The organism is Vibrio albus (assembly GCF_003144035.1).
In the GTDB taxonomy this organism is placed as follows: domain Bacteria; phylum Pseudomonadota; class Gammaproteobacteria; order Enterobacterales; family Vibrionaceae; genus Vibrio; species Vibrio albus.
On the sequence record NZ_QFWT01000014.1, the window covers coordinates 1 to 57671 of the forward strand.

56 protein-coding genes, 1 rRNA gene and 1 riboswitch (1 of these 58 running past the window's edge) are annotated in these 57671 nt (G+C 45.4%); of the genes, 18 read left to right on the forward strand and 39 right to left on the reverse strand.

Features of this window, described 5'->3' with window-relative positions; translation table 11 throughout:
• Positions 1-118, reverse strand: a 16S ribosomal RNA gene (locus tag DI392_RS18305); the annotation flags it as partial.
• A 582-nt stretch (positions 119-700) separates the two neighbouring features.
• Between DI392_RS18305 and DI392_RS18315 the strand changes: the two genes are divergently transcribed.
• Positions 701-1150 carry an RNA recognition motif domain-containing protein gene (locus tag DI392_RS18315; RefSeq protein ID WP_109321141.1) on the forward strand — a complete coding sequence of 150 codons (450 nt, stop codon included), beginning with the start codon at positions 701-703 and terminating at the stop codon, positions 1148-1150.
• Here the strand turns inward: DI392_RS18315 and murI are convergent.
• A complete protein-coding gene (gene murI / locus DI392_RS18320) occupies positions 1119-1919 on the reverse strand; it encodes a glutamate racemase (RefSeq protein WP_109321142.1) in 801 nt (266 codons plus the stop codon). The genes DI392_RS18315 and murI overlap by 32 nt on opposite strands.
• A 144-nt stretch (positions 1920-2063) precedes the next feature.
• Positions 2064-4013, reverse strand: a complete 1950-nt coding sequence (locus tag DI392_RS18325; RefSeq protein WP_109321143.1) for a TonB-dependent receptor family protein — start codon at positions 4011-4013, stop codon at positions 2064-2066.
• Positions 4014-4033: 20 nt separating this feature from the next.
• Positions 4034-4247: riboswitch (cobalamin riboswitch) on the reverse strand.
• 129 nt (positions 4248-4376) lie between these two features.
• Between DI392_RS18325 and trmA the strand changes: the two genes are divergently transcribed.
• Entirely contained in the window at positions 4377-5486 is a 1110-nt protein-coding gene (gene trmA, locus DI392_RS18330) for a tRNA (uridine(54)-C5)-methyltransferase TrmA (protein WP_109321144.1), read from the forward strand.
• 533 nt (positions 5487-6019) lie between these two features.
• Here trmA and DI392_RS18335 read toward each other — a convergent pair.
• Both DI392_RS18335 and DI392_RS18340 read right to left on the reverse strand, forming a co-directional pair.
• Positions 6020-7975, reverse strand: a complete 1956-nt coding sequence (locus DI392_RS18335) for an ATP-binding protein (RefSeq protein WP_109321145.1) — start codon at positions 7973-7975, stop codon at positions 6020-6022.
• 388 nt (positions 7976-8363) lie between these two features.
• A complete protein-coding gene (locus DI392_RS18340; RefSeq protein WP_109321146.1) occupies positions 8364-8567 on the reverse strand; it encodes a helix-turn-helix transcriptional regulator in 204 nt (67 codons plus the stop codon).
• Positions 8568-8805: 238 nt separating this feature from the next.
• Between DI392_RS18340 and DI392_RS18345 the strand changes: the two genes are divergently transcribed.
• Complete coding sequence (locus DI392_RS18345) at positions 8806-9621, forward strand: ion transporter (protein WP_245884149.1); 816 nt, start codon at positions 8806-8808, stop codon at positions 9619-9621.
• Between the two features lie 52 nt (positions 9622-9673).
• On the opposite strand, the gene DI392_RS18350 is transcribed toward DI392_RS18345, so the two are convergent.
• Both DI392_RS18350 and DI392_RS18355 read right to left on the reverse strand, forming a co-directional pair.
• A complete protein-coding gene (locus tag DI392_RS18350; RefSeq protein ID WP_109321148.1) occupies positions 9674-11251 on the reverse strand; it encodes a hypothetical protein in 1578 nt (525 codons plus the stop codon).
• Between the two features lie 8 nt (positions 11252-11259).
• Positions 11260-11877 (reverse strand): tellurite resistance TerB family protein, encoded by a 618-nt coding sequence (locus tag DI392_RS18355; protein ID WP_109321149.1) that lies wholly within the window; start codon positions 11875-11877, stop codon positions 11260-11262.
• Between the two features lie 293 nt (positions 11878-12170).
• On the opposite strand from DI392_RS18355, the gene DI392_RS18360 reads away from it, so the two are divergent.
• The gene (locus tag DI392_RS18360) at positions 12171-13037 is read left to right on the forward strand and encodes a helix-turn-helix transcriptional regulator (protein ID WP_109321150.1); all 867 of its coding nucleotides are present in this window, start codon (positions 12171-12173) and stop codon (positions 13035-13037) included.
• A 110-nt stretch (positions 13038-13147) separates the two neighbouring features.
• Here the strand turns inward: DI392_RS18360 and DI392_RS18365 are convergent, their stop codons facing one another.
• The 6 genes from DI392_RS18365 to DI392_RS18385 all read right to left on the reverse strand — a co-directional run bounded on the left by DI392_RS18365 (position 13148) and on the right by DI392_RS18385 (position 15379).
• Complete coding sequence (locus DI392_RS18365) at positions 13148-13387, reverse strand: hypothetical protein (protein WP_031846916.1); 240 nt, start codon at positions 13385-13387, stop codon at positions 13148-13150.
• 237 nt (positions 13388-13624) lie between these two features.
• Positions 13625-13828 (reverse strand): AlpA family transcriptional regulator, encoded by a 204-nt coding sequence (locus tag DI392_RS18370; protein WP_109321151.1) that lies wholly within the window; start codon positions 13826-13828, stop codon positions 13625-13627.
• Between the two features lie 214 nt (positions 13829-14042).
• A complete protein-coding gene (locus DI392_RS19655) occupies positions 14043-14198 on the reverse strand; it encodes a hypothetical protein (RefSeq protein WP_181388464.1) in 156 nt (51 codons plus the stop codon).
• Between the two features lie 6 nt (positions 14199-14204).
• Positions 14205-14501, reverse strand: a complete 297-nt coding sequence (locus DI392_RS18375; protein ID WP_109321152.1) for an RNase H family protein — start codon at positions 14499-14501, stop codon at positions 14205-14207.
• Positions 14502-14522: 21 nt separating this feature from the next.
• Positions 14523-15179: a hypothetical protein gene (locus DI392_RS18380; RefSeq protein WP_109321153.1), complete on the reverse strand. Its 657-nt coding sequence runs from the start codon at positions 15177-15179 to the stop codon at positions 14523-14525.
• On the reverse strand, positions 15176-15379 hold the full coding sequence (locus tag DI392_RS18385; protein ID WP_031846912.1) for a helix-turn-helix transcriptional regulator: 204 nt from the start codon (positions 15377-15379) through the stop codon (positions 15176-15178). Before DI392_RS18385 ends, DI392_RS18380 begins: the two co-directional genes overlap by 4 nt.
• Positions 15380-15552: 173 nt before the next feature.
• Between DI392_RS18385 and radC the strand changes: the two genes are divergently transcribed.
• The 4 genes from radC (at position 15553) to DI392_RS18405 (ending at position 18823) form a co-directional block, all read left to right on the forward strand.
• Positions 15553-16029 (forward strand): RadC family protein, encoded by a 477-nt coding sequence (gene radC / locus DI392_RS18390; RefSeq protein ID WP_109321154.1) that lies wholly within the window; start codon positions 15553-15555, stop codon positions 16027-16029.
• Complete coding sequence (locus DI392_RS18395; protein ID WP_109321155.1) at positions 16026-16466, forward strand: DUF2787 family protein; 441 nt, start codon at positions 16026-16028, stop codon at positions 16464-16466. Before radC ends, DI392_RS18395 begins: the two co-directional genes overlap by 4 nt.
• Before the next feature lie 72 nt (positions 16467-16538).
• On the forward strand, positions 16539-16979 hold the full coding sequence (locus DI392_RS18400) for a DUF2787 domain-containing protein (protein ID WP_109321156.1): 441 nt from the start codon (positions 16539-16541) through the stop codon (positions 16977-16979).
• Between the two features lie 401 nt (positions 16980-17380).
• Positions 17381-18823 carry a hypothetical protein gene (locus DI392_RS18405; RefSeq protein ID WP_109321157.1) on the forward strand — a complete coding sequence of 481 codons (1443 nt, stop codon included), beginning with the start codon at positions 17381-17383 and terminating at the stop codon, positions 18821-18823.
• Between the two features lie 166 nt (positions 18824-18989).
• Here DI392_RS18405 and DI392_RS18410 read toward each other — a convergent pair whose 3' ends face one another.
• Positions 18990-19661 carry an inovirus Gp2 family protein gene (locus DI392_RS18410; protein WP_109321158.1) on the reverse strand — a complete coding sequence of 224 codons (672 nt, stop codon included), beginning with the start codon at positions 19659-19661 and terminating at the stop codon, positions 18990-18992.
• Between the two features lie 198 nt (positions 19662-19859).
• Positions 19860-21110 (reverse strand): hypothetical protein, encoded by a 1251-nt coding sequence (locus DI392_RS18415; RefSeq protein WP_146194549.1) that lies wholly within the window; start codon positions 21108-21110, stop codon positions 19860-19862.
• Between the two features lie 156 nt (positions 21111-21266).
• On the opposite strand from DI392_RS18415, the gene DI392_RS18420 reads away from it, so the two are divergent.
• Positions 21267-22226, forward strand: a complete 960-nt coding sequence (locus DI392_RS18420) for a 26S proteasome regulatory subunit family protein (RefSeq protein ID WP_109321160.1) — start codon at positions 21267-21269, stop codon at positions 22224-22226.
• Positions 22227-22612: 386 nt separating this feature from the next.
• Here the strand turns inward: DI392_RS18420 and DI392_RS18425 are convergent, their stop codons facing one another.
• The 6 genes from DI392_RS18425 to lexA form a co-directional block, all read right to left on the reverse strand.
• Positions 22613-24064 (reverse strand): diguanylate cyclase, encoded by a 1452-nt coding sequence (locus tag DI392_RS18425; protein WP_109321161.1) that lies wholly within the window; start codon positions 24062-24064, stop codon positions 22613-22615.
• A 39-nt stretch (positions 24065-24103) separates the two neighbouring features.
• Positions 24104-26047 (reverse strand): methyl-accepting chemotaxis protein, encoded by a 1944-nt coding sequence (locus tag DI392_RS18430; RefSeq protein WP_181388465.1) that lies wholly within the window; start codon positions 26045-26047, stop codon positions 24104-24106.
• Between the two features lie 393 nt (positions 26048-26440).
• On the reverse strand, positions 26441-27700 hold the full coding sequence (locus DI392_RS18435; protein WP_109321163.1) for a tyrosine-type recombinase/integrase: 1260 nt from the start codon (positions 27698-27700) through the stop codon (positions 26441-26443).
• Between the two features lie 281 nt (positions 27701-27981).
• The gene (locus DI392_RS18440) at positions 27982-28383 is read right to left on the reverse strand and encodes a YijD family membrane protein (RefSeq protein WP_109321164.1); all 402 of its coding nucleotides are present in this window, start codon (positions 28381-28383) and stop codon (positions 27982-27984) included.
• 5 nt (positions 28384-28388) lie between these two features.
• Positions 28389-29012 carry an HTH-type transcriptional repressor FabR gene (fabR, locus tag DI392_RS18445; protein ID WP_109321165.1) on the reverse strand — a complete coding sequence of 208 codons (624 nt, stop codon included), beginning with the start codon at positions 29010-29012 and terminating at the stop codon, positions 28389-28391.
• A gap of 144 nt (positions 29013-29156) precedes the next feature.
• Positions 29157-29780, reverse strand: a complete 624-nt coding sequence (gene lexA / locus DI392_RS18450) for a transcriptional repressor LexA (RefSeq protein WP_109321166.1) — start codon at positions 29778-29780, stop codon at positions 29157-29159.
• 245 nt (positions 29781-30025) lie between these two features.
• On the opposite strand from lexA, the gene plsB reads away from it, so the two are divergent.
• The gene (gene plsB / locus DI392_RS18455) at positions 30026-32449 is read left to right on the forward strand and encodes a glycerol-3-phosphate 1-O-acyltransferase PlsB (RefSeq protein ID WP_109321167.1); all 2424 of its coding nucleotides are present in this window, start codon (positions 30026-30028) and stop codon (positions 32447-32449) included.
• A gap of 104 nt (positions 32450-32553) precedes the next feature.
• On the opposite strand, the gene ubiA is transcribed toward plsB, so the two are convergent.
• Both ubiA and DI392_RS18465 read right to left on the reverse strand, forming a co-directional pair.
• Positions 32554-33408 (reverse strand): 4-hydroxybenzoate octaprenyltransferase, encoded by an 855-nt coding sequence (ubiA, locus tag DI392_RS18460; RefSeq protein WP_109321168.1) that lies wholly within the window; start codon positions 33406-33408, stop codon positions 32554-32556.
• Entirely contained in the window at positions 33405-33962 is a 558-nt protein-coding gene (locus tag DI392_RS18465) for a chorismate lyase (protein WP_109321169.1), read from the reverse strand. The genes ubiA and DI392_RS18465 overlap by 4 nt, the downstream gene beginning before the upstream one ends.
• Before the next feature lie 127 nt (positions 33963-34089).
• Between DI392_RS18465 and DI392_RS18470 the strand changes: the two genes are divergently transcribed.
• On the forward strand, positions 34090-34509 hold the full coding sequence (locus DI392_RS18470) for a flagellar basal body-associated protein FliL (RefSeq protein WP_109321205.1): 420 nt from the start codon (positions 34090-34092) through the stop codon (positions 34507-34509).
• A gap of 34 nt (positions 34510-34543) precedes the next feature.
• Here DI392_RS18470 and glpG read toward each other — a convergent pair whose 3' ends face one another.
• The 5 genes from glpG to ftsY form a co-directional block, all read right to left on the reverse strand.
• Positions 34544-35377 (reverse strand): rhomboid family intramembrane serine protease GlpG, encoded by an 834-nt coding sequence (glpG, locus tag DI392_RS18475; protein ID WP_109321170.1) that lies wholly within the window; start codon positions 35375-35377, stop codon positions 34544-34546.
• Positions 35378-35965: 588 nt separating this feature from the next.
• Positions 35966-36823 carry an RNA polymerase sigma factor RpoH gene (gene rpoH / locus DI392_RS18485; protein ID WP_109321172.1) on the reverse strand — a complete coding sequence of 286 codons (858 nt, stop codon included), beginning with the start codon at positions 36821-36823 and terminating at the stop codon, positions 35966-35968.
• A gap of 210 nt (positions 36824-37033) precedes the next feature.
• Positions 37034-37981 (reverse strand): permease-like cell division protein FtsX, encoded by a 948-nt coding sequence (ftsX, locus tag DI392_RS18490; RefSeq protein ID WP_109321173.1) that lies wholly within the window; start codon positions 37979-37981, stop codon positions 37034-37036.
• Entirely contained in the window at positions 37968-38645 is a 678-nt protein-coding gene (gene ftsE, locus DI392_RS18495; RefSeq protein WP_109321174.1) for a cell division ATP-binding protein FtsE, read from the reverse strand. Before ftsE ends, ftsX begins: the two co-directional genes overlap by 14 nt.
• A gap of 45 nt (positions 38646-38690) precedes the next feature.
• The gene (gene ftsY, locus DI392_RS18500) at positions 38691-39932 is read right to left on the reverse strand and encodes a signal recognition particle-docking protein FtsY (protein WP_109321175.1); all 1242 of its coding nucleotides are present in this window, start codon (positions 39930-39932) and stop codon (positions 38691-38693) included.
• A gap of 235 nt (positions 39933-40167) precedes the next feature.
• On the opposite strand from ftsY, the gene rsmD reads away from it, so the two are divergent.
• The gene (gene rsmD / locus DI392_RS18505; protein ID WP_109321176.1) at positions 40168-40794 is read left to right on the forward strand and encodes a 16S rRNA (guanine(966)-N(2))-methyltransferase RsmD; all 627 of its coding nucleotides are present in this window, start codon (positions 40168-40170) and stop codon (positions 40792-40794) included.
• A 13-nt stretch (positions 40795-40807) separates the two neighbouring features.
• Here the strand turns inward: rsmD and DI392_RS18510 are convergent, their stop codons facing one another.
• The 6 genes from DI392_RS18510 to DI392_RS18535 form a co-directional block, all read right to left on the reverse strand.
• Complete coding sequence (locus tag DI392_RS18510) at positions 40808-41437, reverse strand: lysoplasmalogenase family protein (RefSeq protein WP_109321177.1); 630 nt, start codon at positions 41435-41437, stop codon at positions 40808-40810.
• 406 nt (positions 41438-41843) lie between these two features.
• Complete coding sequence (locus DI392_RS18515; RefSeq protein ID WP_109321178.1) at positions 41844-42212, reverse strand: DUF4145 domain-containing protein; 369 nt, start codon at positions 42210-42212, stop codon at positions 41844-41846.
• A gap of 121 nt (positions 42213-42333) precedes the next feature.
• Positions 42334-43557, reverse strand: coding sequence for an organoarsenical effux MFS transporter ArsJ (arsJ, locus tag DI392_RS18520; RefSeq protein WP_109321179.1), 1224 nt, complete (start codon positions 43555-43557; stop codon positions 42334-42336).
• A 148-nt stretch (positions 43558-43705) separates the two neighbouring features.
• Positions 43706-44212 (reverse strand): cyclin-dependent kinase inhibitor 3 family protein, encoded by a 507-nt coding sequence (locus DI392_RS18525; protein ID WP_109321180.1) that lies wholly within the window; start codon positions 44210-44212, stop codon positions 43706-43708.
• Between the two features lie 54 nt (positions 44213-44266).
• The gene (locus DI392_RS18530; protein WP_109321181.1) at positions 44267-45268 is read right to left on the reverse strand and encodes an ArsJ-associated glyceraldehyde-3-phosphate dehydrogenase; all 1002 of its coding nucleotides are present in this window, start codon (positions 45266-45268) and stop codon (positions 44267-44269) included.
• Between the two features lie 46 nt (positions 45269-45314).
• Positions 45315-45638: a metalloregulator ArsR/SmtB family transcription factor gene (locus tag DI392_RS18535; protein WP_109321182.1), complete on the reverse strand. Its 324-nt coding sequence runs from the start codon at positions 45636-45638 to the stop codon at positions 45315-45317.
• Between the two features lie 209 nt (positions 45639-45847).
• Between DI392_RS18535 and DI392_RS18540 the strand changes: the two genes are divergently transcribed.
• The 3 genes from DI392_RS18540 to DI392_RS18550 all read left to right on the forward strand — a co-directional run bounded on the left by DI392_RS18540 (position 45848) and on the right by DI392_RS18550 (position 49485).
• Positions 45848-46834 carry an alpha/beta fold hydrolase gene (locus DI392_RS18540; RefSeq protein WP_425445703.1) on the forward strand — a complete coding sequence of 329 codons (987 nt, stop codon included), beginning with the start codon at positions 45848-45850 and terminating at the stop codon, positions 46832-46834.
• 129 nt (positions 46835-46963) lie between these two features.
• Positions 46964-47782 carry a Cof-type HAD-IIB family hydrolase gene (locus DI392_RS18545; protein ID WP_109321184.1) on the forward strand — a complete coding sequence of 273 codons (819 nt, stop codon included), beginning with the start codon at positions 46964-46966 and terminating at the stop codon, positions 47780-47782.
• A gap of 152 nt (positions 47783-47934) precedes the next feature.
• Positions 47935-49485, forward strand: a complete 1551-nt coding sequence (locus tag DI392_RS18550; RefSeq protein ID WP_109321185.1) for a hypothetical protein — start codon at positions 47935-47937, stop codon at positions 49483-49485.
• A gap of 70 nt (positions 49486-49555) precedes the next feature.
• On the opposite strand, the gene DI392_RS18555 is transcribed toward DI392_RS18550, so the two are convergent.
• From DI392_RS18555 to hemC, 4 genes are read right to left on the reverse strand one after another with little or no spacing between them, the layout of a single operon-like run.
• Positions 49556-50740 carry a heme biosynthesis protein HemY gene (locus DI392_RS18555; RefSeq protein ID WP_109321186.1) on the reverse strand — a complete coding sequence of 395 codons (1185 nt, stop codon included), beginning with the start codon at positions 50738-50740 and terminating at the stop codon, positions 49556-49558.
• Entirely contained in the window at positions 50737-51927 is a 1191-nt protein-coding gene (locus DI392_RS18560; RefSeq protein WP_109321187.1) for a uroporphyrinogen-III C-methyltransferase, read from the reverse strand. Before DI392_RS18560 ends, DI392_RS18555 begins: the two co-directional genes overlap by 4 nt.
• On the reverse strand, positions 51911-52675 hold the full coding sequence (locus DI392_RS18565; RefSeq protein WP_109321188.1) for a uroporphyrinogen-III synthase: 765 nt from the start codon (positions 52673-52675) through the stop codon (positions 51911-51913). Before DI392_RS18565 ends, DI392_RS18560 begins: the two co-directional genes overlap by 17 nt.
• Before the next feature lie 20 nt (positions 52676-52695).
• The gene (gene hemC, locus DI392_RS18570) at positions 52696-53661 is read right to left on the reverse strand and encodes a hydroxymethylbilane synthase (protein WP_109321206.1); all 966 of its coding nucleotides are present in this window, start codon (positions 53659-53661) and stop codon (positions 52696-52698) included.
• Positions 53662-54011: 350 nt separating this feature from the next.
• Between hemC and DI392_RS18575 the strand changes: the two genes are divergently transcribed.
• Positions 54012-56549 (forward strand): class I adenylate cyclase, encoded by a 2538-nt coding sequence (locus tag DI392_RS18575; RefSeq protein WP_109321189.1) that lies wholly within the window; start codon positions 54012-54014, stop codon positions 56547-56549.
• A gap of 17 nt (positions 56550-56566) precedes the next feature.
• Here the strand turns inward: DI392_RS18575 and cyaY are convergent, their stop codons facing one another.
• Entirely contained in the window at positions 56567-56881 is a 315-nt protein-coding gene (gene cyaY, locus DI392_RS18580; protein ID WP_109321190.1) for an iron donor protein CyaY, read from the reverse strand.
• An 84-nt stretch (positions 56882-56965) separates the two neighbouring features.
• On the opposite strand from cyaY, the gene lptM reads away from it, so the two are divergent.
• Together lptM and lysA are read left to right on the forward strand one after the other, a co-directional pair.
• Entirely contained in the window at positions 56966-57088 is a 123-nt protein-coding gene (lptM, locus tag DI392_RS20065; RefSeq protein WP_425445704.1) for an LPS translocon maturation chaperone LptM, read from the forward strand.
• Positions 57089-57124: 36 nt separating this feature from the next.
• Positions 57125-57671, forward strand: partial view of a diaminopimelate decarboxylase gene (lysA, locus tag DI392_RS18590; protein ID WP_109321191.1) — the start only. 707 nt of this gene lie beyond the right edge of the window; the window shows 547 of its 1254 coding nt (coding positions 1-547); its start codon is at positions 57125-57127; its stop codon lies beyond the right edge, outside the window.

Below are 57671 nucleotides of genomic sequence, written 5' to 3' on the forward strand. Positions count from 1 at the left end.
CCGCCGCTCGACGCCCATAAACGCACCCGAAGGATTGTTGATGTCGTTTCCGCCCGACTTGCATGTGTTAGGCCTGCCGCCAGCGTTCAATCTGAGCCATGATCAAACTCTTCAATTTAAGATTTTGGTCGGCTCAACGAATACTGACTTCAAAACTACAAAAGTAATTTTAAAGCTATTATCGTTCCAACAGAACGATAATGAATTGACTGTGCCAAGTCCGAAGACTTGATTGGTCACTCAGTTCATTGAAACCTAATTTGAAACCGAAGTTTCTAATTTGATTATCATCAACGAGTGCCCACACAGATTGATAGGTTTAAATTGTTAAAGAGCTTCCTAGCTTTCTGCTTTTCGCATCGGCTAGGGGTGCGTATAATACGCTTTGTTTTTTGCGAGTCAAGAAGTTTTTTTAACTTTCTTTTCCGCTTCCCTTTACGTTGTGTGACCAAGGCCTCACTCTGTGTCGGTGATGCGGCATTATAGGGAGGATCTTTTAGATCGCAAGATCTTTTTTAATTTATTTTTTTGTTTGCTGAAAAAAGCAACAACAGGCTGTTTTTTGAATAAAATTTCAACATTTGAGCGCCGTCACACCTATCTGTTGGAAATCCGCCACGCTTATACGTACTATTCGTAAAGCTGTTAAATTTAATAGCGTTTATTCTAATTTCACTTATTGCAGACGTTGTATTCTGATATGGACTCTAAAAACTCTTATATTATTTTAGTTATTCTTGCTGTGCTTGGTGTTGTTGCTATCTACCAACTACCAGATTTTAACCCAGCCTTTGCCTATGCTCTCGGCATTGCTGTTGCAGCTTTTGTTCTTAAACCCTCTAAAGTATCTTCTGACAAGGAAACGGACGCCCGCCCTGCTACAACAACCTTATATGTTGGCAACCTCCCGTATAAAGCAAACGAAAACAATGTTCGCCAGCTTTTCTCTGAACAAGGTGAAGTGTTTGCCGTTCGCCTTATGAAAGACAAAAGAACGGGGAAACGCCGTGGTTTTGGATTTGTAGTAATGGCAAGTAGTGATGTGGATACTGCAATCGCTGCTCTGAACGAGCACGATTACATGCAGCGGACTTTAAAAGTCCGGATTGCAAATGATCCTAAGCATCCAGAAATGGAAGAGGCTCGATAGGACTAAACCCCAATTTATCAATATAGTAATTGAGTGCAGCTTTATCTCCTAAAGCTGCACTACAATAAATATCGTATTGTTCCCTGCCTACACTGCTTTTCTCACTCACATCTGCCAATAGCGATTTCACTCTTCTTGCGATGGCCTCTCCAGAGTCTACCAGCATCACTTTATTATCAAACGCCTCTGCTATTTCTTTCTTAAGTAGTGGGAAGTGTGTACAGCCTAATACCGCCACATCAACTTTATCGATTAGTGGCGACAATATCTGTTTAAGCTCATTAATATCGACAGGGTTTCCACATAACTTATCTTCAGCCATATTCACCAGCCGGGTTGAACCTAACAGCTCTACAGGTTTATCCGGGGAAAAATTATGAATCAAGTGGTGGGTATACTCTCTTTTTATCGTCGCTGGCGTAGCAATCAAACCCACAGCTTTATGAGACAGATTCGATGCTGGCTTAATAGCGGGTACAACACCAACAACAGGAACCGTTAATATCTGCCGCAGTCGCGGAAGAACGATAGTACTGGCAGTATTACAGGCAATGACCACCAAATCGATACTCTGGAGCTGTACCATTCGTTGGATAAGGTTCTCCACACGGCTTATCAGAATAGACTGAGGGAGCTCCCCATAAGGATAGGCTTTATTGTCAAACAGGTAGGTATAGTCAAGATGTGGTAGTAACGCTTTTATCTCTTTAAATACAGAAAGGCCGCCGACACCAGAATCGAAGATAAGAATTTTTGGAATGTTAGGCATTTCTGGTGTCACTGTTGGTTGAGTTTAGATTAGTGGCAGTAATCATACTCCGAGGGGGGGAGTTGGCAAGGGGAATAAAGGGGGGAAGGGGGGAAGGATAGAGGATGAAAGTGTTAGCTTCATCCTCTTCGTGGGTATAGATAATTAGAATTGGTAAGTGGCGGTGAGTTTAAACTCGCGCCCATTGCCTGGGTAGTAACTGGATCCCCATGCTGAATACGTTACATTTTGTGCATATTTTTCATCAAACATATTATCTACGCGCAATGTTGCTAAAAACTCTTGTTGGCTATAGCTGATAGCTAAATTACCTAGCCAATAAGCTTCTAATTTATCATTTACATTTGCGCTATCACTATTCTCATACCGCTCACCAACGTATACAGCCTCTGCAAAGACTTCCCAGCTATTCATAAACTGATAGGTCGTAAAACCACGCCCTGAATGCTTAGCTACCCATGGAAGCTCTTTGTCTTTATTGCTACCTTTCGTATATTCTGCATCAATATAGCTATATTCAGTACCAACCAATAGATCACTAGTTAAGTATTTATCTACATAGACACTTAGGCCATATCTTTCTGACTCATCAGCATTAACATTTGCGCCATTAAACAGGCCACCGACAGGCTTTTCTGCCGTTGAATCAAATACAATTTCATCTTTGAGTTTCAAGTTGTAGGCATCCAGTCTTACAGAGTAATCATTACCAATATGATCAAGACCAGTTTCAATAGAAGTCCCCCGTTGTGGCTTCAGACCTACAACATCAGGGGAGGTATATGCTTGCTCATCTACTTTAGCAAAACGAAAATTGGTTTCACCACGAAGATATAGTCGTGTATTAGTGCTTAACTTGTAATTCGCCCCTAATTCCACGGCTGTTGCATCTTCACTTAATGATGCCCCAGTCGAATAAGTACTAGCATCTTTTATTTCATCCTCAGCTTTACTATATCGACCACCAGTTATCATCGTTATGGTATTTGATAGTGGGTAATTCACTTGAGTATAAAGGCTAGATACTTGTTGAATATTCTCTCTGTTATATGAACTAGATAAGTAGTCAAAGTCACTTCTATTATAATCTACGCCAAATAACACATTGCCTTTACCTACCGGAGTGGACAATTCTCTCTCTAAATTCAGTAAAACTTCGACCTCATTATTGTCTTTCGTAAAGGAGCCCCATTTATACCCCCTAGACGATGTATCGGCCAAACTAATATCACCTTTCGCCAACCAATCAGGGGATAGATTTTGTTTATATCCAAAACGTAGAGCCGAGGTAATTTCATGAGTATAATCTGTTGTGCTAGTGGATTGCTTAGGATCCGCCTCATACTGAGTTTTAGTTAAGCTACTTGGGTATTGAAGGTCGTTATCGTAGTAACTAGCTTCTGTATAAAACTCTTTGTCGTCTTGCACAAAATCAACACGGCCGAGCAGACTGCCAGTTTCACGATCATTATGATCACGATAGTTACCACTGTTATTCTGACTAGCAGTCAGTGAAAAACTCCAGTTATCGATGATACGGTTAGACACATTGACGCTACCTGCGTATGAATCATAGCTACCAACAGACGCTGTCACTTCACCATGAGGTTTTGTCGATCTTTTGGTGATAATATTGATAACACCGCCTACAGCCTGATCACCGTAAAGCACGCCAGCACTACCCGACAGAATTTCAACCGTTTCAATCTGACTGATCAAAATAGAGGATAGCTGAGGCGCAGAAAGATCGGGCTTATTCAGTTTACGTCCATCAACCAATATCAAAGTATTATGTGCTGCTTGCTCACCGGTAAAACCTCTTAGAGAAAAAACCGGGCCGCTATTTGTGTCTGAAACCTGAATCCCGGCACGGCTTCTTAACAGAGAAGAAAGCGATGTTGCGCCACTGGCTTTAATCTCATCCTGATCGATCACCACGATATTTGCCGGAATATCAGAAATTGAATTTACGTTTTCACTTTTTCCCAGCACCACGACGGTGTCCATATCATCGGACGACACACTTTGAGCTTGTGAAAAAGAGGTATAAGAAAGGAGCGATGCCACTGCTATCGCTAGATATGATTTGTTCATTTTATAGTCCTAAATCGCGTAGTTTCCTTCGTTCACTGGCAGGTATTCGGACTTAAGAGCTCGATAAATTGCTTTACCATCTTACATCTCACTTCCCACTTAAAAGTAGTGTGTAGGTTTCCCCGCAGATGCTCGTTCTCTTTTACCGCTGCGCGTCAGTTCCGGATTTTCACCAGATTCCCTTTAACAGCCCTTCTTTTCGAAAAAACTGTGACCAGCGTCGCGTGGATAGTAGATGGCTAGCCATCCAATGTCTAGTTCTATTATTGACACAAAGGTAAGAAATCCAGACAGGACTGGACAAGCGTTATGAATTGACTAAAATCTGCGCTCCCTGTTTGAACATAAGCAAAAGGCATATTCATGGCGAATCCAGATATCATCACCTCTCAGTATCAGCAGCAGTTGGAAGAAAAAAAACAGCGGCTGACCGGGATGTTCTCACCCTATGGTGTACCAGAGCTGGAAGTGTTTGAATCACCAGAGCAACATTATCGTATGCGGGCCGAATTCCGGATATGGCATGAAGGTGAAGACCTTTACTACATCATGTTCAATCAGGAGACCCGCAAGAAGTATCGTGTTGATCAATTCCCGGCAGCCAGCAAACTGATTAACGACCTGATGCCTGTTCTGATGGAAAAGATGAAACATAATGACGTACTGCGTCGTAAGCTGTTTCAGGTAGATTTCCTTTCCACTCTAAGTGGCGAAATACTGGTATCTCTGCTGTATCACCGTCAGTTAGATGATGCCTGGACCGAAGAAGCCAAGAGCCTGAAAGCGGAGTTAATCCAGCAAGGCTTTAACCTGAATATTATCGGCCGAGCACGTAAGATGAAGATTGTGCTGGATCGGGAATATGTGGTGGAAAAACTGAAGGTCAATGGTGACACCTATATCTACCAGCAGGTAGAAAACAGTTTCACTCAACCAAATGGTATTGTTGCCCAAAAAATGCTGGAATGGGCAATTGACTGCACCAAAGACAGTTCCGGTGATCTGCTGGAATTATATTGTGGTAACGGCAACTTCTCTCTGGCTCTGGCACAGAACTTTGAGCGTGTACTGGCGACCGAACTGGCGAAACCCTCAGTAGAATCGGCACAATACAATATTGCTGCCAATAACATTGATAATGTCCAGATCATTCGTATGTCTGCGGAAGAGTTTACTGAAGCGATGGAAGGAAAAAGAGAATTCCGCCGCCTGAAGCAGCAGAATGTGGATCTGAAAACGTATAACTGCAACACCATCTTTGTTGATCCACCGAGAGCCGGTATGGATGAAGGCACCTGCCGTATGGTTCAGGGCTACGAGCGCATTATGTATATCTCCTGTAATCCGGAAACGCTGCAACAAAACCTGGAAATTCTGAGCGAAACACACAAAGTCACCCGCTTCGCTCTGTTTGATCAATTCCCGTATACCCACCATATGGAAGCTGGCGTGCTGTTAGAGCGCATTAAATAAGGCATTAAACAAACTTGGAAGTCATGGAATATCACTCCGGGTACGGCGTGGGGTACGGGAACACCTAAAACCAACCTCACGCTCTGGGGACAAGTTCTTTTTCACCCAGTATAAACTCAGCGGCATATTGACTCGTTATCAGATGTTCGTTTGACCGTGTTGGCTTCAGCGAACTACTTATTGTCGCATTGAATGAAATCACCAATCATTAAAACCCTAAGGTTCACCGACAGGTTTTAGCTTAATTTACAGCAAAAAACTGTCACGTCACTTATTACCAGAGAAGAAATACAGCTATTACTAAAACAAAATTGGCTCTGTTCAACTTTGGCCAGATTGTATAACACCTTGACTCAAAGAAACCAAAGGGCACAATGATATCGTCCGCACTTCTCTGGACAGAATGAGATACTCCATAGCTATCTCAATTGTTGTCAATCGAAACTGTTTTCAATTAGCGGCATCTGGAAACCCGTGTTTTAAGGTAATAAAAAAGACCGGATAAACCGAACTCTTGTCTACTCAGAAATTTGTTAACTCATTGGCAAGCCAAGCTTGTCGAAGAATGCCTTATTACGCTCTTTTGCCATGTTAACTAGGCGATCAAATGAAATGACCTCGATGTAAGATTTAAAGCCTTTGTTGTAGCCAAAGTAACCCAAATGATCATGAGTAACCTGCAAATCAAGTATCTTACACCGCTGAATCAGACTCGGAGTCAGGTCTGCAACTATATAGCAGTAACCCGGAATATCATTCGCATTTGGAATAGGGCGTCCTTGTGGAGTTTTCGTCTTACCCTCCCTAACTCGCTCTAAGTAACCGAGAGCTTGCTCAATTGGGTCCTTGTCTTCACCAGCTTTTGCATCGTTACGCATAGGGCGCTTAATTTCTACCACAGTAATTGAAGCAAGTGGCATCGATTTCTTATCTGATACTAGCATTGGATTATCGTAGATGTTCATTGCCAGTAAATCAGGTTCTTTGCCACTATCAGTATCAACAATCGGCATAGTAGAGAGCGGTTTATCTGATGCTAGATAGTTGTGAAATGCTAAACGCTCATCAACTAGCCACAGGTTACAAGAATCTAAGAAGACTTCGCTCGAGTCTTTTCTCATCGGCATGATTAACTCATGGATGATTTCTTCTTTGGCGTACTTACCATCAGAAGTGCGCTCGATTGACTTCTCTAGCAAGTCGATAATCACCTTGCGGTGAGATACGTAATTAGCTAGGTCAGACTTTTTCAAGTCTTCTACTTTTTGTAAATAGCTCTGAATACGTTCTTCATACTCTTCAGCTTGCTCATTTCGCTTCGGAGTCATGATTTGCTGGCCTTCGCATAGTAACTGACGCTCTACTGTATACCACTGCTCATGAAGGTGTAACTCAACATCTTTGTCAGACTTATCTGGATCAATAATCAGGTCTTTGTCTTCTATGTAGCTGGTAATTGGGCGGTAGCGAGGCGCTTGAGTAACAATGTACTCATCAACCCTACGTTTACCCGCTGAGATGTTCTTTTCTAGGACATCTTTGAGGTATACCTGCGCTCTCTTAAGAACATCCTCACGAATGACCTTTAGTGAAAGCTCTTGGTCAGCAAAGAGACCATCAAAGCTTTCCGCTATTTCAAACGAAGTTCGTTCTGCACGAACGTTATCATCCAAGAATTTAGACGATACGTAACACGTGTAAACAAATTCGCCTGAGTCATCTGAAATCTTCTGATAAAGACCGGGAAGTTTGCCTTGAATTCCTTCTTCTTTTACCAAGCGGTTAGCAGCACATAAAGACAGTTGGTGCTTCTTGTTAACCGAAGCCCTGAACTTGATGTGTGTAAGCTCAAACATCTCACCAAGAATTTCAATCTGTTCATGCGCTGCTTGTGAGTGCATGTGAGCATCAAACAACTGATAGAGACTGACGGTTTCTGAACCATCTTCAACAAAGATTTGAGGCACACCACCTTCACGTACAAAGTACCACAGACAGTGTTCTAGCAAGGCATTGGCAATTGTTTCAATACCTGATGGGACTGCTTTTCTATACGCCTTATCAAAATCATTAAGTGTTATTACAGAGCCAGTTTGATTCCGCTCTGATGATGTAACCCTATCGCCATGTACACCGTTGCTACTGTTAAAAGCGAACTCACGGTGGCTAAAATTTTCTTGATCAGAAAAGACGCTTGATACACTTACTTGGTCAAATGCCTTAAGCCATAATAAGCGGCCAACACCACGACACCCTTTATCTATCTTGTGGTCAGAGTCTAAGGTCTGGAAGGAGTTAAAGTTTACATTGTTGAAGCCACAGCCATTGTCTGCAACCTTGAATCCAAGAATAGGCGCACAAGACGCACCACCAATATCCATCTCCCCTTGTGGCTCTCGGATAATGGTTAGAGTGATTTTGCCTTGGTCTGTGTTGCCTTTTTCTTCAATAGAGTGAATAGAGTTAACAACCGCCTCAAACACTGGCATCAAGCCGTGATTCCTTGGCAAAGAGGTATTTCTAAGTCGACCTCTAAGGTTCGTGTGCAAGCTCATCGCCAACCCCTTGAATTCAATATAGTGATTTTAATTTTAGATTAGAAAAGCATGTTATTGCATAACTGGTTATATATTAAGTGAAATTCTCAAATTTGCCGGATTTCATTTTCATTTTGACAGCTTGGTTCTCAATACTGAACTTTATCTACCAACCTCTGTTTAGCAAAAAGGTATGTGGCGAAAATTATCTTTCATACCATTATGCCTTAACCGTGTAATCCTTCATCACTGGCGCTAAGGTGCATTAGTCAAAGGCGAGCAGAGCAAAATTCGTAATTCAATGGTTGTAACTCGGTATAGATCCTAAAGAATTTTGAGATCATCCAAAGAATTCCTTCGCGGCTCTATCACGCACCTGCACTCGCCACTCCAACCACTCGTTGAGATCGCTTTCAAGCCAAGCTACCGTCCTTGAACCAATGGGAACACTAGCCGGAAATTCCCCTTCCTTAATCTTGTTATAGATTGCAGACCGACTTAAACCAGTTTTTTCCATCACATCTTTTAGACGTGAAAATTTCATCGTTTTTTCCTCATTTGAAATTCTCATATAACGCTATAGACCCGTCTAGGGGTTTGAAGACGTCCCAGAGCGTCCAGTTACTTGGATCCAGAGCATCTGCTTACACTGGACAGAACATAGCTTAACCGGAAAATGTTTACTTGGTATTCGTTTGCTGTAAGTAATTATTGTCTACTAGACTAGTCAAGTTTATAGTTATGCCACTAATTGAACCAATCTGATAGATTAGCTTTACCAGATGACAAACAAATACAGTGCGACGGTAAAAATGGAAGTATCAGCTGATAACACTTCAAGCTTTGAAAGAGTAGACAAATTATCTGCTTATGTAGTTATAGCATCACTAGCTATTTATTTTACACAGCACTTATATCCACAACATGCACCTAAATATATAGATTCATTTTTGTTTTTATATTTCTCAATGGAGTTCATTTATAAGGTACATTTGCTGTCATGGAAAAGATATATCAATAATAACTCTCACAAATTTGATTTTTTACTACTAATTATTAGTGCCTCACTAATACCATTCTCTGACTTAGATAGCGTAATATATCTTAGAGTATTCAGGCTAATTTCAATCGTAAGAATATTCAGGATAATTCCAAATGGCTCTCAAGTCCTTCAAGGACTCACTAGAGCAATAAGAAGCTCCAAGGCCATACTGATATTATTATTTTCTTTGCTTTCATTTTTTTCTTTAATTGGTTTTAGTCTGTTTTCTAATACTGTGCCTGAATACTTTGGCACACCACTAACTTCGCTAAACACCGTTTTTGAAATATTTACTATAGAAAACTGGGGGGAACTACCTAATTCTATAGATAAAGAAGCACAACCGTATCTACACGCAGCACTAAATTCATTTACTATTATTGTATTAGTTATTGGTGGGTTTATTGCCGTCTCTCTTGCTAACGCAGTGTTTGTTGATGAATTAGTCAGTGACAATAATGAAGAATTAAAAGAAGAAATTATAAAATTGAAAAATCAAAATAGTGAGCTAAAAGAAATAATAATTGACATACAAAAAGAGATAAAAAACAGATAATACATACTCATTCATAGCCCACCATATGGTGGGCTATGAATAATAAAAACAACTATACTAAAAGGTACTCATCCATTTTTACTGATATTTCTTCTGAACGCTCTAGACTTTCAGAGATGTCATTATCTAAATGTTTGATTATGTAGTTGTGCTGCTCAATCTCTATAACTCGCAATAAATCCAGTCGATCAATAATGTAAGCAGACATAGCCATAGCTATACCTGTAATAGAACCAACAGTAATAGCTGTGACGGTAGTTGAAATCGGAGCTAAAAGAGGAATGGTTGAAACTATATTATCAACAGCCTCTTCCAGTAAAACACCTCCCGCAACGATAACACCGGACATAATAAGCTTGCTCGCTTCATGTGATGCTTCTCTGAAAGAAGTCCCTTCTGGTCTAAATAGAACTGTTTTAGCAGCTTTAAAGAGAGAGAAGACCCCTTCTCTAATCAACCGGATCATTCTAGTACAAGTAGTAACAAACCTGTTGACCATAACAGTGATAAAATTGGATATAAATCCAGACAGTCCACCAGAAACAAATCCATCCAGTGCATCTTTCCATTTATCAGCTACCTTGCTTCCAATTCTTTGTAACCTCACTTTTATCTCTTGTATCCAAGACTCTAACTCCCTTCCGTTCTTAAATATATCCTTGATTTCTTCCATTGTTTGAGTAAGAAGCTCAACTAGAAGTATACCAAACCCTTGCTGAGCTCCCATTTTAGCGCCCTCGCTCATCCCTGTTTTAGCAGTATTCTTAGCAAAATATCCTACCTCTTGAGCTGTTGTAGGCTTGTGCTCTTCTGCTGTCTTCTGCCCTCGTTCATACGCTTCTTTTAATTTCTCATTGTCGATATTAAAAGCTTCTTCGTTGGTCTCTTTCCTACCAGACTGCTTCCAGTCTTTCCACTCCATCTTGTCATGATCTTTAAGCGACTGATTTATATTTCTCTGAGTTGACGCTAAATTTCTTTCATCTGTACCAAAGTCAGCTTTGGCTTCACTAGACAACATAAAGCCACCATTCTTATGAAACTCACTGTTGGAGACTATATGATCTGGACTAGTCTGATCTGCTCTTACTTTCTCACCAGTATATGCATCAGTAACATTTCCGTTATTATCCATTTGACGCTTGGTAAACTGAGAGCCTACAGATTGCTTCCCACCTCTTTCGAAACTTTCACCTTGACTATTTTTTGCCACGGTATAATCACTTCTGTTGTACTCATCACTCTCTTTGGCATAAATACCTTGCTGGGCGTTATGAACTGTTGTGACATTCCCACCAACTTTGTCATACGCCGACACAACTTTACCCAATCCAAAAGGGACGGCAATAGATTGAGTAATATCGTTTTTTACCGTAGAAAGAAGAGCTTCCAATCTGGCTGAATTGAACTGATTTTTGAGATCGACCAGTAGTTGTTTTGCTTCTTCCTCATCTATATCAATTGAGTAGATTAGATCGCTTGAATAGTCCAGCGAGCTCAGCCTTTTCTCATCTATTTCTGAGTTAAGCATACTTTCAATAAGCCTAGGTTCAGAAGCCTTCCTAACAGCTGCCTTCCCTACTTGTGCTCTATTTTTTTGTAACTTACGAAACTCATCTAATCTACTCATAACTTCTCCTAGGCTACTTTCGCTGCATTCCAAGCATCTAAAAATGCTCTTTCGTTTTTGTGCTCGACACCATCAGCACTCATCACTACTTCAATAATTTCATTAAAGATAGAAGCATCCACGCCCGACTTATTTGCTAACTCAAAAGCTTCGGCAGGAGTAGGTGGGTTTCTATAAATATCTTCAATCTTAGCTTGTATATCTTTAGGGAGTTCCATACCTGATACTCCCTTAATAAACAGCTCAATTTGTGCACGTTCGGAATCGTCAATCTCACCATCACAGTTTGCACAGGCCATTGCAACGGACTCCATTGCAATTAACGCGTTAAAATAATTAGCATTTCCCTCTAATTTATCGAACGCTTTCGCCAGTTTATCTTCCAACTCTCTAGTACGCTGCTCATACTTAGCCTTAGCCGATTGCTCACCGCGACGCTCACCTCTTGCCTCTGCTTCTGACTCAGAATCATCTAAGTATTCAGCCACACCACCAGCAGTAGCACCAACACCAGCAGCTACCGCAGCTCCTACTGCTGTTACTGCACCAACGGGGCCAGCAACAGGCAAAGCTACCACTGCTGCTACACCTGCACACGCACCACCTAAAACCTTCCAAAAGCTCATTATTAATTTACCTCTTACGTATCAGAAACTTAACACCAAACAAATGCCACTAATGGCGTATAGTAGTATGAGATTATGTTTCAAAATGTTACTACCATCAAGCATTTACATATCGTTGTATTTTTGGGAGGGTCACTCCTCGCTAAAATTGTTTCGACACCATTTCTAAACGCGTTAAATTTTTTACAAATCTAAGTATCACTTAACACTAACCATCTGTTATAAATATACACAACCAATTAGTAATGTATATTCTGTATACATTAACATGTACTATAATCAGGCATTAAGTAATGAAAAATGAGTTAAGCTGGGATACACAACTACGGTTCAAACTGATTGAAGTTGTCGCATTATGGGAGGGAAGACTAACAACAAATCACCTATGTAATTCTTTCAATATCAAAAGACAACAAGCTTCAAGGGATATCAATCATTACCAATCGCTCTTCGAAGAACCTCCTTTAATTCATGATAGAAGTATTAAAGGTTATCGACCAACAGCTGCGTTCAAACCCACTTACACCAAAGGAACTCCCGACGAGTACTTATCTCTGCTGCATCGATATAGTGATAATGATCTTGATGGATTGAATATAAATTCTCTCGGTAACGCGGAATCTTTTGTTGTATCGGTTCCTGAAAGAAAAGTTGATCCCATTATAATCCAACGTCTTCTGCAAGCTGCTCGAGAGCAGCGGCGCGTTGATGTAGATTATGTCTCTCTATCTCAACCAGTAATAAGAGGGAGAAACATAATCCCACACACTATTGTTTTTGATGGATTTCGATGGCATGTCCGTGCCTACTGCGAGGAAAGAAATGCATTCAGAGACTTTGTCCTAAGCCGTTTCCGTAACGAGCCTGAACTTCTCGATAAATCTGACATCTCTAAGCATTTGGATCATGATTGGATGGATGAAGTCACTTTCGAAGTCATAGCTAATCCATACTTAAGCTCAGAGCAACAGCAAATCGTTCAAGATGACTACGGCATGCGTAGCAATCCATTTATAGTGACTTGTCGAAAAGCACTCGCTAAATACTTTGTAAAGAGGTTAGATATTTGCGTAGATAACCGTAAACTACAAAAGTCACCTAAACGATACCAGCTCACAGTGACAGACCCCAAAAATATTCGACCTTTAATGATCGATTAGCCTGATAAGGTATATCGTATTCTGGCTAATAAATAAAAAGGCCGATAATCAGTAAACTTGCCAATTATCGGTCTTGTATACATATTTTACTCGGTTCTTACGACTACAAATTACATTTCTTTAATTTGCTCTGGTGAAAAGCCTCGAGATTTTAATTCTTGGAACGCTGCAGAAGCTTTTAATGGTGAAGAGCTTCTTTCTCTTTTAACTATCCTTGCCAGTTCTGAATCTGACTTGCTCGGCATCTCGGCCTTATACTGCTGACTTCTATCATTGGCAGCTTTCGCCTCGTTAACGGCAGCGCTACCCGCTTTTAATGCTAGATCTCCAGCCTTTTTCCAAAAGCTCATTTAGTTTCCTCTACTATACTGACGATGTCATAAATGCGGAATTACCCCACAGAAGTGGAACAACGATATCAGAGAACAGGATATACAATGCGTTAAATATCTCACAGATTCATACATGAGGTACAATGAATTAATGAGCCCTATGACCAAATTTTAATCCATGGCAGCTCTCGAAAACACGATCCCTCAGCATGGTTCACTAAATAGCCTGTATAATGAGTCATCTTCCGGCGAATGCTAGTTGAAATAGCCTTTCGCAGCCCTATCCCTAACCTGAACTCTCCATTCCAACCACTGCTCTACATCCGCCTCTAGCCAAGCGACAGTCCTTGAGCCGATGGGCACGCTAGCAGGAAACTCCCTCTCCTTAATCTTGCTGTAGATAGCAGACCGACTTAAACCAGTTTTTTCCATCACATCTTTTAGGCGTAAAAATTTCATCGTGTTTTCCTTATTTCAAAATCCAATAGAGCACTAAAGACCCGCCTAGGGGTTTGTAGACGTCCCAGAACGTCCAGATACAACGACACAAAGCCCCATGAGTTTCTAGTCCATGCGCTCAACCATCAACTATCTGGACGTGGCGTGTAAGTTTGTCTGGCTTTCATATCACCACCAGCCTTTGGGTTTCTGGAGCACTCACTTCCTTCTTAAGTTAGTGGAACGTTTCCTCGTCATCGAAACAGGACTTGGCGAGAGCATTCGCCTTTTGCATTTTGTGTCCCATATCCCAAAGCTTCTCCAGATGCACTTCCACATACTTTTCTGACCGCAGGCTATCTACCTGTTGCCATAGTTGCCGGTAGACCACTGGTTTTCAGCCAGCCTTACGCCACCCTTTGGCTTTCCACCTGTCTAACCACTCGTTATAGCCACGTTCACAAAACGCACTGCTGATAAAGACTTCATCGCCGTCCTGTGCGTAGCTCAAAGCCTCTACCAATGCAGAAAGCTCAAGTTCAGTGTTACTTTCCACCTCTAACACTCTGATACGACTCTCATCGACTAAAACACCTCTGGCGTTGTACACGGACAATCCGATGCTGCCTTGAGCATCGCCGTTGCGGTTTGGATTCATGGCAATGCTGACGTAGATTGATTGTGATTCGTTCATGGGAAGTATTCCTTTTTGGTTTTAATTTGGGTAGCCAGAGCTAGGACAGCCATCCGCTCCAACATTGAATAGGTTTTGTGTAAATGAAGAAGAGTGCGGATACTCAGATATTGCGGTGTACTTCTTACTGGGGAAAAAGCCTTGTAGGTGATGGAAGCGGTGTGAGGCAGGGTGCGAGATACCCGAGCTAATACCAGCAAACGTTCTCTCTAAGGCTTCGATGGCATCGCGGTATTGTGGACTACCGGGCCTTAAGCAAAGATAGGGCTGACCCGGAGAAAACTGCACTAGATGCGTCACCATGTGGCTACCAGTCATTAAGGCACTCGCCCAAGACATACTGACCCAACGTTTAACTTGCTTCTTAATATCGTCTGGCAACTTTCGGCCAAATGCCTTCAAATTGAATGTCACGGCAACCAGAAACTGTGTCGAACTGTCTTCAACCATCAGTTTCTTAAAGCTCACTAAGATTGGGCAAGCAAAGCCGCCATGACCTTGCTTTTTCAACTGGTGCGCCTGCTTTTGTAATCGGTAGAGAAAGTCGTGCATTAGGCGGTCACCTTCTCTTTGCTTCTGTACCGACGCTCTGAGTTTCAGTTTGACCACCAGCGCTTCAGGGTAACGGTTCAGGAATGCAGATAACGCGGATTTAGGAAGATTGCCTCCACTTCTCATGCCGCTTCCCCATCTATCCCTTCATCACGCTCCCGTAATCGTTCCAGTATCCAGTCTTCGACCTGACTCTCTTCCCATGCGACCGCCCTGCCACCTAGCGGAACGCTTTTTGGAAAGGTGCCTTCATCCATGTACTTGTAGATAGTGGCGCGCGCCAGTCCGGTTACGTGCATGACTTCTTTCAAACGGATTAATCGAATATTCATTGTGATGTCCCTCATCTATATCGTTCAAAGATGAAGGGCAGTCAGTAAAAAAGTCCGAGAAGATATCAGTGAGTCCACGCTCCGCATCACCTCAGTTAAAAGTCGATTCAAAGAAATTTCAGGTACATATCATCGAAGTGCGTATACCCACTAACAGGAGTTTCTATATGCACGATTTAAGTAAACGACACTATTCATTTCGGGGACCTGTCTCTGCCCACCAAGTATTGGAGAAAGCCGCTGAAATCATCGCGGAGAAATATTTGAGAGGGGATGCCTTCTGCAATCCCACAGCGACTAAGGATTACGTCAAGTACCGACTGGGAAGCTATGAACGGGAGGTGTTCGCTCTCATGCTTCTCGATAATCAGCACCGCCTGATTGAGTTCACAGAGCTCTTCTACGGCACGATAGACAGCGCCAGTATTTACCCAAGGGAAGTGGTTAAAGTCTGTCTAGAGAAGAATGCGGCCGCTATCATACTGGCTCACAACCACCCTTCCGGAGACCCTACACCATCGCAGTCCGATAGGCGCATCACGCAAAGACTCAAGGACGCATTGGCGCTGATAGATGTTCGCGTACTGGACCATATCGTTGTAGGCGAAGACTGCTACTCGATGGCGGAAGGAGGCATGCTATGAGCAATACTTTAAAAGAGATGGCGTCAGCCTTTCAGCTTGCAAGTCTCCACCAGCTCACTGAGCTCATCCTGAGCTGTTACCAGATTCCAGAAGACAGCAAACGCGTGGTCCTTAACTTTAAGGTCTCGAGCTTCTATACCGAACGCTGCGGCATCCAGCCAGTAGAGATACAGCTTGAACGAGCCACACCAGATTCACCGTGGGAGCTTCGCTTCATTGCTACCTTTGATTACCCAGATGAGAAAGCAGAAAGCGTAGATGTCGCGCTGTACTTCAACTTTAAGTACCGCTGGTTCTACCAACCGGATATCGAGCGATGTGAGTTATTCCGTCCGGAAGTCATTGCACTGTTCATCGCTTGGCTTAAGGCCTTTATCGGTCACCTACAAGACAACCAGTTCGACACGCAGACTGTGAAGGTCGTCAGTCGCTTCTGAGTAACCCGAATCAAACGATTTTCATACCTACATTATCAACCTGACTAAACACCTATTAACAAGGAGACGGTTATGTCTACCGCTACACACGCGAAAGCGTTATTCAACAAATGCCCTTTGTCTATCTCACCTCGACTACAAACCGTATTGATAGACCACATCAACACCAAGGCTAACGACTCCGTCACAGCAATCACGTTGAACTTTCGTGATACCAGTTACAGTGCAGAGGCTGGTGGCTTTCATCCGGTCGAAATTGCCATGCAGAAAGACAGCGAACAGCGTTGGTCGATTCTCTACATCACTGACTTCGCCTATATGGGTAGCTATTACCCAGAACTTGAACGTAATGTCGATTTCGACATCGGTAACAACATGGCCTTTTTCAATGGCGTAGGCTGGCAAGCTATCGATGCCTATGGAGTGAATGATTTCTATCAGATATGGGAAAGTAACTTTCTGTCTTATCTAGAGATGGATGCATTTGATGAGATAAAGCTATCCAGTCATTGAATAGGTCTATTGAGTAGTAGCAGGTGTGATAAGGCATCTGTTACTCATCTCTGTGAGTTGGGATTAGAGAGAATCACTCTCTCACTCTGAGTAGAGTTAACACAGTCCTACTAATGGGTTCTAAACAAAAAGAAGAACCAAGAAAAAAGGATGTCGCACTCCGTGCTCCACTGCTTTATAGAGGCCCCAGCGTTTTGATTCCCCACCTGACCCCAGTAAACGTCTGTCTACTAGGGCCAAGAGCGATGAATACTCATTGCTCTCATAGATATAGGTAAGTTTGAGTAAAAAAAACTAATAAAAGACCCATTGCTCAACAAAGCTCACAGTGTGTAGAGGGGTATGTTAATTATCATCCCTCGCTATTTGGCTAAGTGAATAATTAAAAAGGAAATATCAGAATGATTAATATGAATAAACTACTGATCACAACATCTATCTCGATCGCACTCACTGCATGTGGCGGAGGCGGCTCATCTGACAGCTCTCCTGCCTCGGCAACCCTCAAAGGTACGGCTATTGACGGCTATCTAACTGGAGCCACCGTTTTTCTGGATGTCAATTTCAACGGCAAACTAAATAATGGTGAGCCAAGTGTCATCACTGGTGAAGATGGCTCATGGGAATTACTAACAACGGGAACATACGCTGAATGCTCGGAATATGTTCCACTGGTCGTTGACGTGCCTGTAGGTGCTATTGATTCCGATTATGGTGAAGTAACAGATGCATATCAGATGACCTACCCACCAGCCTTTGCTATCGCTTCAGATCAAGAAATCAAGAACACCACTCCCTTGACTACCGTTGTTTGGGGCACGATTCAAAAAGAACTTCATACTGAAGGCGAAAAGCTAACCTGTGACAACATAAAAGCCAGTTATGACGTTCGTGAGCGGATCAAAGATCGTTTAAGTGAGCAGGAGTTTCGCGTAGCTCAACGCTACAACGTGACTGTTGATGAGCTATACGGTGACTATGTTAAATCAGGAGACACAAACCTTCATGCCATCGCAGCGGCGTTAGTTCCGTCGATGAAAGCGTCTTATGCCGATACAGTAGCAATTGAAGCAGGCAACCCAACTGCTATAGCTGCATGGGTCGAGTACTTTAATGGCGATTGGGACGAGCGTGGTCAATTCGCTGAAGGTTGGTACAAAGAAACCTACATCAACAACGGCGAAACTCAAGGCTGGTCTTCTGTAACTGAATCGGTAAGCGACAACCTAAAAACAGTTAACGAAGTCGTTGGGTTTTACAAAGGTACTAAACAAACTGTGAACGGTCTTACTTACGAGTGGATCAACACGTACACCAACAACCTTGAACTTACTACCTGTCGAGCAAGTGAGTGGATTGAACAAGATGCGGATACTAGCTTCGGTGTGAAGAACGTATTCGAACTATCTCTGTCTACTGCAAGCGCATGTGAAGCAGTCAATTGGGCTGACCACGTTGACATAGTTAAACAGCAGCTTACCACACGTGTTCAAAATGGTAATGACCAAACGACTTCACAGCACTTCTTCGACAATGTAAACGATACTGGTCTTGGTAACTTGGTTCTGATTAACCCTACCAACGTTGCAGCTTCTGAACTGAATGCAGTTAACTTCATCAGCACAGACTTCTACAATGAAGATTCTTACGGCGCTCAATACTGGGGTCGCATCCAATCTGTACTAGACCCAGAAGCTGGTATTGCACAGCGCACTACTATGCACTCTGAAACTGGTACTTGGTCTCGCACTATCACGTACACGAACGGTACTTACTCTGAACAGTGTTCTTACGATGCAGGGGCGAGTTGGACAGCGAAAACTGGCGACTCTTGCGAGCCTTAAGCTCGGCATAAACGATAGGGGGCATGTAAGCCCCCTGATTTTTTTGCCACAATCAGACGTCTTTTTCTCATACTTCCAACCTCTTCTAGTTCTAGTCGAAACAAACATCCCGGAAATCACATATTATGTTTCAAAAGGCGCTATTTGAGCCCGTTTCTCTACTTGGTCAGTGCATGCTAGAGCCAAAGCTGCGAAAGCCATTACCAGACTGTTTGGTATCAACCTTAGCTAAGTAGCTCATCCAATAGAATACCGATTCATAACCGTTAGCTTCCCTACCGACATACTTGCAGTAACGTCTAGTCGACGTAATGTCTTGGATATTCAACATGACAGGTCTACCCGGAAATTCAACCAGCCCCTTGTTATCTTCAATACTCATTCCTAGTGCCTTAGCCCATGCATCAGCCACCATGTATCGCAGATGGTGCTTGTTCTCGTAGGAGTAGTCCCCCAATCGATGGTAAGTCTGTCCATTCAGTAAGAAGAACACATGGTAGTGCTGGTGGTTTGAACTATCCTGCTCTCTGCACCATGCATATCTCACTGATGTAGCATGAACTCGATATCCTTTATTTTTCCTGCGTACTATGCTGCGCTGTAGTCTGCGTTTGAACCCTTCGATAAACCGGGTAATCATCCTCTCCAAGTTCAAATCATTGTCTGTATCATTTGGTAATCTGAGTAACACTGTGAAGATAAAACTTCTAGGGTGCTCAGATAATGCATTGTTCAATACCTTATGCGTTTGCTCAAGGTATCGTGTTATCAAGGAGTAATTAGTATTGACGGGTAATCCATTAAACAATGAACCCTGATGGATGAGGTGATTAGACATGAGTAGCTCCTGTAGAAGGTTAGGTCTACAGGAAGAAACTGTATCGGTATTTTTTTCTGATCAGGTGATGTGGTAAATAGATGATTGAAGAGAATATATATTACCTTTTCCTACACTGCCCCCTCCGGCGTTTCGCAGGGTTTGAAGCCACTGCATCCGACGATTTGTCGGTCGTTCAAACGGCAAAAAACGACGAACTTATTTTAAGCCGTCTGTAGAAAGAGGTTTGAATGCTTCTATGGTAAAACCTTCCTCATACGACAAGATCCTAAACGAAGTGTTTCTATGTTCTTCCAACTGAAAATAATCTGTGTACTCAGAGGCGACACTTTGAACAATGCTTAAAATGATCTCCACCAGCAACTTGAATGAACTTTCATCAGCAAAAGCGTTTTTCTCATTTTCGTCCATGCGCCATTTAGCCGGGATACACTCTTCAGCGATCTTGTTCTTAAGCTTATCCAGCTCAGTCTCTTGATTTTTTTGATCTGAGAGCGATGCAATAGTGAGATAATTTGCAATGTATCGCTCCAACTTGATTTGTAGATAGTCAGGAACCCGAGTCACATCTTGATCTGAAAAAAAACGGCATACTTTGATAAAAGATTCCGGACTATAGGAGGGCCACCAATCTTTCAGGTACTTCTCCTCTCTTTCGATCAACTCTTTATCTCTTTGTGATTTAGGTACATCTAACGCGCGCGCCAAGCGATAAAGTCGTTTGGCAAAATACCTATCACCGTTGTGAGCTAACACCCCCTGATCCACCTTTCTAAATGATAAAGCCTCTAACGATAGTCCCAACGCTTTCGCTATGGTTTCGGTGTTGAGAAAGTAGATTCCCGGAACCTTTCCAAAGAGGTATTTACCTGTCACACCGCCGATATAACTTTGCAGGACTTGTCCTTCAACAAGAGTAGTCAGTTGGGATCGCATCCTTAAGGGAGAGAAGCCTAGAATCTTAGCTATCCGTGAAGCAGGTATAGAATCAATCACACCGAGATCATTCGCAAACAAAGCCAAGAGACAAATCAGATAACGGTTAGAAACTGTGTATTTGGTTTTTGAGTCACCACAATTAGAGCCTCCTACAACCTTGATAATAGCTTTTCCCCAAAACTTAGTTGGTCTGATCGCATCTATCCATTTTGGAGCTTCAGCAAACTTCTTCTTCAAATCGGCTGTAAAGACATACTTACCGATTGGCCTTCCCTTCTTGAGCGAATAATTTGATCGCTCGGCATAGCCGGATTGCACCAGATACTTAAGTGTTTTGTTAACAGTATTGAGCGTCACACCGTACCGTTCACTCAGCTCTTTGGCAGGAACAGTGAACTCTCCCACACTATAAAAGTCGAGCAACAACCCTGCGATAAAAAAGCGCATTTCTGGAGATACATAATCAAACTTTACAAGTATAAACCTTGTGACGTCATGTGTATAACTCAAAATAAATTCTCATTAGACTACCTGTTATTAGTTAAGTATACGCATGTAACATATGCATTTAAATAGCACTGCTATATATCAACCTATAGATTCATATTTCTTCACCAATTAATACTAGGAGTGTATACTTTTGAAGTGTGATATCAGGAGGTATGTATGCTAACAGTAGAGGGACTACCCAATAGCTTTAGGTGGGAGGATGACGGAATAAATTGGGTGACAAACTACCTAAAAACGAAGGCATCTACATTCTCGACCAATGAAAAGATCTCAGATCTTCTTCAGCAGTATTACAACTCGCAGATCGGTCTGGAAGACACCAGAGAGCAATTTGAATGTCTAATTGCAGACATTCTAAATACTGGTGACGCTGGCAAACTTTTTGTTGGGAAGCTAAGCGCCACTTGGCGAGCTAGGCATGCTCGTCAGGGAAAAAAACACTACAACCTTTCTCTTGATTCTGATACCTACAAAAACCTAAAGTCACTTGCTAAAAACAACTCCACTCCCAACGCATCTATAAAGCAGACACTCACTAAGTTAATCAATGACGAATATCAAACCAAGATTGCTACGAATAGAAAAAAGAAACTTGAAGTTCGAGCGGCAGCAGATCACGAGGCCAAGCTTGCAGCCAAGGGAACGCAACGAAAGATTGATTATTTGACTCAACGTATTGAGTCTTTAGAAGAGCAACTAAACCAACAACCTCAAAAAAGCCTTATTGGAGATGAGTCCTCTACTTCACTTGAAGAGCTAGAAAAACGTTTAGAGCAAATGGAATTGCAGAACCGAGAGCTTTTAAAAGAGATAAGCGAATACGCCAAAGAAAACTCTAAACTAAAAATTCAACTTTGCCTGCCTAGCGCAGTAAGTGAAACGCCAGAACAAAATCATGAAGCTGCACAACTCCAAGCAGATCTTGAAAACAACACCAGTGGTGCTAACTATCATCAAAGCCCGAAAGAAGAGTTATCGCAGAGTTATTCAGACCTAACTCAAAATACTAGTCATGAGCATGATAAAAACAGCACTGATGAAGCCCTCCTTGACTCTGAACAGCAAGGCCCAATGCTTCGAAGTGCTTGGGGAGCATTAAAAGATAACAGTGACTGATATACTCTCTCACACTTAATTAATTGTAGTGAGTGGTACTCGATCTGACATTTTTGGTGATAAACCTCGACCGAAGCTAACAACCGCCTCCGCACTTCAGCATTAAAGTTACTATTCGGTTTGTCGGACGAAATCTACCTATAGGCAAGTTCCCACGTTCCGAATGGCAGTGCGGAGCCACTTCTCAAAGTGCCACTGATGAACGTTATTGGACAGAAACGTGCATTGCGCAACGGAGTAGAGATACCTCGACCTGCATAAGAATACTTCTATTTCTAGCTAAATATGCTGTTGTAGCTATTAGATATCGAATCTACTACAACCAGTAGGCTAATAATAACCTTAACGCTACGCCACTACCTGTATTGGTAATTCACAGCAACATTTTATAGCTTCCACTCAACTCGGTTTTTATTAAGTGCTTTTGCCTGATACAAAGCATCGTCGGCTCTTTGCATTACATCATCGACACCATCATCAAGTGCTGTCAACTCAGATATTCCGATACTTACCGTGTATTGAAGAGTCACACCATCATAGGCTACCGTAGCAGACTCGACAGTAGACCTGATACGCTCTGCAACATGTTTTCCTTTTTCTATAGCGGTATTACGTAATACCACAGCAAATTCTTCTCCTCCTAAACGGCAAAAAATATCACTTTCTCGTAGAAGGTTTCGACAAGCTTCTGAAAAATTCTTCAGTACCTCATCACCATGTTGATGACCGAATTGATCATTAATCTGCTTAAAGTTATCCAGATCTAAAATCATGACTGTAAGCGGATTATCATATCTCCTGCAAGCATTGAACTCTTTGGATATTCGTTCTCCAAAACCACGTCGGTTCAATGCACCTGTGAGGGGGTCTGTTATAGCAAGTTTGCGGTTTAATTCTTCCAGCTCTTTATACTCTGTAATATCCTGAATAAAACCAGTAATTTTTTCGGACTCACCATTACTGTTATAAAGAACTTTTCCGCGGCAATCTATCCATCGACGTTTACCATCTGAAGGTCGTGTTATTGGATAACAAACATGATGTTCACTCCCTGAATTCAAGCTTGCTTGCAGAGAGTTATAAAATGAAATGTGATGGTCTTCTTCCATGATCCCGCACAGCGTTTCTGGACCAGCACTAAGCTCTTTTGACAAACCAAATATCTGGAAAATTTGCTCAGACCAGTAGACGTCACCGCCATAACATGGGAATTCCCAGTAGCCTATTTTTGCATAAGTTAATGCATCTTGCAGACGAGCTTCACTCTCCTCTAATTGAGAGCGTACACACACTAAATGTTGCGCGGTTTCCGACAAAGAATTGTATGCAGACAGGGTTGCTTCCAGTAATATCTGACCTTCGCCATTAATTATATTTATGGCAGCACACTCTGCGTCATTAAAACTAGCCCCTGATTTTATTTCCTGCACCATCGTTGCTAAATATAGGTCACCTTTCAACATGTGTGTAACCAGCCAGCGGCACAAAATGCCCAAAGATTGCTCTATCCGATTTTCTTTGGAAATATCAGGAAATTCGTTTTTTAACTGTATAATTCCGCTGAGAAGGTCTTCATGCTCTTTTTCATGCTGGAGAATAAAATCCTCCTGAGGTAAACAAGCATTCCAGATTTTTTCTTCACTTTTGAAATGATAGGAAGTAAAAGCGATAAGCTCATCAAATGCGCTATTGACCTTAGACATGTCAAGCTGCAAAACGATGTGGTTTGCAAGCACGTTCAGCAGATAAACAAGTTGTTTATGCTCCTTGTCTACTTCCGCTATCCCCATGGAATAGCGTTCACTCCATGTGAAAAATCTTATCGTGCTTTCTGTCATTTATTGCCACCAAATCTTAATTGCACACCATATTACCCATTATCGAATAGATGCTTTAGTTTTATCCAGTAACTCAACAATCTCATCAGAAATAGGGGAAAGCTCCTGAGAAAGTAGCTGTGCCTTATCAATCTCCCCTTGTTCATTAAGCTCCATCACTTCTTTTACTATCTGGTGCAACCGAGTATGCGGACCCTCAATTTGTTGGAAATAAGTAGAACTCTTATATTTTGAAGCACCACTAGAGTAGTACCATTTACCCAATTGGCACTCTCGGTGAGAGCATGCCTGCTCTTTTGATATTGCTGATTCGTCGCCTTGCAGAAGCGCACGAACTCTGGACTTCCAGGCAAGGTGTGCTTTTTTAGCGGTATCAAAGTCAAACTTGGTTGCAGACTCTCCTAAATCATACTGCTCTAACTGTAATTGGAGTGATGCTGACATTTCTATAAGTGTAGCCACTTTTTCTTCAACTAACTGAGCATTACTTGCCGTTTTGTAAGAGTGTTCACTAATAGAACTCACATTAGCATTCATTTCTTCTGCTACAGCAGATTGCTCCTCGGCGGCTGTCGCTATCTGCATGTTCATATCATTGACATCGGATACGGCTGTACCGATTTCACTAAATGCTTGCTTGGTATCTTCAATTTTTTCCACGGAATCCTGAGCTTTTTCTATACCCTCACTCATAGCGGTTACAGCTTCCCGACTACCATTTTGCAAACGTTCTATCATCGCATTAATTTCAATGGTAGCTTCCTGAGTTCGTGTAGAGAGAACCCTTACTTCGTCAGCAACTACAGCAAAGCCACGGCCATGTTCACCTGCTCTGGCTGCCTCTATCGCAGCGTTTAAAGCCAACAGGTTCGTCTGGTCAGCAATACCACTGATAGAGTCTGTGATATCAATAATCTGCTCACACTCCTGCGCTAATGAGTTAATCTTATCTGAGATATGGGAAATATCGTTAGAAAGCTCAAGGATAGCCTCACGAGTAGTTGCAACTGTCTGGTTACCCTGGTTGGCAGAGTTATCAGCAGATGCGGCAAGCTCTGAAGTTCTTGTGGTGTTCTGGGCAATTTCAGTTACGGTTGAACTCATTTCGTTCATAGCAGTAGCAACCAGCTCTGTTTCGGAATGCTGTCTGTCCATGCTAAGTTTCGTCTGGTAGCTCGCATCAGACAGAACTCCCGTAGTCATGGTTAAGTCTGCTGCTGATTCGCTAAACCGACCAATCACTGCTTTCAAACGCCCCTGAAGCATTTTTGCAGTCATGGTTAAATCACCAAGCTCATCCAAAGTGGTGACTTGAATACGTTCTGTTAAGTCGCCTGCCGAGATGCGCTTTAGAATGGTGTCTAACTGCTGAACCTTTTTAATAACTTTCTTGTTTATAAGAAAGAGCATTGCACTGTACAGCGTCAATACCCACAGGTTTGTGAAAACATGCCAGAGTTCACCATTAAAAAGGTGGTCTGCCTCCCACTGGATAACCAGAAAGGACAGAAAGCATAAGCTAGCCAGAGTATTCATTCTGGTTGCTAAGGATAGCCTGCGTATAAAGTTGGGTTTAGGGATAGCCTTAGAAGGATTGGTATTCAGCTCCTGGTATAAGCTCTCTGCGGCCTTGATTTGCTCCCGCGTAGGGCAACTTCGAACAGACTGGTAACCAACTTTTTTGCCATTTTCAAATACAGGCGTAACGTAAGCATCCACCCAATAGTAGTCACCATTTTTACAACGGTTTTTTACCATTCCCTGCCATGGTTTATCATTTTTTACGGTTGCCCATAAGTCAGCGAATGCTGCTTTCGGCATATCTTTATGACGGACGATGTTGTGGTTGGAGTTCAAAAGCTCTTTTTCGGAGTAACCACTGATTTCGATAAAATCACGATTACAATACTGGATAACACCTTGCAAGTCGGTGATGGAAACCAGCGTTGACCCTTCTGAGAATTTTCTTTCATTTCCTGACATAACGCATACGAACCTCATACTGACAGCTATTTATCATACTCATTATCAGTAATATTAAGCCCTATCAGGATAGATTTATATAAATCATGTATAAAAATTAGCATTTGGTTATACAGTAAATTCGTGATTCTCTATTGAATAGAAATGCAGTTTAGAAATTAGGTCAGTTTGTTGCGCAAAGCTCATTATTGGGAGAAAGCGAGCACCATCTTTTGGCTGTTCGCTACAGTGGTACTTGTTGGTAGCAGGTGACAAAATTTATCTGATTAGAATTTTACTGGCATGATTAGGGACGTAACGAAGAGGTGCTACCTGTACGATCGGGTAGCATCGTGATTTTGGAACCGAAAGATTGAGTCCAGACTAATCCAAATTAATCTAGTTACTTGCTGTCTAAAATGGCAGAGACCTTGATAATGGAATTACATTCTCAACAGTCAACGACTGAAGTTTATTTCCCCATGCCTGCAATACAGATAACTGCTCTTCCAAGTAATCATGATGGTTATACACCCTAAGCATTCCCGGTAGCTGGTGGCCTACCGTCTTTTCGATTGCAACAATATCCAATCCTATCTCACTACAACGGCTAATGAAGGTACGGCGCAGATCGTGCGGAGAAAAGCGTTCAAAGTCGGCTGGAAGATTACGTTTAATCAGCGCACGTACTGCCGCAGGCTCTTGTACTTTATCATCCATAAGCTGAGGCCAAACCAAACTCCATTTACTCGGCACGCTCTTACGTTGTTCTGTCAAAAGCTCAAGTAGGTAATCGCTTAAGGGGACCTTCCGAGACTCTTGGCTCTTAGTGTGACGATCTTCTGAACTGGCAGGTAATAGCCAAATCCCTTCATCAAAATCTAGCTCACTCCAGCGCATTTCAAGCACTGCGCTAATTCTTTGTCCGCATCCAAGCAAAAAGCGTATTAAGCGGATATTGGCGGGATCAGTGCGCCATTCATTCAAGCTGGTTAACAAAATCTTCAGCTCAGCAAAACTTAGATTTCGCTTAGTGACCTTGGAGCCTCCGCCAACATCTTTTGCTTTCAGTTGCGGAGCCGGATGAGTATCAAGCATGTTTAGCGCCAAAGCATGGTTAATCACTTGATTGATGATTTTATGGCAGACCCCGATAGCTCCAGCCATACGCTTTCCATCTTTATCGACCTTAGCATCGAAGACCTTATTGAGATCATATATGCTCAAATCAGCCAATTTGATACCACCGATATGTGGCTTGATATCTCGATTGTAGATAATTCTCGACTGCTCACCTCGTAATTGCTTCGATAGACGCTTCTCATCAAAACTCACAAAAGCATCGTTAAACGTCTTGGCCTCTTCCTGCTCACGACGTTCTCTTGCAAGCTCCACTTTGGGATTCTTGTTATTTTCTAGCCAACTCCGATAACGACCAGCTTCCTTTCTTGCTTGATCTAATGTCATTCCTGCTTTTGAATTTGACTGAAGATAGCGCCCCATGGATATCTTTTCGTGCTTTCTCCCCATTTGAAAACGAAATGTCCACGTCATTGTCCCCGTTGGACGAACACGGATATTCAATCCCTCAATTTTCTTATCAGGGATGAGGTATTCTTTATCTCTCGGTTTCAATGCCTTTAACGTGGCGTCAGAGCTAATTCGCTTTGTCATTATCAGCAAGTCCTTATGATTCTGGGTACGGCGCGGGGTACGGCAACGAGTAAGCTTTTATTGTATTCCTATAAACACCAGTAGACAACGAATAACAAAGAACCAAAATAAAAACAGCATGTTAAAGACAATCATAGATACCAGAAGACTAATGATTCTATTTACCCACCATATGGAAGCGGGTGTATTACTGGAAAGAAAACCTTCTTAAGACTCATGATAAAAAAGGCTTAGCGAAATGCTAAGCCTTTTCCATTTAAACCATACAGAATCTGTCGGTATTATTCACCTTTCTTCTTGATATACCCTAACTTTCTGCCAACCCAAAGCAAAAGTAGCAGAGTAATCATAATGGCGAAGAAATTGGAACCTATCTCGGGATGCTGTGCCTTCAGAAAAGCCGAGTGACCAAATACACCAACAAAAAAGCATGCGAGCCCGATCATCGGAATATCTTCCGCTACCGGATTACGCAGGTAGTCCTGATACAGCATCTGCAAAGACAGAGCTAAAGCTATCACTGAGAAGATAGAGAATGTCACCGCACTGTGCAACATAGAAGAGATAATGGCATTGCTGCACATGCCAGCAACAATAGCGAGAATAAGCGTTTTTCTCTCCGAGCAACCGACTGACTTACAGTTGGAAGAGGATAACTTTTCTGGGGAAGATTCATGTGACATAATGATTAAATCCTGTCCTGTTGTTTTTCACTTTCTTTTCTGTACCAGTATGCACCTTTCGATATCATTCGTAACTGCGTTACCAGTCGTTCTGTGAGCTCATCCCTTTCATTTTTTCCCAGGTCCAGAGCTTCAGCACCTGAACTAAATACTAAAGTAACGGAAGCATCTGCCTGAGTAAAAGCCTCATCCCGGTTCATACCTGTACTGATCAGGTATTCGGTTAACTCTGCAGAAAAATGCTGCATTTCCCGGGCAACCGCAGCCCGAAACTCAGCAGAAGTACCTGAACGCTCACGAAGCAAAAGCCGGAAGACATTAGGACTGCATTCAATGAATTCCATAAAAGTGTCTACGGAGGTACGAATGACACTCCCTTCTTTAGCGATACGCTGACGTGCCTGACGCATTAGCTGACGTAACAGCAATCCGCCTTCATCCACCATCGTCAGGCCCAGCTCTTCCATATCTTTAAAGTGCCGGTAGAAAGAGGTTGGCGCAATACCCGCCTCTCGGGCAACTTCACGCAGACTCAGGCTGGAAAAACTACGCTCCGCACTCAGTTGGCTGAATGCGGCATCAATCAGTGAGCGGCGGGTTTTCTCTTTCTGCTGTGCACGAATTCCCATAATGTCTGTTTTCCAACCCTATAGCTATCTGCTGTATATTAAACACTATAAAGATAACGTGATTTATAAACAGAAAAAACACGATTTTCCGAAGCAAACTTAATTCTGCTCCGGAAAATAATATTATGCATCAGCCAGTCGGTATTACATCCAGTCCGTATTACGGATAATCCCAACAGCCACGCCTTCAATGGAAAGTTGCTGTGACTCCAGATCCACCCGAATGGGTTCGAACGCTTCATTTTCTGCATGCAGTAATACTGTAGAGCCCTGCTTTTCCAGTCTTTTTACCGTTACATCTTCATCGACTCTGGCCACAACGACCTGACCATTATGAACATCCTGGGTCTTATGCACAGCAAGCAGATCACCATCCATAATACCAATGTCTTTCATACTTTCGCCATAAACCCGCAAAAGGAAGTCGGCCTGAGGACGGAACATCGCCGGATCAACCTGATAATGCGCTTCAACATGCTCCTGAGCTAAGATAGGTTCACCCGCTGCAACACGGCCAATCAGTGGCAACCCTTCTGCATCATTTGCCGCCTCATCCTGAAGCAGAAGCCGAATACCCCGGGAGGCTCCGGGAATAATCTCTATCGCTTTCTTTTTCGCCAATGCTTTCAAGTGCTCTTCCGCGGCATTGGCTGAACGAAACCCCAGCTCACGTGCAATTTCAGCCCTGGTTGGCGGCATCCCTGTTACTTCTATTTTGTCTTTGATCAGATCAAAAACCTGTTGTTGTCTCGGAGTTAACGGCCTCATAAATCACCTGTCTTTTTATACAGCTAACTGTGAGTATATCCAGTATTCTTTCATTTGGAAAGTTTCTGTCGGTTTTAAAGGCCGGAATAATAAAAACTCCCAGAGTTTTTACTCAAAACAACTTTTTCATTAAAAGGTTGGACCAGTTCTGGTATCCTTGCTGCGCGTGCAAAAGATGACTTCTATAGCCCGTCTTCTTGTGTGCTGGTACACCTATTTTTATAACTTCTGAGGCGATTAATCTGATGTATTCAGAACGCAATGTTTCCCATTCACTCCTGAAGCTACCGGTTTCAGTGTTAGTAAAAAGCACCGCTATTCCGTCTGATCCGATAAAAGATCTGAACATCGACCTGAACAAACCCATAGTCTATGCACTACCATTTCGTTCAGATATTGATCTTCTCACCTTACAGGCTAGTGCGTTAAACGCCGGCCTGCCGGATCCGCTATCGACTATTGAACTGAATAATCAGCTATTAAATCGCTTTGTGTATATCAGCTCCAGACCAACAATACTAAAGGATGATAAACATATCCCGAGCGCCTCCATTGCGCTGTTTTCGGAATTGCTGCGTCTGCACAGAGAAGATCCAACGCTGGATGTTCAGGTCATACCCGCCACCGTACTGTGGGGACGAAAACCCGGCAAAGAAGAACAAAACAAACCATATTTGCAGGCACTGAACGGTCTGCAAAAAACCAAAGCGGTGCTGTTTTCCGGACGTGATTGTATGGTGCGGTTCAGCCCCTGTGTCTCTCTGCGCTATATGGCGGACTCTCATGGCTCGGATACTACGATTGCCCATAAACTGGCTCGCGTCGCCCGGATCCACTTTTCCAGACAGAAAATGGCGGCTTCAGGCCCTAACCTGCCTGACCGGGAACGATTATTCAGCCGCCTTCTTGCCTCTCAGGCAATACAAAAAGCGATTCAGGATGAGGCACGTGGCAGTAATATCAGTATCGAAAAAGCCTACAACGAAGCCCACTCCATGCTGGATGAAATTGCCTCTGACTTTTCCTACTCTCTGGTTAAAAAAGGCGACCGTTTCCTTGGCTGGCTATGGAACAAGCTATATCAGGGACTGAATATTAACAATGCCTCTGCTGTCCGGCGTCTGGCTCAGGACGGACACGAAATCGTCTATGTCCCGTGCCATCGCAGTCATATGGACTACCTGCTGCTGTCTTACGTCCTGTTTCAGGAAGGTATGGTACCACCGCATATTGCCGCCGGTATCAACCTGAACTTTTTCCCGGCCGGGCCTATCTTCCGCCGGGGTGGTGCCTTCTTTATCCGCCGCAGCTTTAAAGGCAATAAACTCTATTCAACGGTATTCCGTGAATATCTGGCCGAGTTGTTTACCAAAGGCTACTCTGTCGAATATTTCAGTGAAGGCGGACGTTCAAGAACCGGCCGGCTGCTGCAGGCCAAAACCGGTATGCTGGCCATGACTATTCAGGCTATGTTGCGTGGATTAAATCGTCCGGTCACGTTGGTGCCGGTTTATATTGGCTATGAACATGTGATGGAAGTGTCTACCTATGCCAAAGAGCTGCGGGGAAAACGGAAAGAAAAAGAGAATGCCGGACAGGTTATCAAGACCCTGCGTAAGTTGCGGGACTTTGGCCAGGGGTATGTCAACTTCGGAGAACCGATCCCTCTGAATCAGTATCTCAATGAGCATACCCCGGGCTGGACCCAGGATATTAACCCGGTGGAGGCACCAAGGCCACAATGGATAACGCCGGTTGTCAACCAGCTGGCAACCAAGATGATGACCCATATTAACGATGCCGCAGCGGCCAATGCCCTGACGCTCTGTGCCACCGCTCTGCTCGCCTCAAGTCAGCGAGCCCTGACCAGAGATACGCTGATTGCTCAGGTCGACGTCTATCTCTCTCTTCTGCGTAACGTCCCCTACTCTGCAACCTGCACGGTTCCTTCTCAGTCTGCAGCAGAGCTGGTCCGGCATGCAGAAGCGCTGAATAAATTCGTCGTGGAGTCAGACGCACTGGGCGACATTATTTCTTTGGATCGTCATCAATCGGTTCTGATGACCTACTACCGGAATAATATTATTCACCTGTTCGCACTGCCTGCACTGATTGCTCAGCTAGTGGTGCGTCACCAGCGCATAGAAATACAGGCCGTCACCGAAACACTACACTTACTCTACCCATTTCTGAAAAAAGAGCTGTTCCTGCATTATCAGTCTGAAGAACTGGATGGTGTCATTTCTTCCATCATTGGTGAATTTTCACAGCAGAATATGATCACCGTTGACGGTGATAGGGTGTTACTGAACCAGCAGAATATTCAGCCACTGATGTTGCTGGCTCAGACCATTACTGAAACCCTACAGCGTTATGCTATCGTGCTGAATCAGCTCATCTCAGAGCCTGAAATGGACAAGTCCGATCTGGAGCAGAAAAGTCAGGCAATGGCTCAGCGGCTGGGACGACTGCATGGAATCAATGCGCCGGAATTTTTTGATAAGGGTGTCTTTGCCTTTATGCTCAGCACACTTAAAGAAGAAGGTTATCTCATTCAGGAAGGAGGCTGTGACACAGAAAAAGCTCATCAGCTTGCGGAGCAACTTTCTGCCCTGCTCCCTACTGATGTCAAGCTGACGATTCAGGAAAGCATTTCTGCCGGTTCATGATCAGAGTACTCCCCCGGTAAAAAGGCTTATCAACCTGATAAGCCTTTTTGTTGCAACACGATTTGTAGCAACCTCTTATACCGGTCGCCGGCAAGGCTGTAAAACTAGAACGTACCGAGAAAGACCCCTGTCGCCAGAACCATACCCACATAATTATTATTCAGAAAGGCTCGAAAACAGTCATCTCTTTCCCGATTCCGGATTAGGTATTGCTGAAATCCAAACAGAGCAGCCGCGACCAGAATACCGACATAGAAGAACAGGCCCAACTGCATCCAGTGTCCCAGAGCCGTCATCAGCACCAGTGTCAGCACTTGCAATAAACCGATGATTTTTTTATCCCGCCTGCCAAACAGAATAGCGGTGGATTTGATGCCGATTTTCAAATCGTCATCTCTATCTACCATGGCGTACTGAGTATCGTAAGCAATGGTCCAGAGAGAATTAATAATAAACAGCAGCCAGGCCTGGGGTGGCAACTCGTTAGCCTGGGCAGCCCAGGCCATCGGTATCGCCCAACTGAATGCCAGGCCTAAAAACAGCTGCGGCACATGGGTAAAACGCTTCATAAACGGATAGATCGCCGCCAGCACAATGCCGACGTACGATAACTGTACCGTCAGAGTATTCATGGTCAGAACCAGAAAGAAAGAGCTGAGAGCCAGAAACAGAAACAGTAACACGGCTTCAAAAGGAGAAACTTTTCCTGATGGTAACGGTCTCGATTTAGTACGCTTCACAAAGCCGTCAAAATCCCGGTCAGCGTAATCGTTGATCACACAGCCAGCAGAACGCATCAAAAGCACCCCAAGAACAAAAACCAACAATATATTCAGATCCGGCATACCCTCTGCGGCCAGAAATAGTGCCCATACCGTCGGCCATAGTAGCAGTAAAGAGCCGATAGGACGGTCCATCCGCATAAGCTGCCAATAGGCTCTGGCTTTAGCCGCACTCATGATTGTTCTCCTTTTGTATACACTGGCGAATCAGGCAGAAACAGTTCCGCCACCAGTACTGGCTTTCTGTTCACCCAGATACGGGAGCGACGGGCGATGAGGGTTTCACCCTGAATATAAACCCAACCGACCTGCATGGCATCCCGCTCCACTTCATCCGCAGAAAATAGAGTCAGCCCCAGAGGCACTTCCCCCTGCTCAACCAGATCAAAAGGCTGTGCTTCTATTGAACTCTGAGGGATTAATGTTCTTCCAACCAGCCATTCCTGTTCAAGCCCCTCACTCACCAGACCTTTCAGAACCACCTCTCTCTGCAGGCAGTCTTCCTCAGCCAGTAAGTTTTTCTCTTCATTCGTTAATCCCTGACGGGACATGTGCTGATTATTGATCACTTCTACACGAATACCGCAACTGACAGCAGATAAGCGTTTAGACAGGGAGCCTTGCTCGGTTACCCAGGAAGAAGCGATGTCATTCGGAAACCCGAACTGATCCAAGTCATGCCAGTCCACTTTTTGTAGAGCAGTAATGTACCGCTGGATGTGATCGGTCATAGCGTGAGTATAAATTCAGACACCTGTGAGATAATCGGTTAAGATAATGTTAGTAATTATACTTGATGTTGCTTCTAAAAAAGCAGCAAAATATAAACAATATCCGGATAATTTTAAATACAGAAATATGCTTATACGTTACCTAACCCTGTTTGTATGTGTCGCCAGCCTGTGTTTTTCTTCTTTAACACTTGCAGAAGATAGCTCCGGTGAACAGACTGGCCCGCGTTTCGCCTACTTTACTCTGGCACCGGACCTCACCACTAACTTCTACACCAAAGGTAAAAAACTCGGCTATCTGCAGGTCCGAATCGACCTGATGGTGGCCGATGCCAGCTATATTGCTGATTTAGAAAAACACCAACCCCTGATTCGGGATGCCATTATCGAAATGATTGGTGAGCAACCCGAAGATAAAATCAAGACGCTGGCAGGCAGAGAAGAGCTCAGACAAGAACTGAAAGAGCACCTGAACGACATACTACTCGCAGAAACAGGACGTACCCTGCTGACGGATCTTCTGTTTACTAAGTACTTGTATCAATAGTACCGTTTAGCCAGTGACGAACCATCACAGTTCGTCACTGATGTTTGATCTGCAGACTGTCTTTCCATCCCAACACAACCCCAGATAACAACCCCATCAGGTGGGCTGTATTGGCGATCGCCATATAAGGCTGAACATAACCCAGCACCAGCCAGACCAACATAAAGACGACGATTGGCTTAGGTATAAATAGTCCAGATTCAGGAGCACGGCTCCCCATCAGCCAAAGGTAGCCCATCAAGGCGTAAACCACCCCGGATAATCCGCCAAAATACGCGTCTTCCACCCAATACTGGCCTGCACCAGACAGAGCCGCAGACAACAGGAAAATAGTCAGTAACTTCACCGACCCCAGATGCCGCTCAATATCACCGCCCAGTTGCCACCACCAGAGCAGATTAAAAGCAATATGTAAGACGGAAAAATGCAGCAAAGCATGAGAAACCCAGCGCCAGAGCTGCCACTGCTCTCCCGCTAAGGCAGGAAAATGCAACAGACTGAATACTGGCTGTTCAAAACCAATCTGACTCAGAATAAAAATGCCCACACACACTCCCATGATACTGAGAGTAAAGGGACCAGCTCTAGACTGAAGTAAAGCCATCATCCCCGGACTATGGTAACTAAACTTCCGGGTTCTGGACTCTGCTACCGCCCAGGATGCGGCCTGGTATTTTCGATCATGAGGGTTGTCCAGAAAGTGGCTGAGCTCGGCTTCCGCCTCAACCTGATGCTGGGAATCCTTTAGCCACAGCGCGAAGCTGCCTCCCCCCTCTGGCATCATCTCAATTGCGATGTGACGTGATGCCATATAGTCAATAAATGCCTGTGCCATTCTGGGGTTGTTCAGAACCACTAATCGAATCATCTGCCCGTTGCCTGCTATTCAGTATTACCCCCATGTAATAACACACTCACCCCAATAGCAGCAATACGCTAATCACACTGATAATCACAATAAAGTCAGACATGGCAACAACCTATCCAGAGACTGAACAGGGATCATGATGATATTGGTTATCCACCAACGATCAATATTTCATCAATTGTGGATAAAACTGTGAATTGCGTTGATAAAGTGTTTTTGATGATCAGGATCCACAATATATAGTAATGATCCTTTTTAATATGTGTGTAATAGTAAAAGTATCCCCAGAGGCAAAAACCTCTGTAAGGCCTAATATTCCCTTGTTTCTGACAGCTAAGAAATATTTTAACCACAAAGTTATACACAGGCAGAGTCATATCAGTGATAACGATTTGGATCCATGTCATGACATTCTGATACCTAATGGGGTAGATCGTTGATCTGAAACGTTATACCAAAGGGGAAAAGTCTTTAATTTGAAGGGAATTATCAGGACAAGACATCCGAAGAAAACAAGCACAAAAAAACCGGGTTCTGTAAGAACCCGGCCTTTGTATGATCTTCTGATTTTGATTGAGATAAAAAAGCTTAGATGTCACCAACAGCGAGTTTCAGTTTCTTCATCGCATTTTTTTCTAGCTGGCGGATACGCTCTGCGGAAACACTATAGGTTTCGGCCAGTTCCTGCAGGGTAGATTTTTTATCATCCAGCCAGCGAGAGCGGACAATATGCTGACTCCGGTCATCCAACGTCGCCAATGCGTGTGCCAGACGGTTGTTGGTGTGCTGTTCCCAGTTATCGGCTTCGACGCTCTCTGCAACATCTGACTGCTTATCTTCCAGATACAGAACCGGTGCGGTGTAGCTTGCAGCAGAGTCATCATCATCAACAGGCATTTCGAATGTGGCATCCTGAGCGGCAAGACGAGATTCCATCTCACGAACTTCTGATGGTTCGACACCCAGCTCACGGGCTACAGTTTCAACCTCACCGTTATTAAACCAGCCAAGACGCTTTTTCGACTTACGCAGGTTAAAGAAGAGTTTACGCTGCGCCTTAGTCGTTGCAATTTTTACAATCCGCCAATTACGCAGTACATATTCGTGGATCTCAGCCTTAATCCAGTGAACGGCAAAAGATACCAGCCGAACACCCACTTCAGGGTTAAAGCGTTTTACCGCTTTCATCAGGCCAATGTTACCTTCCTGGATAAGATCAGCCATAGGAAGACCATAACCTGAATAACCACGCGCTACGTGAACAACGAATCGAAGGTGAGAAAGGATAAGCCCTTTCGCTGCTTCAATTTCACCTTTGTAGTGTAATCGCTCTGCCAGTCCGCGTTCTTCGTCAGCGGTCAGCATAGGGTAGCTGTTTACTGAGCGGATATAGCCATCAAGGCTATCCTGAGTAACCAGAGCCATTGAATACGTTTGGTTTGTCATTCCGTTCCTCGTTCGTCTCTTCATCAGACAAATTAGTTAGCCCACCAATACTGAACCTTATCAGAACAAGATTCAAGCGGATCGATTATTATCCACAGATCTTTTTGCTATACAAGTGCAAAGTATAAAGAGTCGCTATTCTCTTGCCGTTTTTATGACAAGTATGAAAAAGATTAGTTCCGCCTTTCCATCACTCATTCAGCCAGGCAATCAGACTGGCTCAATCTCTTTCAAATGACGGCGAGTAGAAAGCCGGGCCGCCACAAAACCAAGAAAAGCACCTAACATGAGTAACGCAAACGACTCATCAACATTCAATCCTATCAGACGGAAATGACTGTCATACAATTGTGCCAGGTCCTCGACTGCCCCATTGAGCAATATGGTAATTATCGCAGTCAGAATCCACGCCAGTATCGCTCCCAGAACCCCAAACCAAACGCCCGAATACAGGTAGGGACGCAAAATAAAGCTGTCTGTCGCGCCAATCATCTTCATCACCTGGATCTCATCCTTGTGAGCCAGCACAGTAAAGCGAAGGGTATTACCGACGATCAGAAAGACGGCACTCAGCATCAGCACCACCAGTATCACGGCAACGGTGATGGCTAGTGTACGAATCGAATCCAGCCGGGCCATCCAGTCTTCATCCATGCGGACATCGGAAATCTCGTCCATCTGTCCGATGCGTGATGCGATCTGGCGAATAGCACTGTCTTGTTCAACCCCAGGAGAAATAATCAGCACTGCCGGAAGAGAGTAGTCACTCAACAAGGCGATAGCGTCGTCAAAACCAGCATACTGACTCAAATCACTCAACCCCTGCTGCGGTGAGACATAGTTGATAGCCTTGATCTCCGGCCAGCTTTCCAGCTCATCCTTCAGTACCATAATTCTGGCTTCAGGTGTATCGTCATGCAGGTAGACGCTTAGCTGGGATGGACTTGCGATCCCTTCAGCCACCTGAACAATATTTTTTCCCACCAGATACAGACTGGCCGGCATCGTTAAGGCCATCGCAATGACCGCCAGAGTCAGACTATTTCCCAAAGGCCGGAACCAGAGAGCAAAGAATGATTTCTTTGCCTGCAGCATATGCGCACGCAGAAAACTGATTCGACGGATATCGGGCTTGTTCCGTGGTTTATGACTGGCCATAACCGTCTACCTCACTCAAAAAGCCATGGTTCAGTTCAAAGCGACGATATTGAGGACGGGTGTCCACCAGCCCGATATCGTGTGTCGCAAACAATATGGACACACCAGCGCGGTTAAACTCCTCAAACAATTTCAGCATGTCGGAAGAGAGATCCGGGTCCAGATTGCCAGTCGGCTCATCCGCTAATACCAGTGTAGGACGGTTGACCACCGCACGGGCAATCCCCACCCTTTGCTGCTCACCACCAGAAAGCTGGCTTGGCAGGCATTTAGCCTTATCCAGTAATCCGGTTTTATCCAGTGCCGCCGATACCCGACGTTTGATGTCATTTTCGGAAGCGGATTCTATCCGCATCGGCAGAGCCACATTATCAAACACTGAACGGTCCATCAGCAGCTTGTGGTCCTGAAAAACAATACCAATACGTCGGCGTAAAAAAGGAATATCCTGTGCAGAGATTCGGGTGATGTCGTGCTGATTGAAGCTGATTTTCCCGTCTGAAGGCCGTTCAATGGCACAGATCAGTTTCAGCAGTGTACTTTTCCCTGCCCCGGAATGTCCGCCCAGAAAGGCCATTTCACCTCTACGCAGATGAAAATCTACTTTCTGTAATGCCTGTCGACCACCCCGGTAGACCTTACTGACTTGCTGAAACTTAATCACCCTTTATCCCTCGACTATCAGATGGCTTATCATGCTTCCTTGCTATTATTCTTCCCGGCTAAACAGAGCATCAATAAAACTCTGCGCTTCAAACGGACGCAGATCATCGATACTTTCACCCACACCGATATAACGGATAGGAATACCGAACTGATCCGCTATCGCAAAAATCACCCCGCCTTTTGCGGTTCCATCCAGTTTAGTCAGAGTAATACCGGTTATCGGTGCAACATCACTAAACAGTTTTGCCTGACTGATGGCATTCTGTCCTGTTCCGGCATCCAGCGTCAGCATAATTTCATGTGGGGCGGCATCATCGACTTTCTTCATCACACGCACAATCTTGCGCAGCTCTTCCATCAGATTGCTCTTGTTCTGCAGACGACCTGCGGTATCTGCAATCACGACATCAACGCCACGGGCTTTAGCTGATTCGATGGCATCATAAATCACTGACGCACTATCGGCACCGGTATGCTGAGCCACAACAGGTACATTGTTCCGCTCCCCCCATACCTGCAGTTGCTCTACCGCTGCCGCTCGGAAGGTATCGCCGGCAGCCAGCATCACGCTTTTACCTTCACGCTGGAACTGCTTCGCCAGCTTACCAATGGTGGTAGTTTTACCGACACCGTTCACCCCGACCATCAGGATCACATATGGAGTCTTGCTGGTATCCACCTGAAGAGGCTGCTCAACATGAGCAAGGATACCGGTCATTTCTTCTTTCAGCAGGTTATACAGCGCTTCACCATCCTTCAGTTCCCGGCGATCGGCTTTCTCTGTCAGGTTCTCGATGATTTTCATTGTGGTGTCCATACCCACGTCCGCAATCAACAGCTGCTCTTCCAGCTCTTCAAACAGCTCGTCATCAATTTTCTTACCTTTAAACAGTCCAAAGAAACCGGCACCGATATTCTGTTTGGTTCTTGCCAGGCTGCGTTTCAAACGGGCAAAGAAGCTTTCGGTTGGTTTTTCCTGCTCCTGAACACGTTCAGGCTCATTTTCCGTCTCATAAGTTGTCTCGGAAGCGACGGAGACCTCATCTTCTGAAATGGTCTCTTCACTTTCTTCAACCGGCACGTCTTCGTCGGCTGCTATTTCTGTATCCAAAACGGGCTGTAATTCTTCGGTCGCTTCAGCCTTACTCACCTCTTCGAACTGTTCTGCGTCAGTGAGATTTTCTGAGGATTGAGATTCCTGCTCTTTTTGCTCATTAGCTGTTGCCTGCTCTTCGTCACCAAAGCCCAGCCATGATAATAATCCGCGTTTTTTCTTTTCCGCCATCCGGGTTAATCCTGAATCTGCCTGTTTATTTTTAAGTAAACCTGTATATATTCTCTGTCCTGATTGTTTAAGCAAAGAAGCCTGTTTAAACAAAGAAATATGGCCGTGCTCTTGCTACACTCTGCCAGCACCGAATAATAAGGTGTATTTATGTTGTAAAGTTTACTCAGGAACAAAACCCGAGCATTGAACATTAACGTCCTAATAGTATCACTTTTTTACGGTCAGAAAATCTATGGTAAAGCGTCGTCAACACAACTTATCTCAAAAAAACTCATCACTAAAGCCATCACCGAAAAAGAAAGCGACTTCCGGTTTTGTTCGCATCATCAGCGGGCTGTGGCGGGGAAGAAAGCTGCCGGTGCATGATGCTGAAGGGCTGCGTCCGACCACAGACAGGGTAAAAGAAACCGTTTTTAACTGGCTGGCACAGGATATACCGGGGGCAAGATGCCTCGATTTGTTTGCCGGCTCCGGAGGGCTGGGCTTTGAAGCGGCTTCCCGGCAGGCTGAACAGGTCACGATGCTTGAGTTAAATCCCAAGGCCTATAAGCAGCTGACCTCTAATGTCGAGACACTGAAGACGAACAGCATTACGGTCACCAATACAGACAGCCTGGAATACCTGCGCGCACAGGGCTCGCCTTTTGATGTGGTATTTATCGACCCACCCTTCAGAAAGGGGTTGCTGGAAGAAGCTGTCAACCTGCTGGAAACCAACGGCTGGCTGGCTGATAACGCCATGATTTATGTCGAGACAGAAAAAGAACTACTTCTGCCCGAACTGCCACCAAGCTGGTCTCTTTACCGGGAAAAAAATGCTGGCCAGGTCAGCTTCCGCTTATTTACACGCAGTATATGACCGGGTACTCGCCCTAATAAAGCACAGACGCGGTAATTAACGCCTGCGATATTAAGTAAGTACTATTCAGCACCAGATTGCCGTTTTTTGCAGGTAACCCTTTGTGCTTAAAAGCATGGCCGATACAGCAAGTCAGTAGCAGAAATGCGCCGGTAAACCCAAGCAGCGATGCCGGCGAACTTTGATGCATCCAGACCTCTGCCGCTGCCCAGGTCATCTGCACCATTCCGGCTCCAAGTGTCACCACCGACCACAAAATGCCAGATAAAGATGGAAGACCAATAAAAAGCAGAATAACTAACGCCGCATACAGCATAGAAGGGATCCAGTAGCTAAGAGGACCGGAAAGCTGTAACCAGGAGGCCTTACCATAACATATAGAAACCACAACAAACGACAATACCGCTAACTCATAAAAGCGGTTTGAGAGCAAAAAAAACAGGTTGCCAGCCAGGGAAAACGCTAACCCGGCCAATACCCACTGTTCCGTCAGTAACAACTCCCCACCACTATGATGAAAAAGCGTCATGACTAACAAGACCATGGTTAACAGTTTAAAAAAAACTGCCAGCCTTTTCTTTTCCATTTGAGTGGCACACAGGCACACCCCTCCCGAAGCACCAACAGCCAGCCAAACAAACATAATAAATCCTCTGTGACACAAGCAGTATCCAATTACTTCCCTAATCAGCAGGAAAGTCGATACACAAATAGCGGATAGATCAGTTGTCTATCTCATTTTATTTTTCTTTTGTTGAGCTCAGCCAACGCACTCCAATCCACATGAAGTACTCAGGCTCTACTGTTTATGATGAAACGGTTAATTATTATATTCTTTACTAAACGTTGATATTACTAGACCTGCCTCCGGAATCAACAAAATAATCCCGATAGCAAAAAAATAGCAAATAATGGAATGATGTTATATGGCGGGATTATTTACTAAATATGGAAGATATGCTGGGTGATAATATTACTTATTTGCGTTTTATGATTGTTCACATAGAACCGCCATAGCGTGCATTGAGGTTATCTATTGGTATCACGTCCTATTGCAAATGAGGAGAAAGTTTGTCCCAATGGAGATAATAAAAGCCCAGTGCTAATCCGGTAATCAACACCATCAGAAATACGGCCACTCCCCAGACAAACCGGTTAGCTCTTGGTGTCAGCTCTTTTTCACAATCATCACACACCGCAAAAAAATGCTGACGGTCTTCCAGGGAATATCCCTCTTCATGCACAATTTTATTGCGGATGGTGGCCACATAACGCAGTTTGCTAATAACATCGTGCGGAAGCCGCTCCTCACAACTGCTAACCAACTGATGCAGCCCCCGTCCGTCCGCATGATACCGAATCCGGAGCAGCTTCTCTAAACGGCGCACCCGCTTAACCACTTTCTCTATATCCGACATATCCCAGTTCCTTTTGCTTATCTGAGCCAACCTGACAGCCATGCAGGTATAAGTGAATCACTCTTCCTGCATGGTTATAACTGTAGTATAGAGCATAGATACAGAATAAAAGTCAGTAAAATCAGCAGATAATTGCTTTATCTTCTGTTTTGGGAAGATACAGGGAAATAACCGTCGTGATAGCCAGAAATGCAAACGATACCCACAAGCAGGCTGCGAGCCCCGCCATCTGGAAAACCCAGCCGGATAAAATAGTGCCGATAAGGCGTCCCATTGCATTTGCCATATAATAAAAACCGACGTCCAGAGACACACCATCTCCTTTGGCATAACTCACAATCAAATAAGAATGTAGTGAGGAATTCACAGCAAAAACCGCCCCGAAGATCAGCAGCCCGGCAATAATCACCAGTTCTGGCTGCCAACCTATCTGTACGCCATAGGCAATCAACCCGGTCACCACCGACAATAGTAGTGCCCAGAATAGAGCGGCAGAGCCATCCGGAACCTTGCCTTCCGCTTTTCCTGTGATCCTTGGAGCCATGCCCTGTACCACACCATAGGCAATCACCCACAAGGCAAGAAACCCGCCAACCCAGATATGGTTCCAGCCAAAGACTGTCCCAAGATAAACCGGCAGAGCGACCACAAACCAGACGTCCCTTGCGCCAAACAAAAACATTCGTGCTGCAGAAAGAATGTTGATACTCCGGGATTTAGAAAAGATATGTTTAAACTTAGGCTTATTTTTCGCTTTCCCCATATCGCTCTCAAGCCACATCAGGCTTCCGAGCAATACCAGAACCAACACGCCGGCCATGACCAGCACAGATGCCTTGAATCCAACAGCAGAAAGCAGCAATCCGCCCACAAAGAACCCTGCCCCTTTCAGTGCGTTTTTAGAACCGGTCAGAATAGCGACCCATTTATAAAGAGCGCCCTGCTGATCACCGGAAACCAGGGTTTTGATGGCACTTTTCGCACTCATCTTATTCAGGTCTTTAGCAATGCCGGATACCGCCTGCGCTGCCATCACCCAGGGAATCGTCAGCCAGATTTCCGGCACAGCCAGCATCGCTAAAGCTCCAACCTGCAATGCCAGACCAATATTCATGGTGCGGTTCAGTCCGAGACGGGCACCCAGCCATCCCCCCACTAAATTGGTTACCACGCCAAAGAACTCATAAAAAAGGAACAGAGAGGCAATAGCCAGCGTGCTGTAGCCAAGATCATAAAAATACAGCACCACCAGCATACGCAGGGCACCGTCGGTAATAGTGAAGTTCCAGTAGTTGAATGTCACCAGCATATACTGACGAACACTTTTATCCAGACTTGAAAACATAAGCTAACCCGTTGAATGACTTAATCAATAATAATTGCGCGATAGATAATAAAAAAGGCTCTGAAAGCTTTTGGATCATAGTAACCCAAAAGCTTGAAGAGCCTGTTACAACGCCTTCTTTGTCAGCGTATCAGAGCAAGAGCCCTGGCTACTTTGTTGCCTGCTTGGCAACAGCATCGATATACTCGACCTGCACTGACTTAGTAAATGCGCCCGGACGCAGAGCCTTCACTTCCGTTTTAATCGTATCCAGCTCCCAGCCACGCTCTAATAGAACGTGTGCAGCCAGCAGCCCGGTACGGCCTGAACCGCCCATACAATGCAGCGCAACTTTACCGCCATTATCCAGCACAGACTGCAGCTTAGGGCTGTTCTGTTGCCAGCCTGAATCAAAGTCACTGTTCGGCGCACAGTCATCTTCTATCGGCTGATAACACCAGTTCATGCCCAGTTCTTGGGTTAATTCCGGTAACTGTGCAACGCCCGCTTTTTCCATTTCTTCATAACTAAGAGCGGTAACAATAGCCTCAACACCCTGAGCTTTCAGTTGCTCTAGTGACGCTTTCAGCTCCGTTCCCTTAGTGCCCGGACAAGGGGTTAATACTAACGCCGCATTGTTATCACTGACGGATAGTTCCCAGGTTGGATGTGTCATAATTAATCCTTTTGACTGCTTAATATCTTGTTTCTCGGTGTCTGGTTTTAATTTCTAGGCCAGGCCGACTTTACGCACCAGTTCAGCAGTACGGGTCGCATAGCCCATTTCATTATCGTACCAGGCATAGACTTTCACCATACGAGTACCGACCACCATAGTCGACAAAGCATCTACGATGGTTGAACGCTGGTCACCTTTGTAATCAATAGACACCAACGGACGCTCCTCAAAGCCGAGGATGCCTTTCAGTTCACCTTCAGAGGCTTCTTTAAGCAAAGCATTCACCTCTTCCGCTGTCGTATCGCGTTTGACATCAAAGATAATATCGGTCAGCGAGGCATTCGCCAGCGGAACACGCACGGCATGGCCGTTAATCTTATCTTTCAGTTCAGGGAAAATTTCCACAATGGCCTTAGCAGAACCCGTCGTTGTCGGGATCAGGCTGGTACCACAAGCTCGGGCACGGCGCAGATCCGAGTGCGGAGCATCCAGAATGGTCTGGGTATTTGTCAGATCGTGAATGGTGGTGAAAGAAGACTGCTCGATACCCAGCTTCTCGTGAATCACTTTAACGACAGGAGCAATACAGTTCGTCGTACAAGACGCCGCGGTAACAATCTGATGTACCTGTGGATCAAAGATATGGTCATTCACACCCACAACGATGTTCGCAATGCCGTCCTCTTTTACCGGAGCAGAAACGACAACGCGCTTAACGCCCTGCGCCAGATATTTCTTCAGGAAAGACCCTTTACGGTGTACGCCGGTTGATTCAATCACGACATCACAGCCAGACCAGTCTACTGCGTCAATATCACGCTCCTGAGTCACCGTAATTGTCTGACCGTTAATCTGCATGGTCGAATCTACTGCGGTAACCGGATGGTGCCAGCGTCCCTGCACTGAATCAAACTCCAGCAAGTGGGCCAATGTCGCCGCATCCCCGGCAGCATCATTGATCTGCACAAACTCCAGTTCTTCCCAGTCAAATGCCGCTCTCAGCGCCAGACGACCAATACGCCCGAACCCATTAATTCCGACTTTAATAGCCATTTCACCATCCTCTTTAGTCGCTATGTTCTGCTACGGTCAGGCCCTTTTATGCCTTAGCCGCATGTAAACGTTTAATATCTTCCCGATACAGATCTTTCAGGCATTCCGATTGCTTCAGGCTCTCGACCACTTTGCGAAACCAGCCCGGTAAATCCTCAGAGACCTTATAACGGACCCGCGCACCATCTCGTTCATCGACCAGAAATCCACACTGCCTCAGTTGAGCCAGATGGCGGGAAATCTTAGGCTGACTTTCTGCTAATGCGTGAGTCAGCTCAGAAACACATAGGCCTTCTTCCCTGGCAACCAGCAACAGGCAACGGATCCTCGTTTCGTCTGACAGCATTTTAAAATAGTGAGCAGGGCACATATGATAAACCGTATATCTGAATATGCGTATATATTTAGCAAAAACCGTCCCTACGTCAAGCAGGATCGAATCACTGTCATCGAATATTCATATTTGCTCTGACTGATGTTGAGTTTTAACGGTAACAAACAAACTCATACAAGATTACGACTTACCAAGTCTGGTAGTCGAGTGCTATTCTACACACTCTCATACGCGATACCGTTCAGATGATGCATCCAAACTCACCACCTTATATTCAGGAAGACGAACTATTTCAGGCCATGCAGGGGCCTGTCGCAGAACTGTGGGAGCAACGAAATGAAGGCCTTGTTTCGGCCACCGACGGAAAAAAATTGTTCTGGGTCAGCCTCACCTCACCCTCCCATACAAGGGCCATCGTCGTGGTCAACGGCCGGATAGAGTCAGCCTGGAAATACCAGGAGCTATTTTACGATCTCTTCCATCAGGGGTTTGATATCTATTCCTTTGATCACCGGGGACAAGGGCTGTCCGAACGGCTTCTTGATAGCCACCCGGACAGAGGATACGTCGGACACTTTAATGATTACATACTGGATTTAGCCAGCCTGATATCGTTTTTCCCGCTGGGCAAATACCAGCAGAGATTCCTGCTGGCTCACTCAATGGGCTGTACGATCACCGCGCGCTACCTGCAAACCACACCCAACCACCCGTTTGACCGTGTCGCCTTCTGTTCGCCCATGTTCGGCATTAATATACCCGCGCATCTGAAACCGATCAGCGGACCGTACAGCTGGCTATTACGAACCTTTAATCCTATAGAGACTTATGCGCCCGGACAGACCGACTACTGCGTCAAGCCCTTTGAAGATAATCCCCTCACGCGTAGCCAGAACCGTTATCAGTGGTTTCGTGAACTCTATGACAAAATGAATCAGCTCCAGCTCGGAGGGTCTACCATCCACTGGGTCTGGCAAAGCCTGTCAGCTATCCGGACCTGTCTCCGCCAGGCTCGGAAAATACACATACCTGCCCTGCTACTTCAGGCAGAAAAGGATGAAATCGTCGACAATCAGGCACAGATTACTTTTTTCCGCCGGCAGAAAAAACATTGCCCGGATTCAGAATTCAACGTATTCGAAGGCAGCCGGCACGAAATCCTGTTTGAGCAGGACGCGACCCGTAACCAGGCATTGGATATGATTATTCACTTTTTTACCCAGAAGGCATGAACAAGGCACATATCCGGATAAAAAGGGGAAATGCGAATGAGAATTTTACCCTCTTTTTCCAGGGTATTTTCGCATACACTATGGCGGCGTCTTAACCAGACCCCAAAGTAAGTTTAAAGAGAGGACCGTATGACCACTGATGTAACGAATGTATTTCAAATTGTCGCTTCTGATCTTGACGGCACCCTGCTGGCACCGAATCATCGACTGAGTGAATTCACGAAAGAAACTCTCCGCGAACTGAACCGGAAAGGGTATGTGTTTACCTTTGCAACTGGTCGCCATCATATTGATGTCGCGGCAATCCGTGGTCAGGCAGACATTCCGGCTTACATGATCACTTCTAATGGTGCCCGGGTGCATGATCAGAACGATCAGGTTATGTTCAGTAAAGATGTTCCGGAAGATCTGGTACAACCGGTGATTGATATCGTTAAAACCGATCCTGCTATTGTCATCCATGTCTATCAGGAAGATCGCTGGTTGCTGAGCCGTGAAGAGGAACAGCTGAAAGAATACCATAAAGACTCCGATTTCCCTTATATGCTGTTTGATGTGGATAACGCGCCGTCAAAGCATGTGGTGAAGCTGTTTTTCTCTTATGCCGATCATGATTATCTGGCCCGCTATGAAGCAAAACTCAAAGCGGCGTTTGGCGACCAGCTCTATATTGCTTTCTCTAGTCCCTGGTGTCTTGAAGTCATGGCCCCGGGTGTATCAAAAGGTGCCGCCTTACAAGCAGTGGCTGAATCCCGCGGGCTCAACCTGAAGCACTGCATTGCTTTTGGGGATGGTATGAACGATCTGGAAATGCTGACAATGGCACAGAAAGGCCTGCTGATGGAAACCGCACACGAAAAAGTGAAAGCCGCACTACCAGACATCGAACAAATTGGTTCCAACGCTGACGATTCCGTCGCCCGCTATCTGGAAAAGCACCTGTTCTAAGCCTGGTGAGCACCATTCATTAAGCGGGTCAGCCTACTGATCCGCTTTTTTGCTGTCGCTCCCATTTACCCTACTCCGTCCGCGTCCAGCCCAACCGTCATAAACGGAATATGCAATAATGCCGCCCATGTGTATTATCAGGAAGGACCATTATGACATCCGGTATAAAATCACTCATCTTCTCCTGTCTGCCCCTCGTTTTTCTGCAGGCATGTACGGTTTCTCAGCCCACCACCGATACTCAGTCGGCAAAGCCCACCGACGCCAGAATGGAGAAACCATCCAACAATACCCCCTCTGTCCGTCCGCAAACGTTTATGCTGCGCGGGCAACTGGTACTGAGCAGCGATATCCAGACCATCACCCCCTGCAACAGTAACCAGCAGTTTATTGTCCGCTTTGTTGACCCACATGAGCTCAGCCAGGCCAAAGATCAGATTCCACACCCTAACCAGCCCGTTTATGCCGAGCTTATTGGCAACCTCGAGGCACCGGACGAGAACGGGCCGGAGGGAGATTTTCGGGCCCGGTTTAAGGTTGCCGATATCAATATACTCACCCCGGACGCCCGCACCGGCTGTCAGCAGGTAACTCACTCCACCCGTGCATCTGGCCATGATCCCGACTGGTCTGTGCGTTTTCAGAAAAACCGCCTGCTCTATCGTATTGGAAAAAAAACAGAACACAGTACACCTCTGCAAGCCACTCGTTTAGGAACAGAGGAACGGCGCTATGAGCTGAATAACGGGAAACTGATACTGGAAGGACGCCTCTGCTCCCCTGATAACAGTGGTTCCTTATTCGGCTGGAACAGCCTTTTTACCCTGAATAAACAGACCTATCATGGCTGCGCTTCTCTGGCGAACCTTGATACGACCCTTCACTGGACGGGGCTTTACCAGGCCTCCAGCACCCAAAACCGGGACTTTAGTGTTCAGATGCAGTTGCATGCAGATCATACCGCCACCACCAGCTATCACTACCAGAGTAGTGGTGAAGCCGGACGGGAAAGCGGTTTCTGGCAACAGATCGACCATCAACGGATTCAGGTCGTCATGACCCGGTATCAGGGACAAAAACTGATTGCTGAACGCATTTTCAGTGGCGACCCATACCAGCTCACCGCCACAACAGAGACGGTCAATGGCATCGCTTATCCGATTAAAGATGGTGGCCTGACCCTATTCCGGACTCAAGCCAGCCAGAAAATCGGCCGATTACTCCCCCAAACCAGAACACTGGAAGAGCAGACTCTCTCTTCATCCTCGGAATATCGTCCGGATGTGGCGAAAGCGCTGCAGCACTATTTTCAACTGCATCGCACGCCGATAGGGGATACCCGCTACCGTTGGCTTAAGTTTGATCTGAACCGTGATGGTAAAGAAGAGCTGCTTGCTCTGATGAACTGGTGCGGAAAGCAGGGCTGTACCATGCTGGTGTTTGAGGATGAACAAGGGAAGTGGCGGTTTAACAGCCGTATCAACGGAGTGAGTACGCCTTTCAACCTCGGAACCCGGCAGCAGGCCGGATGGCAAGAACTGGTGTTTCCGGAACACACGGGTCAACCCAGGGCTCTGCCGTACACAGGGGTCAGTTATCCAACCAGTGTGGAAAATGGTGAAGCCGTATCTTCCGGGCGTGTCGGTAAAATAACCCTGTTCCGTGACGGACTCTCACCACAGGAGAAAGGCATCAAGTTATAACCCATCATTTCATGGTATTTAAATACAACAAGGGCCCGTCATGACGGGCCCCTGGCTTTTCCTTTATCATTTAATGCTTTGCTTCCAGTAATGTCAGAGCCTGACGAGAGACATCTCCGGCAGCCTGCGACATATTCTGATGCTCAAGCGCTTCCGCCAATGCCGTATAATCCGAGACATCGGCACGAACCGACAGCGCTTTCTCCAGATACTGCTGGGCTTTATCCCACTGTTCACTGCGCAGATAACATTTACCCAGAGCGCTGTTGGCTGCTGCATTATCGGTCTCTTTTTTCACCACTGATTCCAGCAGTGATACCGCTACAGTGGCGTCCGGGAGGTTCATCTCCGGCAACAGTTTCAACAATGCATCATCCGGATTTTTCTTCACCATATTACGGATAAGGCGATAAGCGTCTTCATCCGCATTACGCTGGATAAGCTGACTGACCAGACATTCGAGTAACTTCGCGTCTTTTTTCCACTTACGCGGCAGACTATTCCAGTGTGTAAGCAGTCCGTCACTGCCGCTCTCGGCCGCGATATCTGCAAGCACACCACACTGAGCCCGTTCTTCCAGATCCAGCTGCTCCTGCAGTGAAACCTGTTTAACCTTGGTCAGCTTAGGCAGCAAATCCAGTAACGCCCGCCAGTTTTGTAGCTGAACATAGGTGGTTTTTAACAGGTTCAGGATAATTGGATTATTCGGATGCTGATCTTTCAGTGCAGATAACGTTTCCAGAGCCGCTTGATACTGCCCTTCCTGAATCTGCTGTTTCGACCTTGTCAGGGCAACCGCCAGCCCTGCATTTTCCTGATCACCAGCCAGAGCCAGATAACGATCCCGCTTCGCCGTATCACCCATTCCCTGAGCCGCTTCTGATGCGATCAGATAACAAAGCAACGGCATATCATGGTGCTCTGCCAGGCGGGTAACCTTTTTCTCGGCAAGCTGCCAGTCACCTTCCAGTAACTTGATAATGCCTTCGTTGGTCTGACGGCGTGCCTTTTTCAGTTTACGCACACTAAACCAGTTCCAGGTAAACGTCGTGGCCCGCAGGGACTTTTTAATCAGAAATTCCAGCCCGAACAACACGGCCAACAAGGCGATCACCAATATCACTAAGGTCGTCACACTCATTTCTGTGGTTGTACCCGCAACAGAAATCAGCACATACCCCTGCTGTCCGGCATACTGGGTACCGACAAACAGCCCCAGCCCTAATATAACAAAGAGGAAAGCCGCTCGAATCATTGCTTCTCCTCCCCGATCATACTGGTGATATCCCGGCGCAGACGTTCACGGATAACATCCGCCAGTGCTTTTTGCGATTGCAGTTTAACCGGATAAGACACCGTAATATTCTGCCCACTTAACGCGCCCAGCGTCTTGTTAAACTCTTTAACGGCCGGATCATCCAGTTTGAAAAACTGTTGTGACCACTGATTGGCCAGTGTCAGTGCCGTCGTGTAGATCTCCCCATGTTCGTCATAGACGGCATGAATGGCGCTTTCCAGTTTGCCTTTAATATTTTCGCGCAGGTAGAAATCCTGTTTCGGCGATAGCAGAGGGATCACGTTACCGTCACGGGTACGGAAGGTAATAAACTGCTCTGAGAAATCTTTCAGAGAAGTCATCAGGTTCTGTTGCCAGTCCTGAATATCTTCAGACACTTCCTGATGAACCTCTTCCGGGGCATCCGGCAAAATAGCATTCGCCAGCGGTAGCGTATCAACCTGCTCCTGAAGGCTCATCAGACGCAGAGCCAGTCCGTCTTTGTCAATCAGAGGAACCGCCCGAAGCGTAGTGATGTCTTTCGCCATCTCTTTACGCAGAGGGACCAGACTTGGATCATTCAGTACAGAGATACGCTGATCAGCACTTTCCATCAGCTTGGTGGCACTGACGACATCTTTCTCCAGAAACAATTTCCGGCCCGCCAGTTTCACCAGATAATCCGCTTCCGCCAGCAGCCAGTCGTTCGGCCGACGGCCTTTCACTTCAGCCAGTGCCAGCTGCAGGCTCTCGATACTTTTGCCCTGCTGTTCGATGGCAACCTGAGTCCCGTTAGTCACCGACTGTAACGCCGCCTGAGTATCCGACAGCTGTCCGCTTAAATTATGGCTTAGCCCTTTCAGTTGGCTTTGTAGCTCAGCCACTTGTGTCTGATATTGTGTCGACTGCTGTTTCAGCATGTAAACACTGCCTCCGCCAATAAACAGCGACAACAGAATAGCCAGAGTCCCCAGCTTCACTCCCCGCTTACCCTGCTTCTCTTCAAGTACCGGAGTATCCTTAGTATTTTCTGGTAGCTCTGGCTGCGCGTCTGCTGCTTGTTCAGTTGCCTTCTGAGCCTGTAAGGCCTCTTGGCTGCTCTGCTCCTGAGTCTCTTGCTCAGGTTTTTTTCCAGGTTCAGTTTGCTCGTTATTGTTGCTTGTCATGCGCATTTCCTGTCTGATGTAACGACTGAATCGCCGCCAGTAAGTCGCGGTTCGCCGCACTACCTACCGTAATTACGTGTTGAAATCCAATTTCTGAGGCCAGAGCAGCAATTCGCGTACTCGGCACAATCAAAGTTTGCTGATAAAGCCAGCCATAATATTCCCCAGGAATATTACTGTGAAAAAAGCGCAGCTGTTCTGCACTGGTTACCACTATATGTGTGACAGCCTGTTGTTGCCAGATCTTAACCTTAGAGTGTCCATTAAATGAAATGAATTGGCGTTGGTATACTTCACAATATTGCACTCTCGCACCACGTTCACGTAACGTCTGCGCCAGCAATTCCCGCCCGCCATTACCTCGTAAAATAATAACCCGCTTATGGTTTACCTGTTGCAGAGGCTCAAGGTGAAGTAAATGTTCACTATCACTGACTGGTGGATAGATGGCTGCCTGACCACACACCTGGCTAAGCTGTTGCGCTGTTTTCTCACCCACAGCAAAGTAACCGGCTTGTGGCGGCCAGGTTACCTGAGCCTGCCGGAGTAACCGGTCAGCCCATTCGACGGCTTGCTTGCTGACAGCGATAATCATATCGGCATTAGCCAGAGCGTGTCTTTGCTGTTCTACCAGGCTACCGGCAGAAAACTCAATCAATGGCTGACCAAGACTAGCGATGCCACACTTAGTCAATGCCGCGCGCAGCTGGCTTCCTTCAGGTTCAGGTCGGGTTATCAATACCGTCATAGACCGTTACTCGTATGAAGTTAGTGCTCACTATATAATTTATCCAGTATTTCACGGGCACCTTTAGCCAGCAACTCTTCTGCGGCCTGAGAGCCCATCGCTTCCGCATCCCGGCGGTGACCTCTTTTCTCCACCCGTACAACCTTACTGCCGTCCGGTTCCCCGACCAAAGCCCGGAGCCAGAGTTCCTCTCCTTCCAGCAGAGCATAACTGCCGATAGGGACCTGACACCCTCCGTTCAGGGTCAGGTTCATTGCCCGCTCACAGCGCACCCGGTCAGCCGTATCCTTGTCATTTAATGGAGCCAGCAGGTTAAGAATGCGCTCGTCATCCAGACGACATTCAATACCGACTGCACCCTGACCTACCGCTGGTAATGACTGCTCAGGTTCAATCACGCTCTGAATCCGCTCTTCCAGATTCAGGCGTTTCAGACCAGCCGCGGCTAAGATAATCGCGTCGTATTCACCGGCATCCAGCTTACTCAGGCGGGTGCCCACGTTACCACGCAAGTTCTTAATCTTCAGATCCGGCCGGGCTTCTTTCAACTGACACTGTCGGCGCAGACTGCAAGTACCCACCACGGCACCTTCCGGCAGCTCTTCGATACTCTGATAGGTGTTGGACACAAAGGCATCACGGGGATCCCCTCGTTCACAGATGGTCACCAGGCCCAGCCCATCCGGAAACTCCACCGGCACATCTTTCATCGAATGTACCGCAATATCCGCACGCCCTTCCAGCATGGCGACTTCCAGTTCCTTAACAAACAGCCCTTTTCCACCCACTTTTGCCAGTGGGGTATCCAGGATCACATCGCCTTTGGTCACCATGGTGACCAGCTCAACGGTCAGGCCCGGATGCGCCGTTTCCAGGGCCTGCTTAATATACTCAGCCTGCCACATGGCCAGCGGACTTTTACGGGTCGCAATTCTTACCGGGGTGTCATGGTGTGTTGCAGAAGAAGTGGATTGAATATCGGTCATCTGGATAGTTACATCATTGTCTGGATAAAACACCATCCTATCATCGTCTGTTACCGAGACGCAGTAATAGATTCAGGCTAGTGCAGAAATTGGTAATATTTTCACCATCACGGATTATTAATGTGACCAAATTCTCAATTATGAACTAGACTAGTATTAACCCCGAAGTGAAAAGTTAGAGACTGTGCCCAAGCTTTTAAGATAGTTTTTACAGATTATGCTCTTCATCGGCGCAGTCACATTTTCTTTACCTTGAGGGGCAAAAATGTTAGATTGATCACGTTTTGTTTTACTATTTGCTCATAAAGCAAACAAAATCAGTATTAATACTTTTCATCAGGGATATCCTCTTGCAGGCTTACACTCAAACGGTCATTCGTAGACTTGATAAACTCAATCAGCAGCGTATCGAGCGTGCACTGGCACTTATGAATGTCCAGAGCCAGCAGGTGTTCCACCTTATTCCTGTTCTGCTGCACTATAATCACCCGGCTATCCCTGCCTATTATGAACAATCGGTTCCCAGCGGTATTTTCGATTTTCATGCCAATGATGTTCAGCAGCAGTTTATTGATCAACTGGAACTGACCCAGAAGTCACCACTTACAGAATCAGAGCAGCCGGCTATCCTTGCCCTGTATACCATGGGCAGTACTTCCTCTATTGGTCAGAGTACGTCCAGTGATCTGGATATCTGGGTATGTGTTTCCCCTCAGATGAGCAGCCTTGAACGAGCTCACCTGAGCAATAAGTGTATGCAGGTAACGGACTGGGCAAAAGGGTATGGGGTAGAAGCCAACTTTTTCCTGATGGATGAGCAGCGGTTCCGCAATAATCACTCCGAAGAAATGACCGGGGACAACTGTGGTTCTTCGCAACATCTGCTGCTGTTGGATGAATTTTACCGGACTGCCGTCCGGCTTGCCGGACAGCGTTTACTATGGCATATCGTTCCGCCGGAAATGGAAGAGTGCTACGATGAGTATGTTGTGCAGCTATGTCAGTCCGGTGGCGTAGACTGCAGCCAGTGGATCGATTTTGGTCAATTGCACCGTATTCCCGCTGAAGAGTATTTTGGCTCTAACCTCTGGCAACTGTATAAAAGTATCGACTCACCATATAAGTCGGTCATCAAAGCTATTCTTCTGGAAGCCTATTCCTGGGAATATCCTCATACTCAGTTACTGAGTCTGGATACTAAAAGACGCTTCTTTGCTCATGACCCCGATCTGTACTGTATGGATGCGTACTACCTGATGCTGGAAAAAGTCACCCGCTACCTTGAACGCATTAATGATCATACCCGTTTGGATCTGGTCCGTCGCTGTTTTTACCTGAAAACCCATGAAAAGCTGTCCCGGCCTCCGGGTGTCGGTTCTATGGCATGGCGTCGCGAAGCATTAACCGAGATGACTCAACGCTGGAACTGGGATTCCAACACCATTCAGGAACTGGATGATCGCCGTAACTGGAAAGTAGAACAGGTGAAAGTTGTTCACCACGGTCTGCTGGATGCTTTGATGCAGAGCTATCGGAACCTGATAGAGTTCGCACGACGGAATGACATCACCTCAGCCATCAGTCCTCAGGATATCAGTATACTCGCCCGAAAACTGTACGCTGCTTTTGAAGTCCTGCCGGGAAAGGTGACTCTTCTGAACCCTCAGATTTCCCCTGATCTGCATGAACCGCATCTCAGTTTCGTTCAGGTCAGAAAAGGACGAACCAATAAAGCTGGCTGGTATCTGTATAAACAGCCACCGCTCCCGTCCCTGATGATTGGGCAGAAGTACCTGGAACATAACGAATATCTGAGTAAGCTGGTCGCCTGGTCTTTCTTTAACGGGCTAATCACTGAATCCACCCATCTGCACTCTCTGGTTAAAGATGCCGATTTGGACATTGATAAGTTTTATCAGATGGTCAGTGACTTAAGAAACACCTTTTCACTGCGTAAACGCCGCCCAAGCATGCAGGCTCTGGGAAGCCCGTGTGAAATCAGCCAGTTGGCGATGTTTATCAATTTCGAAAATGACCCGACCGTCAACCTGAACAGTAAAACACTCAGGATAAACCCGAAAGATGTCGATATCTTCAGTTTTTCTGATGCTCAGTCCTGTCTTGTCGGCAGCGTTGACCTGGTATACCGCAACTCCTGGCATGAAGTCCGGACTCTGCATTTTACCGGTGAAACCGCCATATTAAATGCACTGAAAACCATTCTGGGTAAGATGCATCAGGATGCGCTTCCGCCAGAATCTGTTGACGTATTCTGCTACAGTAAAAACCTGCGCGGGGTGATCCGCAATGTGGTGTATCAGCTGCTGGCTGAATGTATCCGCTTGCGCCTGAAACCCGTAGAGCCTAAAAAACGGCGTCGTTTCAAAGCCATTAAGATCACCAACCAGACCTTTGGACTGTTCTTTGAACGCCGTGGCGTATCCGTTCAGAAACTGGAAAACCCGGTGGATTTCTATAAAAGTATCTCCATCAATAAACTGACCGGCTCCCCGCTTTCTGTTCTGGATAAAGATCAGGATCATGATATGCCCGAAGTGATCGACGGCTTCGCCAGTGAAGGACTGGTGCAGTTCTTCTTCGAAGACAGCGATTCCGGGTTTAATATTTATGTACTGAATGAAGTGAATGATGTCGAGATGTACCACCAGTTCAACGGCAGTAAAGATGACATCATCAATAATGTGAACCGATTCTACACGTCAAACTTCTCTGACAGTCAAAACGGAGAGACTGAACAGCAGCCGGTGAATTTCAATCTGCCGCAGTTTTATCAGATTGTCCATCCTGTAGATGGTGACAGTTATGTCCTCCCTTACCGTAATGACAGCCTGGTCAATTCCCGGCCATCAAAAGCGGTCAATGCCTGATAAGTAAAGTGGACCTGTCAGGTCCACTCGATATCTTCATCACTCTGTTTATCACACTCTTCCCTGACCAGCGCCAGTAACTCCCTCCCGGAACGGGAACAAATCCACTGCTCATTCTGATAAGAAAAATGATACCCACCAGATTTGGAAGCCAGCCATATTTCATGCATCGGCTCCTGCTTGTTAATGATGATCTGGCTACGGTTATCCATTTCCAGTGTCATCACATTGCCGTGAGTCTCATAATCCATATCTGCACCCGAATCATCGACCATCTCTTCAATGGTGTTGAGCGCCTGATCCGCGAGTTGGTTAAATTCAGTGTCATTCATCCTTTATGTCCTATTGCTTTTCTTATTGGTAGTGCGATTATAGGGGGCATTGGTTTATTAATCACGACTTGCACGAATAAGACTATGAAAAAGACTCTGGCAGCGCTTTGTTTACTCTCCGTTCTCGGCTTAACCGGCTGTGGTCAGACCGGCCCACTGTATATGCCTGATGACAACGCTCAAAGTGAGCAAACCGAGTCACAATAACTAAGCAGTCGTATCATAAGGAAAAGGAACAGAGAATTGGATTACTTTAATTATCAGGATGATGGTCAGCTATGGGCCGAAAATGTTGCCGTTGCCGATTTAGCTGAACAGTATGGCACTCCGCTGTACATTTATTCCCGTGCCACGTTTGAGCGCCACTGGAAAGCCTTTGATCAGGCGGTAGGTAATCACCCTCACCTGGTCTGTTTTGCCGTCAAAGCCAACGGAAACCTGGGTGTATTGAATACCCTGGCGCGTCTTGGCTCCGGTTTTGATATTGTTTCCGGCGGTGAACTGGAACGCGTTATCGCAGCCGGTGGCGATCCATCTAAAGTTGTCTTCTCCGGCGTAGCTAAAACAGAAGCCGAAATGAAGCGGGCACTGGAACTGAATATCCGCTGCTTTAATGTGGAATCGGAACCGGAACTGGAACGCCTGAACAAAGTAGCAGGCGAGCTGGGAGTAAAGGCACCCATTTCTCTGCGTATTAACCCGGATGTGGATGCCAAAACACACCCTTATATCTCGACCGGACTGCGCGATAACAAATTCGGTATCGCGTTCGAACGCGCTCCGGAAGTCT

Coding starts and splice junctions, on each gene's coding strand:
- DI392_RS18370 (WP_109321151.1), bottom strand. CDS start 13,828: ATGAAATTTTTACGCCTAAAAGATGTGATGGAAAAAACTGGTTTAAGT.
- lexA (WP_109321166.1), bottom strand. CDS start 29,780: ATGAGGCCGTTAACTCCGAGACAACAACAGGTTTTTGATCTGATCAAA.
- DI392_RS18350 (WP_109321148.1), bottom strand. CDS start 11,251: ATGAGTAGATTAGATGAGTTTCGTAAGTTACAAAAAAATAGAGCACAA.
- DI392_RS18420 (WP_109321160.1), top strand. CDS start 21,267: ATGCTAACAGTAGAGGGACTACCCAATAGCTTTAGGTGGGAGGATGAC.
- DI392_RS18325 (WP_109321143.1), bottom strand. CDS start 4,013: ATGAACAAATCATATCTAGCGATAGCAGTGGCATCGCTCCTTTCTTAT.
- murI (WP_109321142.1), bottom strand. CDS start 1,919: ATGCCTAACATTCCAAAAATTCTTATCTTCGATTCTGGTGTCGGCGGC.
- lptM (WP_425445704.1), top strand. CDS start 56,966: ATGAAAAAGACTCTGGCAGCGCTTTGTTTACTCTCCGTTCTCGGCTTA.
- DI392_RS18430 (WP_181388465.1), bottom strand. CDS start 26,047: ATGTCAGGAAATGAAAGAAAATTCTCAGAAGGGTCAACGCTGGTTTCC.
- DI392_RS18315 (WP_109321141.1), top strand. CDS start 701: ATGGACTCTAAAAACTCTTATATTATTTTAGTTATTCTTGCTGTGCTT.
- DI392_RS18355 (WP_109321149.1), bottom strand. CDS start 11,877: ATGAGCTTTTGGAAGGTTTTAGGTGGTGCGTGTGCAGGTGTAGCAGCA.
- DI392_RS18515 (WP_109321178.1), bottom strand. CDS start 42,212: ATGTCGGATATAGAGAAAGTGGTTAAGCGGGTGCGCCGTTTAGAGAAG.
- DI392_RS18345 (WP_245884149.1), top strand. CDS start 8,806: ATGACAAACAAATACAGTGCGACGGTAAAAATGGAAGTATCAGCTGAT.
- DI392_RS18530 (WP_109321181.1), bottom strand. CDS start 45,268: ATGGCTATTAAAGTCGGAATTAATGGGTTCGGGCGTATTGGTCGTCTG.
- DI392_RS18340 (WP_109321146.1), bottom strand. CDS start 8,567: ATGAAATTTTCACGTCTAAAAGATGTGATGGAAAAAACTGGTTTAAGT.
- plsB (WP_109321167.1), top strand. CDS start 30,026: ATGTATTCAGAACGCAATGTTTCCCATTCACTCCTGAAGCTACCGGTT.
- DI392_RS18335 (WP_109321145.1), bottom strand. CDS start 7,975: ATGCCAGTGTTTGAGGCGGTTGTTAACTCTATTCACTCTATTGAAGAA.
- ftsY (WP_109321175.1), bottom strand. CDS start 39,932: ATGGCGGAAAAGAAAAAACGCGGATTATTATCATGGCTGGGCTTTGGT.
- DI392_RS18560 (WP_109321187.1), bottom strand. CDS start 51,927: ATGACAAGCAACAATAACGAGCAAACTGAACCTGGAAAAAAACCTGAG.
- DI392_RS18360 (WP_109321150.1), top strand. CDS start 12,171: ATGAAAAATGAGTTAAGCTGGGATACACAACTACGGTTCAAACTGATT.
- DI392_RS18410 (WP_109321158.1), bottom strand. CDS start 19,661: ATGTCTAATCACCTCATCCATCAGGGTTCATTGTTTAATGGATTACCC.
- radC (WP_109321154.1), top strand. CDS start 15,553: ATGCACGATTTAAGTAAACGACACTATTCATTTCGGGGACCTGTCTCT.
- DI392_RS18525 (WP_109321180.1), bottom strand. CDS start 44,212: ATGACACATCCAACCTGGGAACTATCCGTCAGTGATAACAATGCGGCG.
- DI392_RS18375 (WP_109321152.1), bottom strand. CDS start 14,501: ATGAACGAATCACAATCAATCTACGTCAGCATTGCCATGAATCCAAAC.
- DI392_RS18435 (WP_109321163.1), bottom strand. CDS start 27,700: ATGACAAAGCGAATTAGCTCTGACGCCACGTTAAAGGCATTGAAACCG.
- cyaY (WP_109321190.1), bottom strand. CDS start 56,881: ATGAATGACACTGAATTTAACCAACTCGCGGATCAGGCGCTCAACACC.
- DI392_RS18395 (WP_109321155.1), top strand. CDS start 16,026: ATGAGCAATACTTTAAAAGAGATGGCGTCAGCCTTTCAGCTTGCAAGT.
- glpG (WP_109321170.1), bottom strand. CDS start 35,377: ATGATTCGATTAGTGGTTCTGAACAACCCCAGAATGGCACAGGCATTT.
- DI392_RS18540 (WP_425445703.1), top strand. CDS start 45,848: ATGATGCATCCAAACTCACCACCTTATATTCAGGAAGACGAACTATTT.
- ubiA (WP_109321168.1), bottom strand. CDS start 33,408: ATGAGTGCGGCTAAAGCCAGAGCCTATTGGCAGCTTATGCGGATGGAC.
- fabR (WP_109321165.1), bottom strand. CDS start 29,012: ATGGGAATTCGTGCACAGCAGAAAGAGAAAACCCGCCGCTCACTGATT.
- arsJ (WP_109321179.1), bottom strand. CDS start 43,557: ATGTTTTCAAGTCTGGATAAAAGTGTTCGTCAGTATATGCTGGTGACA.
- DI392_RS18380 (WP_109321153.1), bottom strand. CDS start 15,179: ATGAGAAGTGGAGGCAATCTTCCTAAATCCGCGTTATCTGCATTCCTG.
- DI392_RS18550 (WP_109321185.1), top strand. CDS start 47,935: ATGACATCCGGTATAAAATCACTCATCTTCTCCTGTCTGCCCCTCGTT.
- ftsX (WP_109321173.1), bottom strand. CDS start 37,981: ATGGCCAGTCATAAACCACGGAACAAGCCCGATATCCGTCGAATCAGT.
- DI392_RS18555 (WP_109321186.1), bottom strand. CDS start 50,740: ATGATTCGAGCGGCTTTCCTCTTTGTTATATTAGGGCTGGGGCTGTTT.
- DI392_RS18400 (WP_109321156.1), top strand. CDS start 16,539: ATGTCTACCGCTACACACGCGAAAGCGTTATTCAACAAATGCCCTTTG.
- hemC (WP_109321206.1), bottom strand. CDS start 53,661: ATGACCGATATTCAATCCACTTCTTCTGCAACACACCATGACACCCCG.
- DI392_RS18405 (WP_109321157.1), top strand. CDS start 17,381: ATGATTAATATGAATAAACTACTGATCACAACATCTATCTCGATCGCA.
- rsmD (WP_109321176.1), top strand. CDS start 40,168: ATGGTAAAGCGTCGTCAACACAACTTATCTCAAAAAAACTCATCACTA.
- DI392_RS18545 (WP_109321184.1), top strand. CDS start 46,964: ATGACCACTGATGTAACGAATGTATTTCAAATTGTCGCTTCTGATCTT.
- DI392_RS18565 (WP_109321188.1), bottom strand. CDS start 52,675: ATGACGGTATTGATAACCCGACCTGAACCTGAAGGAAGCCAGCTGCGC.
- DI392_RS18440 (WP_109321164.1), bottom strand. CDS start 28,383: ATGTCACATGAATCTTCCCCAGAAAAGTTATCCTCTTCCAACTGTAAG.
- DI392_RS18535 (WP_109321182.1), bottom strand. CDS start 45,638: ATGTGCCCTGCTCACTATTTTAAAATGCTGTCAGACGAAACGAGGATC.
- DI392_RS18425 (WP_109321161.1), bottom strand. CDS start 24,064: ATGACAGAAAGCACGATAAGATTTTTCACATGGAGTGAACGCTATTCC.
- DI392_RS18465 (WP_109321169.1), bottom strand. CDS start 33,962: ATGACCGATCACATCCAGCGGTACATTACTGCTCTACAAAAAGTGGAC.
- trmA (WP_109321144.1), top strand. CDS start 4,377: ATGGCGAATCCAGATATCATCACCTCTCAGTATCAGCAGCAGTTGGAA.
- DI392_RS18365 (WP_031846916.1), bottom strand. CDS start 13,387: ATGAGCTTTTGGAAAAAGGCTGGAGATCTAGCATTAAAAGCGGGTAGC.
- DI392_RS18470 (WP_109321205.1), top strand. CDS start 34,090: ATGCTTATACGTTACCTAACCCTGTTTGTATGTGTCGCCAGCCTGTGT.
- DI392_RS18510 (WP_109321177.1), bottom strand. CDS start 41,437: ATGTTTGTTTGGCTGGCTGTTGGTGCTTCGGGAGGGGTGTGCCTGTGT.
- rpoH (WP_109321172.1), bottom strand. CDS start 36,823: ATGACAAACCAAACGTATTCAATGGCTCTGGTTACTCAGGATAGCCTT.